Origin of the sequence: Actinoplanes subtropicus (assembly GCF_000721705.1) — a bacterium.
GTDB lineage: Bacteria > Actinomycetota > Actinomycetes > Mycobacteriales > Micromonosporaceae > Actinoplanes > Actinoplanes subtropicus.
In genome coordinates this window covers 397,088-453,060 of record NZ_JOJL01000001.1, presented here as the reverse complement: position 1 = coordinate 453,060, position 55,973 = coordinate 397,088, and the positions used below count along the sequence as shown (strand labels likewise).

The window sequence follows — 55,973 nt, the reverse complement described above, 5'->3', positions numbered from 1 at the left end:
CGGTCGATCAAGAAGGGTCACCGGAAACTCCAGGGCACTTTCACGGCAGCGCCGGCCGCGGTCGGAACGCCTCCAGTGTCGGCGGCGGCCACCACGATCGCGTTGCCGGCGATGGACGCCTCGCCTCGCAAGGTGCGCTGGAAGCGGGTCGCCCTGGTGGCGGGAGCACTGTTCGTGCTGGCCATGGGCACGCTGACGGTCGCCGAGTTGATCTCGGGCCGCTCGATCGCCGACGCGACCCGAGGCGGCAACGGGGACCGGTCGACGGTTTCCTCCCTCTTCGGCGACAAAAGCGGAAAATCCGAAAAATCCAGAGTGAGTACGCCGAGCCAGTCGCCAAGCACCCAGCCCACCACGACGGAGTCACCGACCGACCGGCCCACCGACGAGCCGACCGGCGGCACCTCGCCCGCGCCGACCGGCAACAGCGACACCGTCGCGCCGACCACGGGCAGCACGGGCAACCCCGGCAGCACCGGCAACGGGAGTGGCACGGGCAGCGGAAGCGGCACCGGCAACAACGACACCGGGACCGGGACCGGGACCGGCGGCACCGGCGGCGGCGTGAGCGGCACCACCGGGGTCACCGGCAGCGCCCAGCCCTGACCGCAACACGGCGTTAGCGGGGCCACGCAGGCGCCCGCCGGGGTCACCGGCAGCGCCCGATCCTAGGCGGAATACTCGGACCATGGACGCCAAGGACATCCTGACCGACGCCTTCGGGCGACTTCCCGGCAACGTGCACAGCGCCGTGCACGGCTTCACCCCCGAACAGCTGCGCTGGGCCCCCGCCCCGGGCGCGAACTCGATCGGCTGGCTGATCTGGCACCTCACCCGGGTGCAGGACGACCACGTAGCGGAGGTCATGGGCGAGGACCAGATCTACCTCACCGGCGACTGGCCGGCCCGGTTCGGCCTCAAGGACGACGCGGAGACCGGCTACGGCCACTCGGCGGCCCAGGTCGCCACGGTCGCGCCGGAGAGCCCACAGTCCCTGGAGGACTACTTCCGGGCCGTCCACGACCGCACGATGACCTACCTGGCCGGCCTCACCGACGAGGATCTCGACCGGGTCGTCGACGCCGCGTGGGACCCGCCGGTGACCCTGGGCGTCCGCCTGGTCAGCGTCGCCGACGACGACGCCCAGCACGTGGGCCAGGCCGCCTACCTGCGCGGTCTGCTTTAAGGATGGTCTTGGGCCGGGCCCGCCCGGCGGCCGGGGTCGGAGCTGCTGGTGCAGCCGGCGGCCCTGGCACATCGGGGACTCTTCCGACTCGTACGGTCGAACTCGCGGAAGAGAAACGCTCAGAGTTCGTTTTCCACCACGACCGCGGCGTCGGGGGCGAGGAACGAGCGGAGCGCTTCGGCTTCGGACAAAAGCGGATCAAGACCGATTTTCCGGTACGGGCGGAGAGCCAGCCGCCGATCGCGAAGCTGCCACGTGCCCTCCCAGAGGCCGTCGACCAGGAACGTGCCGGAGGTCGCGCCGTTGCCCGGTGGCAGCGGAACGGGCCGGCCCGACGGGTTGAAGCGGCCGCGGTCGCGATGGGCGAGCAGCAGGTTGTCGTACTCGGGGAGGAAGCGGGGCGGCGCGGGCACGTCCTCGTCGGGGCGGGGCGCGTCCGGCAGGTCGTAGAGAGTCTGCCCGGTCTCGGACTCGAAGGTGCGCAACGGCAGCCGGCTCACCACCTCGGCCAACCGGGTCAGGCCCGACCACGTCTGCAGGTCGGCGACGGTGGCCGGGCCGAACGCGCCGAGCCCGCGCAGGACCAGCCCGTCGATCGGGGTGGTGCGCAACGGCTCGCCCAGCCAGCTCTCCACCGGCGCCCACGCGGCCGGCCCGCCGCGGCCCCACAGCCCACGCGGCGGCACCTGACACATCGGCACCTCGTGCGCGGCGGCGAAGGTCAGCTCGCTCGGGTCCGCGCCCGGCCAGCGTTCGGCCAGCAGCTTCCCCAGCTCGGCGCGGGTGCGGGGCTTCTCGTCCAGCAGCCGGATGGTCTCGGCGCGGAGTTCGGCCGGGTCGACCGTCAGGCCGCGGTGGTGCGGGGCGAAGGCGGCGGCGTGCCGGCGCTGGAAGTGCCCGTGCCAGTCGAGGCAGTCGCGGGCGCTGACCAGGTGCACGGTCGTCCGCATCAGGTGCACCCGGAGCACCCGGCGTTCCGCGGTCAGCCTGGACAACTCGTCCGGCACGAAGCCGCGCAGCCGGGTCCAGAGCCCGACGTACGGGGCCAGCGGCGCCTGGGACTGCATGCCGCCGAGGTGCTCGATCGCGACGAGTGCCCCGGCGTCCGACCGGTCGAGCAGGTACTGCCGGGCGAGCGTGGCCCGGTTGAGCGCGCGGCGGCTGAGCGTCGTCATGCCCGGCACGCTACGACCCCTTGCGGCCAGGTTTTCGCCCACACCCTGTAACCTCGGGCCGTTCCGATTTCGCGGAGGTCTTGATGAGCAACGTGGTCGTCGTCACCGGTTCGGCCGGCCTGATCGGCTCCGAGTCGGTCCGGCACTTCGCCGGGCTCGGCATGGATGTCGTCGGTGTCGACAACGACATGCGCGGCTACTTCTTCGGCAAGGACGGCTCCACCAAGTGGAACCTCGACCGCCTGCGGAAGGAGGTCGGCGAGCGGTACACGCACCACGACGTCGACATCCGCGACCGCGACGGGGTGCTCAAGCTCTTCGCCGCCCTGGGCAGGAACGTCGGCCTGGTCATCCACTGCGCCGCCCAGCCGTCGCACGACTGGGCCGCCCGCGAGCCGTTCACCGACTTCGACGTGAACGCGGTCGGCACCCTGAACATGCTGGAGGCGGTCCGGCAGCACTGCCCGTCGGCGCCGTTCATCTTCACCTCGACCAACAAGGTGTACGGCGACCTGCCCAACTCGCTGCCGCTGATCGAGCAGGAGACCCGCTGGGAGCTGCCCGAGGACCACAAGTGGTACGGCGGCATCGACGAGACCATGTCGATCGACCAGTGCCTGCACTCGGTCTTCGGCGCCAGCAAGGTCGCCGCCGACGTGATGGTCCAGGAGTACGGCCGCTACTTCGACATGCCCACGGCGGTCTTCCGCGGCGGCACGCTCACCGGCCCGGGGCACTCGGCCGCCGAGTTGCACGGCTTCCTGGCGTACGTGATGCGCTGCGTGATGGAGCAGCGGATTTACCACATCTACGGCTACAAGGGGAAAATGGTCCGCGACGCCATCCACTCGCATGACCTGGTCTCGGCGTTCGAGGCGTTCTACCGCGCGCCACGGGTCGCCGAGGTCTACAACATGGGCGGCGGTCGCTTCTCGAACTGCAGCCACCTCGAGGCCTTCAAGATCGCCTCGGAGATCACCGGCCTCGAGGCACGGACCGACTACGTCGAGGAGAACCGGGTCGGCGACCACCAGTGGTGGATCAGCAGCACCGAACGGTTCGAGGCGCACTACCCCGACTGGAAGCTGACGTACGACGTCCCGGCGATCCTGCGCGAGATGTACGAGGCGAACCAGGACGTCTGGAAGGCGTGACCCGCCCCTGACGATTCCTTTCGGTGGCCCGGCCGGTCTGCACCGGTATGGATGCCATCGAAGAGATGTACGCGAACTGGGCCGCGGGCCGGAACTCGGGCGGCGACCACTGGGGTGACGTGACCGCCGAGCCGCGCGGGCTCGACTACCTGGAGGTCTCGGCCGGCGGGGTGCCGGCCATGTGGCTGCGGCCGCACGACGCCGCGCCAGGGCGGGCGATCGTGGCCGTGCACGGCGGCGGGTTCGTCGGCGGGTCGCTCTACACCCACCGCAAGATGTACGGGCACCTGGCCAAGGCGGTCGGCGTGCCGGTGCTGCTCACCACCTATCGCCTCGCCCCCGCCTTCCGGTACCCGGCGCAGATCGACGACGTGGTGACGGCCTATCGATGGGTCCGTGACCAGGGACTTCGTACGGTCCTGGCCGGGGACTCGGTGGGCGCCGGGCTGGCCGTGCACGCGGCGCTGCGGGTGCCGGGGGCCGAGGCGCTGCTGCTGATCTCGCCGGGGCTCGACCTGGATCCGGCGCTGGCCACGAGCAGCTACGACACGAACGCCGCCACCGACGTGTTCTTCACCCGGCCGATGGTGCGCGGGTTGATCGACGCGTACCTGCCGCCGGAGGTGAGCGGCACCGACCCGGCGGTGAACGTGCTGCACGCCGACCTGCGCGGACTCCCGCCGATCTACACGCAGGTGGGCGGCGCCGAGGCGCTGCTCGGCGAGAGCGAACTGTTGACCAAGCTCGCCGTGGACGCCGGGGTCGAGGCGCGGCTCGACGTCTTTCCCGGGCGGTTGCACACGTTCCAGATGGCGGCCGGATACTCGGCGGAGGCCGACGAGGCGATCGGGAGGTTCGCGGCGTGGACACGGCCCAGGCTGGGGCTCTGACCGAGGCCTTCGAGCGGGAGCGGCGGGGGCTGCTCGCGCACGCGTACCGGATGCTCGGCGAGCGGGACGAGGCCGAGGACGCGGTGCAGGAGACGTATCTGCGCGCGCTGCGCGGCTGGAACGGCTTCCACCACCAATCGTCCGTACGCACCTGGCTGTACCGGATCGCCACGAACGCCTGCCTCACCGCGCTGGACGGCCGGGGACGGCGGGCGCTGCCGGCGGACGCGGAGGGCGCCGACGGCTGGCTCGGGCCGTTCCCCGCGGACCCGGCCGACTCGGTGACCGAGCGGGAGAGTGTGCGGCTGGCGTTCGTGGCCGGGCTGCAGTACCTGCCGGCCCGGCAGCGCGCGGTGCTGCTGCTCCGCGAGGTGCTGGCGTTCTCGGCGGCCGAGACCGGGGAGATCCTGGAGTTGTCGGTACCGGCCGTGAAGAGCGCGTTGCAGCGGGCCCGGCGGCGGATCGACGAGGTGGCGCCGCGACGCGACCAGGTGCTGGAGCCGGACGATCCGCGGGCCCGGGAGCTGCTGGCGAGGTACATGGCGGCGTGGGAGGCGGCCGACCCGGTGGCGTTCCGGGAGCTGCTGCGGGCCGACGCCTCGATCCAGCAGGCCGGCTCGGCCACCTGGGCCGACGGGCGGGACGCGTGCCTGGCCTTCGCGGTGCCGGCGATGGGCGCGGCCGGCGACTGGCAGATGACCCCGATGGTGGTCAACGGCCAGTCGGCGGTCGCGGCCCGGTGGCACGGTCAGGCGTACGGGATGGCGGTGTTGACCCCGACGCCGAGCGGAATCCTGGCGATCACCCTGTTTCCCGACGACTCCTAGAGAGCGGCGAGCCGGGCGCCGCCGTCGGCCTCGAGGACGGTGCCGGTGAGGTTGGGGTTGGTCGCGGCGAGGGCGACCACCTCGGCCACGTCCTCCGCGGTCGCCACCCGGCGGGTCGGCAGCCGCTCGGCCATCCGCTCGAAGTAGGAGCGGCGCTGCTCCTCGGGGATCGCGCTCCACCACGGCGTGTCGACCAGGCCGGGGGACACGCCGTTGACCCGGATCGGGGCGAGCTCGGCGGCGAGCGGCTTGACCATCGCCTCGATCGCGCCGTTGATCGCGGCCAGGCCGGCGGTGCCGGGCATCGCGGCCCGGGCCGAGATGGCGCCGATCAGCGTGATCGAGCCGGTCGGGGCGAGGCGTGGCAGGGCCGCCCGGACGGTGGTCAGGTGTGCCCAGAACTTGCCGTCGAAGGCGCGGCGCAGGGTGGCCACGTCGAGGTCGGCGATCGGGCCGGCACCCTCGGCGCCGCTGAGCGCGACGACCAGCCAGTCGATCGCGCCGACCTTGTCGACCACGGCGGCGATCTGGCCGGGGTCGCCGCCGTCGGCCCAGTGCGCGATCAGCTCGGGCTCGACCGGCCGCTCGGTGCGGCCGACGACGTGCACGGTGGCGCCGCGCCGCCGCAGCAGGCGGGCGGTGGCCAGCCCGATGCCGGAGGTTCCCCCGACGACGAGAGCGGTGCTTTCGGTCATGATGAGCTCCTTAATTTCGAACCGGTCCGTCTCGGTTCGTTTCTAAGCTAGCATGTCCCGCATGACGCGCCCAGGTCGCAAGAGAAGCGAGGAGAGCCGGCAGGCGATCCTGACCGCCGCCGCCGGCCTGGTGGCCGAGGTGGGCTACGCCGGGCTGAGCATCGAGGGCATCGCGGCGCGGTCCGGCACCGGGAAGCAGACGATCTACCGGTGGTGGCCGTCCAAGGCGGACGTGCTGCTGGAGGCGCTGGCCGAGACGGCCGACCTGCACATACCGGTCGCGGACGAGGGCAGCTACGCCGCCGACCTGCGGGCGTTCCTGACGGCCAGCTTCGCGCTCGGACGGAAGCCGCAGGTGATCGAGGTGCTGCGGGCGCTGATGGCCGAGTCGCAGATCAACCCCGACTTCGGCGTACGTTTCCGGGCCGGCTTCCTCGTCCGCCGGCGGGAGGCCCTGGGCGTACTCGTGGAACGCGCCCGGACCCGCGGCGACCTGCCACCGGTCCCCCGGCCCGCGACCATCGCCGACCTGGTCTTCGGTCTGATCTGGTATCGGGTGCTGGCCACCCGCGACCCGATCGACGACGCGCAGATCGACGAACTGGTCACGCTGCTGACGAACGGCGCGACGACATGGTGACTATGTTGACTGCCATGTTGATGCAGTCAACATAGTCAACATTGACCGTCAACATTGACGGCCCGCCGATCAGGCGAAGCGGACCGCGGCGAGCGCGGCGGCGACCAGCAGGCCCAGCCCGTTGGTGGCCCAGTGCAGCGCGGCCGAGGCCAGCAGACTGCCACTGCGCCGGCGCAATTCGCAGAGCAGCACCCCGGCCAGCGCGGTGAAGGCGACCACCCCGGCCACCGCGAGCACCCGCCCGGCCATCCCCGTGCCGAGCACCGCCCCGACCGCCTGATTCGCGTGATTGAGCCGCAGCGAGGGCAGGATGTGCCACAGCCCGAACAGGACCGACGACGTGATGCTCGCCCACGTCGCGCCGCGGTGCCGGTTGACCAGGCCGAGGAGCACGCCGCGGAAGGCCACCTCCTCCAGCAGCACCGTGCCGAGCGGCACGACGATGAAGGCGGTCATCAGGGCGGCACTCAGGTGCAGGTGATAGCGCACATCGTGGAACGCCGGACGGGTCCACGGCAGGGCGACCCCGATCGCGTAGACGACCGCAACCGCGGCGATCGCGCCGATCGCGTACTTGAGACCGGGCAGCAGCGTGCGTTTCGACAGGCCCAGGTCGTGCCAGGTCAGGCCGGCCCGGCGGGCCAGCAGCACCAGCGCCAGGGCGACGACCGGCCCGGCGATCAGGCCGGTGTGGGGCGGGCCGTACTTGTCGGCGACGTTGACGGCGGCCAGCACGATGAGCACGGCGCCGAGGACGAGCAGGAGTCGCCTACGCGACGGGTGGTCAGGCATCGCCGACGAAGGCTACCCGGGCGTGGCCCGGTTCAACCATGCGGGCCACGCCACAATCGCTGTCAGGCCGACGACGGTTCCGCCAACGGCAGCCGCACCTTGAACTTCGTGTCGCCCGGCTGCGACTCGAGCACGATGTCGCCGCCGTGGCCGTTGACCACGATCCGGTACGAGATGTCCAGCCCGAGGCCGGTGCCCTGGCCGACCGGCTTGGTGGTGAAGAACGGCTCGAAGACCCGCTTCTTGATGTCCTCCGGCACGCCCGGCCCGGTGTCGCCGACCGAGACGATCACGTTGTCGTCCTCGCGGTACGTCTTGATCGTCAGCGTGCCGACGCCGTTCATCGCCTGGACCGCGTTGTCGATCAGGTTGGTCCACACCTGGTTCAGCTCGGCCGGGTGGGCGGGGATCTGCGGCAGCGTACGGTCGAAGTCCTTCACGACCTTGATCCCGGTGCCGATCTTGTGGTTGAGCATGACCAGGGTCGACTTCAGGCCGCTGTGCACATCGATCCACTGGTGCGCGGCCCGGTCCATCTGCGAGTACTGCTTCGCGGCGTTGACCAGCGTGGAGACCCGGCCGGTGGCGTCCTCGATGTCGGTCATCAGCTGCTCGGTCTCCAGCGCGTACCCGATCCAGTGAATCGCCTGGTCGAGCAGCTCGGGCGCGCCGACCCGGGTCTCGATCTCATTGAGGCAGTCGCGGTCGAGGCCGCCCTGGGCGAAGACCGCCGCCAGGTCCCAGCCGCCGGTGATGCTGCGCTCCTCCATCCACTCGCCCAGCTCGTCCTCGAGATCGGCGGTCTGCATGGCGGTGAGCGCGGGCGCCTTGGCGGCCCGCTCGATGACGTCCTCCTGCAGTTCGGCGAGGGCCACGAGCCGGTCCGGCGGCACCTTGCCGGCCGCGAGCATGGCCAGCTTGTGCCGCATGCCGGCGACCCGCTGACGCAGCGACTCGGCGGCCCGGGAGGCGGCCGCGGCCGGGTTGTTCAGCTCGTGCATGAGGCCGGCCGAGAGCGCGCCGAGCGCGGTGAGCCGCTGGCGCTCGCTGATCGCCGCGGCGGTGCTGCGCATGCCCAGCGCGAGGCCCTCGAGGAGATGGATCGCCATCGGGAACCACTCGCGCATCATGTGACTGAAGTCGCTCGCCGCCATCACGAAGAAGTCGGCGTCGTCGAGCGCCCGCATGGTCGCCATGTATTTCCGGGGGACGCCGTCGTCGCGCAGGTAGGCCTGGGTCGCGCCCATGTAGACGCCGCGCTGCTCGGTGCGGGTGGTCTGGACGTCGTCCTGCCCGACCTTGCGGGACAGCGCGATGGTGCCGCTGAGCAGCACGAAGAACTGCTCGGCCGGGTCGCCCTCGCGGATCACCACGCCGCCGGCCGGCATGTGCATGGTGCAGCCGTGCTCGGCGATCCAGCTCAGCTGCTCGTCGGTCAGCTTCTCGAACAGGAACAGCGTGCGCAGCTCCTCCGGGGAGAGCACGCCGGGCTCGCAGGGGACGAGCCGTACTTCATCAAGATCGGCCATTACTGCGCCTCCAGGTAACGATGGACCAGCGTGACGGCCATCGCGCCCTCGCCGACCGCCGAGGCCACCCGCTTGACGGAGTTGGCCCGGACGTCGCCGGCGGCGAAGATGCCGGGAACACTGCACTCCAGGTAGAACGGATCGCGGTCCCGATCCCATCCCTTCGGACGGGATCCGTTCGCCAGCAGATCGGGGCCGGTGAAGACGAAGCCCTTGTCGTCGCGGGCGACCGTCCCGCCCAGCCAGTCGGTCCGCGGCTCGGCGCCGATGAAGATGAACAGGGCGCCGCACTCGACCGTGGTCTCCAGCGTGCCCTTGTTCTCGCAGATCGTGATGGCCTGCAGGTGGCCGTCGCCGTGCGCGCCGATCACCTCGCAGTTCGTGCGCACCTCGACGTTCTCGGTGCGGGCGATCTGCTGGATCAGGTAGTACGACATCGACGACTCGAGCGAATCGCCGCGGACCAGCAGGGTGACCTTCTTGGCGTACCGGGCGAAGAACAGCGCCGCTTGGCCGGCCGAGTTGGCCCCGCCGACGATGAAGACGTCGGCGCCCGCACACGCCGGCCCCTCGGTCGAGGCGGAGCCGTAGTAGACGCCCGAGCCGGTGAGCCGGGCGACCCCGTCGGCCGCCAGCGGCCGGTACGCGACCCCCGTGGCCAGCACGATCGAGTGCGCCGAGATCTCGCCGCCGTCGGCGAAGGTCAGCGTGCGGGCCGAGCCGTCCTGCCGCAGGCCGGTGACCTCGCGGGTGTTGAGCACCTCGGCCTCGAACTTGCCGGCCTGCCGGCGGGCCCGGTCGGTCAGCTGCGCGCCGGAGATCCCGTCCGGAAAGCCCAGATAGTTCTCGATCCGGGAGCTCTGCCCCGCCTGGCCGCCCACCGCCGAGCGCTCGACCAGCAGCGTCTTGAGCCCCTCGGAGGCGCCGTAGACGGCCGCGCCGAGCCCGGCCGGGCCGCCGCCCACGATGATCAGGTCGTAGAAGTCGCGCCCGGGCGTGGTGCTGAGCCCGGCCGCCTCGGCCACCTCGCCGGTGCTGGGCTGGGACATCGCCCGCCCGTCCGCGGTGACCACCAGCGGCACCGACTCGGGACCCATCCCGGCCGCCTCCAGCAGTCGGCGGCCCTCCGGCTCGTCGGCGCCGAGCCACCGGTACGGGACCAGGTTGCGGGCCAGGAAGTCGCGGATCTGGTAGGACGGCTCGGACCAGCGGTGCCCGACCACCCGGATGTCCTCGAGCTCGCGGTCGCCGGTGGCCCGCCACGCGTCGAGCAGCGCGTCGAGCACCGGGTAGAGCTTCTCCTCCGGCGGGTCCCACGGCTTGAGCAGGTAGTGGTCGACGTCGACCACGTTGATCGCCTGGATCGCCGCGTCGGTGTCCGCATACGCGGTCAGCAGCGCCCGGCGGGCGTTCGGGAACAGGTCCATCGCCTGCTCCAGGAATTCGATGCCGTTCATCTGCGGCATCCGGTAGTCGGCCAGCATGACGGCGACCCGGCCGCCGCGCAGCTTGAGCTCGCGCAGCGCGTCCAGCGCCTCGGCGGCGGAGGAGGCACGCAGGATGCGGTACTCCTCGCCGTACTTGCGCCGCAGGTCGCGGGCGATCGCGCGGGAGACCGAGGGGTCGTCGTCGACGGTCAGGATGGCGGGATGGCCCATGTGTCAAACCCCATCTGATAGCAGGTCGGAGTATTCCGGGTGACGTTCGAGGTAGCCGGTGACGAAGGGGCAGGTGACGATGACCGGGGTGGCGCGGGCGCGGGCGTCGTCGAGCGCGGCCGCGGCCAGCCGGCTGGCCAGGCCCTGGCCGGAGAAGGACTGCTCGATCTCGGTGTGTTGCAGCTCCACTTTGTCGCCGTGCCGACGGTAATGCAGCACCCCGGCCACCTCGCCGCCGAGCAGGATCTCGTAGCGCTGCCGCTCGAAGGCGTCGACCACGACGGCGGAGTCGGCCGGGTCGCGCACGCCGACCTGGGCGCTGCCCTCGACCCGCAGCTTGCGCCGGGCCCGCTCGTAGAACGAGGAGTTGCCCAGGCGGACCACCTGAGCGGCGGCCGGGACCGGCTCGATCTCGAGCTTCTCGTCGCCGCCGACGTAGCCCTCGATGATCCCGTCCACCTCGACGGCGAGGCGGCCGCTGGTGGGTAGCACGTCCAGCTCGAGCCGCTCGCTCAGCGCCAGCATCAGCGAGCGGTTGAACGACGAGTGCGCGGCCGAGGCGCTGACGATCAGGCCCTCCACGTTCGGCGAGACGATCGGGCCGCCGGCCGAGAAGGAATACGCCGTGGAGCCGGTCGGCGTGGAGACGATCACCGCGTCGGCCGCGTAATTCACGAAGTTCTGCCCCTCGACCGCGATGCCGACCGCGGCGAGGCCGTCGCCGGGCACCCGGACCAGGGCGATGTCGTTGAACGCCGAGACCTCCTTGCCGTCGGGCAGCACGGTGCGCACCGCCGTGCGCGACTCGACGGTGAACCGGTGCTCGTCGATCGCGGAGAGCGCGGCCGGCAGGTCGGGCAGGTCGACCTCGGCGAGGAAGCCGAGCCGGCCGACGTTGACCCCGAGCACCGGCGTCTTGCGGCCCTCGACCAGCCGCATCGTGCGCAGCATGGTGCCGTCGCCGCCCAGGCTGACCAGCATGCTGGCCCGCTCGACCATCTCCTCGGTGCTGACCGCGACGGCCTCGCAGTCGATCCGGTTGATCTCGTCGTGCAGGCCGAGGACGGTGACCTCCCGCCGGTTGGCCCAGGCGACTATGGCGTCGATCGCCGAGCCGCAATCCCGGCGGGGGTGCAGCACCAGCCCGACGACCTTGATCATGCCCATGGCCCGCTACCCATCGCTCATCGCGTCAAAAACCCAGCCTCCCACGTGCGCCGCCACAGGTGAACTCGGGCAGGTTTCCCAAAGGTATCTTGACAGCGTTGTCAGGCATCGACACACTCCGATTCAGAGAGCGCTCTCCTTCCTGCTCATCCCCGTTTTCCGGTACGGAAGGAACTCCCCATGCGCCGAAGAATGCCGGCGATCGCCGTCGCGACGATCACGCTGATTACGCTGACCGCACAACCGAGCCGGGCCGCCACGCCCCATTTCGACGTCTCGCCGGGCATGCTCGCCGCGATGCGCCGCGACCTGAAACTCGACGACGCCCAGATCGCGGCGCGGCTCCGCACCGAGGCGGCGGCGCCGGTCATCGAGAAAAGGTTGCGCGCCCGGCTCGGCTCCGCCTTCGCCGGCGCCTGGATTCCCGCGGGAGCGTCGAAACTCACGGTCGCGGTGACAAATTCCCAGGCCGAGGCGATCGTACGAACGGAAGGGGCCACACCCGCACGGGCACACTCGAGCGCCGCCGACCTCTCCGCCACCCGCACGAAGCTGGACCGTCAGGCGTCCAAGGCGGCGGCCGCCCAGGTCCGGGGCTGGTATGTCGACGTACCCGGCAACCCCGTGGTGGTCCTGGCGAAGCCCGGCGCCGAGGCCGAGGCCCGCCGGTTCGCGCAGGCCGGCGGCGCCGGCCCGGTCACCGTCGAGCCCCTGGCCGAGCAACCGCGCCCGATGTACGACATCCGCGGCGGCGACCAGTACGTGATCAACGGCAACACGCTGTGCTCGGTCGGCTTCGCCGTGGCCGGCGGTTTCGTCAGCGCCGGGCACTGCGGCAGCGCCGGCAGCCCCACGCTCGGTTACAACAACGTCAGCCAGGGCACCTTCGCCGGCTCGTCGTTCCCGGGCAACGACTACTCCTGGATCCAGACCAACGGCAACTGGACCCCGCAGCCCTGGGTGAACAACTACGCGGGCGGGAACGTGCTGGTGGCCGGCTCGGCCGACGCCGCGATCGGCAGCTCGATCTGCCGGTCCGGGCGCACCACCGGCTGGCGCTGCGGCACCCTGCTCGGCCGGGACGAGACCGTGGTGTACGCCCAGGGCGCCGTCTCCGGCCTGTCCCGCAGCGATGCCTGCGCCGAGCCCGGCGACTCCGGCGGCTCCTGGATCTCCGGCAACCAGGCACAGGGCGTGACCTCCGGCGGCACCGGCAACTGCACGTCGGGTGGCACGATGTGGTTCCAGCCGGTGAACGAGATCCTCGGCGCCTACGGCCTGTCGCTGACCACCAGCGGCGGCAGCACCAGCTCGCTGGTCAGCGACTGGAACGGGCTCTGCATCGACGTGCCGAACTCCAACTTCTCGGACGGCGTACCGCTGCAGATGTGGGAGTGCAACAACACCGGCGCGCAGAAGTGGACCTTCGTGAACGGCACCCTGCAGACGTCGAACAACAAGTGCATGGACGTCGCATGGGGCTCGACCGCCAACGGCGCGGTCATCCAGATCGCCAACTGCAGCGGCAACCCGGCCCAGCAGTTCGTCCTCTCGGCGGCCGGCGACCTGGTGAACCCGCAGGCCAACAAGTGCGTCGACATCAAGGACTGGAACGGCAACTGGGGCGCCGCCCTGCAGACCTGGGACTGCGCCGGCACCGCCAACCAGAAGTGGCACCGCGGGTAGCCGGCGCCCGACAAACGGGCAGAAGCACCTTAAAGCAACGTTAAAGACCTGTTGACGACATGCCGTCGGCTTCCAGGATGGCCGGATCCCCAACGAACTCCCGCTCCTGACCGTCGTCGCCGCGGTGGCGGCCGCGGCGGCGGCCTTTCTGGGGGAGATCCGGCCCGGGCGGTAGCGATATCGCCCGGGCCGGAGTAATGATTGCAGTGTGCAATGAATCGGGCCCGGCACCGGGAGGAATCATGAGCGCGACCCGCCCCGACATTCCCAGCATCGACGAGACCTGCACCGCCGCGAACGTGCACGAGCGCGCCGAGAAGATCGCCGTCCCGGTGTACGACTGGATCAGCATGCCGGTCATCGCCATCGTCGACGGCCTCATCCGCGTCGACCCGGACGACGAACCACCGGCCGCCGTCCCGACCCCGGCGCAGAAGCTGGCCGCGTCCCGGCCGTCCGCCTACCGGACCCGCGGCGCCGCCTCCCCGGTGAACGCCGACCCGAAACGCTGAGGTCGTCCGGGCGCTTGACCCGCCGGCCTACGGACGCGGGCCGCGCGCGGCCCGCGACGGCCGCCGTGATGCGACGACTGCCGTAAGGCGGTAACCAGGTATTGCCGCGATTCGATAGAGTGCCGGTCCGCACCGCCGCCAGACCACGGGAACCGCACGATGGAAGAATCCGGGCCGCCGGCCGATCCACCGGCACGGTCGTCATCGCCCACCGACGAGTCGGCAGCGTCCGCCGCCGCGACGCCGCCCGGGGCGACTGCGCCCGCAGCCGCTCCTCCCCCGTCGCCCGCGCCCGCCGACCCAGCCGTGCCCACCCCGTCACCCGCGCCCGCCGACCCAGCCCTGCTCACCCCGTCACCCGCGCCCGCCGACCCAGCCCTGCCCACTCCGTCACCCGCGCCCGCCGACCCCGCCGCGGCCTTGCCGCCCACGGCCGTGCCCGGCGTCGCGCAGCAGCCCGGCAGCGCACAGCAACCCGGCGAGGCGCCGCCCGGAGCTCCGGCGCCGTTCTCCTCGCCGCCGCCCAAGCTTCCCCGCTGGGCGATCGTGACCGCGGTCGTCCTCTCCCTGCTGAGCACGGTCGGGTTCGGCGGCTACGAAGCCGTCGTCGGCCTGCGGCAGGCCAAGAGCCGGTTCGACACCCTCGAGGCCCGCGGCCGGGCCGAGGCGCCCACGCCCTCCGGCACCGCGGATCCGTCAGCGAGCGTCGCGCCCTCGCCGACCGGCCCGCGGGCGGCCACCTACCCGATACGTACCGGCAACGACCTGGCCCGGGTCTGCGACGGCTGGTACTACCCGAAATCGCCCAAGTTCACCGGCAAGGCGCCGCACCAGATCTCGGTCGGCGTCGTCGACTCGATCATGGCGCCGAGCCGGCACATCATGGCCGCGGTGACCGTGCCCGACGTGCGCGAGTCGATCTGGCGGGCCTGGATCCCGGACAACCCGGGCAAGACCCAGCTGGTCGCCTGCCTCGATCTGACCCGCGCCGGCAACAAGGTCAAGAGCTGCAAGTACCAGGCTCCCCAGCCGCAGACCGTCGACTTGAAGCAGGGCTTCTACCGGCTCCGGCTGTACGAGGCGGCCACCGGCCGGAAGCTGCTCGACAAGCCGGTCACCGGCCAGGACCAGAAGTGCCCGAGCGTCGTCTTCGTGGCCCCGGGCGACAGCCTGTACGGCGAGGTCGAGGACAGTCAGCTGTACGAGCTCCTCAAGGGCTTCGTGATGAAAAAGGGCTGACGCCCGGACCGCCTCCTCTTGACCGCACCGCCATCGAAACGCTTCGATGACGGTGCCCTCGCGCGCGGGCCGGAGTCACCGCCGGTCCCCCGCGCTCGGAACCGTACGAGAGGAAGATCCATGGGTTCGAGAGCAAGGAGGGCCGGGCTGGCATTCGCTGCCGCCACCCTGGCCCTCGCCGGCACCGTGTACGGCGTGACAACGGCATCGGCCGGCGTCACCACCCAGCTGACCGCTCCTCAGCTGACCGCTCCGCAACTGGTCGCCGACATGGGCGCCGGCTGGAATCTGGGCAACCAGCTGGAGGCCAACTCCAACGGCATCCCCAGCGAGACCGCCTGGGGCAACCCGGTCATCACCCAGGCCCTCATCGACCGGGTGAAGGCGTCCGGCTTCAAGACGATCCGGATCCCGGTCTCCTACCTGGGGAACATCGGCGCCGGCCCGAACTACACGATCAGTTCCGCCTGGCTGAGCCGGATCGCGGAGGTCGTCAACTACGCGTACAACGACGGCCTCTACGTGCTGATCAACATGCACGGCGACGGCTACAAGTCCATCACCGGCTCCTGGCTGATCTGCGACGCCGCCGACCAGACGACGATCAAGGACAAGTACCAGAAGGTCTGGCAACAGATCGCGACGAAGTTCCAGAGCTACAACGAGCACCTGATCTTCGAGTCGATGAACGAGGAGTTCGACGGCCAGTACGGCAACCCGACCCAGCCGTGCTACTCGAACATCAACGCGTACAACCAGATCTTCGTGGACACCGTCCGGAAGACTGGCGGCACCAACGCCTCGCGGTGGCTGCTCGTGCCGGGCTGGAACACCAACATCGAGTACACCGCGGGCAACTACGGCTTCGTGCTGCCCACCGACCAGTACCGGTCCAGCTCCATCCCCAGCGGCGAGCAGCGCCTCATGATCTCCGTGCACTACTACGACCCGTGGGACTTCACGGGCCAGGAGGACGGCAACATCACGCAGTGGGGAGCGGCCGCGACCAATCCGGCGAAGAAGTCGACCTGGGGACAGGAAGACTATATGGACTCCACGCTGAAGAAGATGTACGACGCTTTCGTCGTACGCGGCTATCCGGTCTTCGTCGGCGAATACGGCTCGATCGACAAGACGTCCTTCGACTCGGCCAACAACACGTACCGGGCGAACTTCGCGCGCGCCCTGGTCGCCACCGCCAAGAAGTACGGCGCGGCGACCGCCTACTGGGACAACGGCGTCAACGGCCAGTACGGCTTCGGCCTGTTCAACCGCGGCTCCGACACGGTGACCCAGCAGAGCATCATCAACGCCATCATCACCGCCGCCGGCAGCAGCCCGCCGACCACCCCGCCCACCACGCCGCCGACCACCGCACCCACCACCGGGCCCACCACGCCGCCGACCACCCTGCCGACGACGAGCCCGGGCGGCACCAGCACCTGCCGGGTCAGCAACGCGGTCAACGCGTGGAACACCGGGCTGACCAACAACATCACGATCACCAACACCGGCACCGCGGCGATCAACGGCTGGGCCCTGACCTTCACCCTGCCCTCGGGACAGACGATCGTCTCCGGCTGGAACGCCACCTACGCCCCGGCCAGCGGCACGGTGACCGCCACCAACGTCAGCTACAACGGCGCCCTGCCCCCGGGCGGCTCGGCCAGCATCGGCTACCAGGCCACCCACACCGGCAACGCCGCCGCACCCACCGGCTTCAAGCTCAACGGCACCACCTGCGGCTGACCCACCACGACGGGCCGGCGCCGCTCACCGGCCCGGCCCGTCATGCGTCTCAACCGCCGAGCCGAGGCGCGGCACGGAGAACGACCGGTTTCATCCAGCGTGGATGAACGGTGCCGACCGTCGCCACCCCGGCGCCGACCAGGAACACCGCCGTCGCGCAGAGCGCCGCGGCCGTGTCGGACGGTGGGCGGGCCGGCCACAGCCATGGGGTCGTCCAGCCGTTGTCAGCGGCGGCGAGCGCCAGGAACACGTACGCGAGGACGCCCGTCCACGACCGGTTCGCGCCCGCCAGGCCGCCGGCGAACAGGGCCACCCCGACCAGGCCCACCGTGTCCCGTAGGAGGCCGCCGGCGCCCGAGGTCAGGTGACCGGCCGTCGCACCGGCGGCGAGAGCGGCGTAGGCCGCGGCGGTCAGCCCCAGCGCGCCGGCCAGGCGCAGCAGCGGCAGCCGCGGGCCGGTCGCGCGCTCGGATTCGTCGAACGGGCTCTGCATGGCGGCGCCCACGACCGCGGCCGCGGCGCCGACCAGCACCAGCGCCAGCGCGGGCGTGACGCCGGCGGTCCAGCGCAGCACCAGGCTCAGCGCGACGCCGCAGCCCGCGAGGGTCAGCACGGCGGCCGGCATCCGGCGGCTGGCCGCGAAAAGCCGGACGAGTCTCACGGCAGGTCTCCCATCGCCAGCCGCCCGGCTCGCAGGCGGGACAGGTTCTCGGTCAGCCACTGCCGGCGCTCGGCGGCGGGCAGGGCGGCGAAGCGGCCGGCCGCCGCGATCACCTGGCGATCCTGCGGCGTCGTGGTGGTGCCGCGGCCGGTGATGTCCTCGCCGGCGGAGAGCAGCATGCCGTCGGCGACGACCGCGCGGACCGGCCCGGCGCTTACCGGGTTGTCGGGGTTGACGCCGAGCAGCGCCAGGACCGTCCAGCGGCGGGTGGCGGAGCGGATCTGTGCCGCCGACATCGGGCCCTGCGTGTTGAGTATCGGCAGGCGCAGGGCGTCGCGGTCGGCGGCGGCGCCCGGCGGCGTGCCCAGGTCGATCGCCACCGGGGCGCCGGGCAAGCCGGCGAACTGAGCCGTCACCGGGACCAGGTCGGTGCTGACCGTCGGCAGCGCCGAGCGGAACGCCGGGTGTACGCACACCGGCAGCGGGCCGCTGCGGTCGCAGACCGGGGTGAACGGTATGGCGGTGCCCGGCGCCGCCAGGGCGGGGATGACGGTGCCGCGGCCCGGCTCGTCCACCGCCGTACGGGCGACCGCGATCATCGTGCCCGCCAGTGCCACCCCGGCGGCGACCAGGATGGCCCCGCGTCGGGCCGGCATCCCGAGTGCCGGCAGGGTCGCCAGCGTGACGCCGGCGACGAAGATCAGCTGCACGATCGCGATGCCGGTGCCCGCGCCGAAGAACGGCACCAGCTCCGGGCCGACGCTGTCGACCACCGGCGAAACCAGCGCGGCGTGGGTGTGCGTCACGTAGTGGGCGGCCAGCGTGAGCTGGAAACCGAAGAGCAGGCCCACGGCGGTGAGCGGCGCGGTGAAGCGGCTGGGCAGCGCCGTGCCGGCCGCGAAGCCCACGGCGGCGCAGGCGACGAGCCCGGCGGCGCCGGTCGCGACCGGCAACCACAGCACCCCGCCCCAGGCGTGCTGCCCGGCGGTGACGGCGAACCCGGCCGCCGCCGCCACGACGTAGAACGCCAGGACCGCCGCGGTTCCGGCCGCCCAGGTCAGCAGGCGGCGTACGGCCGGTGGGCGGGGCGTGCTGGCGACCAGATCGGTCATCCGGCGGCGGCCCTCGCGGGCGGCGGTCCAGGCCGCGACTCCCCCGGCGAACGGGCCCATCACCTGGACGGCGCCGGGCAGGGCCAGGCTCCGGGCGCTCCACAGTGGCACCGGCGCGCGCAGTGCCCGGCCGTACGGCGAGGCCAGCCAGATCAGCGCGACGAGCAGCGGCAGCAGCGCCCAGGCCGGGGTGCGGCGCAGCTCGATGCGCAACAGCCGGGCCGCGGCGCTCATCGGGCCCTCGCCGCACCGAGCACGGCGCTGTACCCACGCTCGAGCGGCGCGTCGCCCGCGGCGCCGGAGCCCTCGCCGTGCCCGATCAGCTCGGCGGGTGTGCCGCGGAACGCGACGCGGCCCTCGTGCATCAGCGCCACCTCGGCGCAGGCGGCGCCCACGTCCTCGACGAGGTGGGTGCTGACCACGACCGTGGCGTGTGCGCCGAACTCGCGCAGCAGCGACCGGAACTCGACCCGCTGCTCGGGGTCCAGGCCGGCCGTCGGCTCGTCGAGCAGCAGCAGGTCGGGGTCGTTGACGATGGCCTGGGCGATGCCGGCCCGGCGCAGCATGCCGCCGGAGAGCGTACGCAGCTTGGCCCGCGCCTGACCGCCCAGCCCGACCCGCTCGACGGCGGTGGCGACGGCCCGCGCCAGGCGGCCCGGCGGCACCTCCTTGAGCAGCGCGAAGTACTCGACGAACTCCACCACCGTGAAGTTCGGGTAGTAGCCCAGCGACTGGGGCAGGTACCCGAGCCGGCGGCGCACGGCCCGGCGCTCGCGGGCCTGCGCGGGATCGTGGCCGAGCAGGCGGACGGTGCCGGTCGTCGGCGGCAGCACGGTGGCGACCACCCGCAGCAGCGAGGTCTTCCCGGCACCGTTGGGCCCGAGCAGCCCGAAGACGCCGGGCCCGAGACTCAGGTCCACGCCCGCGACCGCGGTCTTGCGTCCGAATCGGCGGGTCAAGCCGGACAACTCAACGTTCATGGTGTCCCCTTCGAGAGACGGACGGTGACGGCGCCGAGCGCGGCGACGGCTAGGTAAGGCAGGTACAGCGCGGTGTCGGTGACCGCGGTGACGGCGCCGGCGGCCGAGCCGCGGGCGGCCATCACGCCCAGGACCGCGATGGCCCATCCGGCGAGCCCGGCCGCGACGCCGGCCGGGGCGGAGCGCATGACGGTGGCGGCGGCGAGGGCGAGGGCGCACACCGCGGTCATCGGAACGAGCCAGCCGAACGTGATGGCCGTCGCCGCCCCGCTGATCGCCGAGGCCGCGACGCCGAGGACCGCGTTCACCAGGCAGACGCACAACGCCCGGACCAGCAGGACCATCCGGTCACCGACCGGCATGATCCGGACCAGCTCGTACGCCGGATCGGTGCCCGGCCCGTACGCGTAAGCCACGCCCGCACCCGCCAGCGCCGGAGCCAGCAGCGGCACCAGCACCGTGCCGGTGGACAGCGTCACGGCGACCCCGACGCCCAGGACCGCCACGGTCGCGGCGAGCCACCCGGCCACCAGCGACGGCGTCGTGACCAGCGCCCGGGCCAGCCCACGGGAGCGCAGCAACCGCGCCGCGACCCGCTCCACCGGCCCCGGCCGGCGCGCCCACACCTCGCCCGCGACCCCGACCCACACCCGCCCCAGATCGACGTCCGACGGCGCCTCACCGTCCGGATACCGCACCATCACCACCTCCCTCCATTCCGTACGGGTCGAACCGGCCCGCCACCAACGCCCGGCGCAACATCCCCCGCATCCGCGCGGCCCGGCTCTTCACCGTCCCCTGCGGCACGCCGAGCAGCCGGGCCACCTCGGCGACCGGGCGGTCCTCCACGCACAACAGCCGCCACACCTCGCGCTCCGGGCTGCCCTCCGGCCCGAGCGCCCGGACCGCGGCGTCGAGTTCCGCCCGGTCCGCGGCCGCCTGCGCGACGTCGTCGACCCGGCCACCCTCGTCGAGCACCGACAGCAGCAGCGTCGCCGGCCCGCGCCGGCGCAGCCACAGGGCGACCTGCCGGCGCGCGATCCCCCACAACCAACCGCCGGCGTTGCCCGGGCGGTATCCCGCGGCGCCGCGCCACACGGCGAGGAACGTCTCCTGCAGCACGTCCTCGACCTCGGCCGCGGGCAGCGCCACCCGCAGCCGCGCCGCCAGCCAGGGCGCGTGCCGGTCGAACAGCGCCCGCAGCGCCGTGTCGTCGCCGCCGGCGACCGCCGAGAGCAACTCGTCGTCGTCCATCGCCTACCTATTGCAGCCGCAGGCCGGTCGGTTCGCGAGACCGCAAACCATTTCGGACGGCCTAGGCTCCCGATCCAGACGGCAACCAGATGCTCATCGATCAACACGTCTGACAGACTGGGTCATGCGCGATCGATCCCGCCGGTGGGCGTGGCTCGGTGTCCTCGTCATCGGGCTGATTCTCTACATCGTGGTGTTGCGGACCCTGGTCCACACCCAGAACCCCAACTTCGTGCCGTCGCTCATCCTGCTCGGCGCGACGGTCGTGCCGCTGTCCTTCCTCACCTTCGCCCAGGCCCGGACCGGTCGCTGGCAGGTGCCGGCCTGGGCGCTGGTCACCGCCGCGTTCTTCGGCGGCGTGATCGGCATCGTGGTGGCCGGCACGCTGGAGTACAACACGCTGCGCGGGCTCGGCATGCTGCCGCTGGTGCTGGTCGCGCTGATCGAGGAGTCGGCGAAGCTGATCGTCCCGATCGCCCTGCTGTTCCTGATCCTGGCCCGGCGCGAGCGCCGGCTGCCGTCCGACGGGCTGATCATCGGAGTGGCGTCCGGCATGGGCTTCGCCGCGCTGGAGACCATGGGGTACGCGTTCACCGCGCTGCTCGCCTCGGACGGCAACATCGGCGCCGTCCAGGAGACGCTGTTCGTCCGGGGCCTGACCGCGCCGGCCGGGCACACCGCGTGGACCGGGCTGACCGCCGGCGCGCTCTGGGCGCTGATCGCCGCGCCGAGCGCGAGGCGACTGCTCACCTTCGGGCTCACCTTCCTCGGCGCGGTCGTTCTGCACACACTGTGGGACACGTACAACAATCTCTGGGTTTATGTCGTTCTCGGGGTGATCTCGCTGGGCTGGCTGTTCATCGAGCTCGCCCGCTATCGCACGTTCTCCGAGCACACGCTCAACCTGCGACCCCTTACCGTTTGAGCATGACGGTCAGCCCCACCCAGCCGGAGGTGTCCGCGCGGGACATCGCCCGGATCGTGTCGGACGGGCTCGGCGCCGGTCTCGCCGGCGCCGAGCGGCTGTCCGGCGGCACCTTCGCCGTGGTCTGGCGGGCCGATCTCGAGGACGGCCGCCGGGTGGTGGTCAAGGTGGGACCGCCGCCGTCGGCTCGCCTGCTGCGGTACGAGAAGGGCGTGCTCCCGGCCGAGGCGGAGTACTACCGGCTGATCCGCGCGCACGCGCCCACCGTGCCGGTGCCCGACGTGCTGGCCGTCTCGGCACCGGAGGGGCCTGGGTTCTCCGCGCCGTCCGGAGGACCAGGCGCCGGTAGCGGCACGGCCGAGCCCGCCTGGGTCATCGCGTCGATGCTGCCGGGCACGCCGCTCACCGAGAAAGACTCGCCGCGAGCCCGCGAGCAGTTGGGGGCGGCGCTCCGAGAAGTGCACGCGATCACCGGCCCGCGGTTCGGCTACACCGGCGACCGTCCGGCCGCCGCGGACTGGCCCACCGCCTTCGCCGCGATGATCGACGACATCCGGGCCGACGCCGCCGACTGGAACGTCCCGCTGCCGCCGCTGGACGGCGTGGTGGCCCGCCACCGGAACGTCCTGGCCGCGGTCGACCGGCCGGCGCTGCTGCACTTCGACCTCTGGGACGGCAACGTGCTGGCCGGGCCGGACGGCTCGCTGACCGGGCTGGTCGACGGCGAGCGGTACCTGTACGGCGACCCGCTGCTGGATTTCGTGTCGCCGGCCCTGCTGCGCCGCATCGAAGACCTGCCGGACCACCCGTTCCTGGCCGGTTACCGGCCCGGCCCGTTCGACGAGCCGGCCCGCATCCGGCTGGCCCTGTACCGCATCCACCTGTACGCCATCATGATCGCCGAGGGCCCGAGCCGAGGCATTCCGATCGCCGACGGCCGGCACGACCACCTGACCGGCCTGCTCAACGAGGAGTTGGCCGATCTCTCCTGAGCAGCCACGCGGCCGACGCGGCGGGCCGGCCGGCCGACATCGACGCCGGCCCCGCCCAGCACCGCATTGACCAAACCGCCCACGTCAGCGGCTGACCAGACATCTTCGGGCTCACGATTTGGGTGGGATGTGGCGGTTGGCAGGTGCGCGCCGTTCTGCTCTGGACTGCCCCGGCCGGGCTGGGTGGCCCGGCTGGCTTGCCATGGCCCGACCACCCACCAAGCCCGACCGGCCCCGCCAGGTCCAGAACAGTACGCAGCTCTCCGACGCTCACCTCGAGTGCGAAAGGCTCCTAGCGGCGGATGGCGAGGGCGAGGAAGTGGTCCTCCGGGTCCTCGTAGCGCACCATCTCCCACCCGGCCGCCGCCAGCAGCGGGCCCAGGTTCGCCTCGTTCAGCGGCTCGTCGGGGCGCGGCGTGCGGCCGTGCCGGGCGGCCAGCGCCACCCGGCCGGTGGGGTGGAAAATCATCAGGCGGCCGCCGGGGCGGGTCACCCGGGCCAGTTCCGCCAGGCCGGCCGCCGGGTCGGGCAGATGCTGCACCAGGCCGGCGGCGAAGACCAGGCCGGCCACCCCGTCCGGCAGCGGCAGCCGGCGGGCGTCGGCCAGCACCAGGCCGGCGCGGGCGTGGCGGCCGGCGGCCCGGGCGGCGTCGAGCATCGCCGGGGTCAGGTCCAGGCCGAGCACCCGGCCGGCCGGGCCGACCGCGGCGGCCAGGGCGGGCAGCGCCCGGCCGGTGCCGCAGCCCACGTCGAGGGCCAGGTCGCCCGGGCATGGTTCGGCGGTCGCCACGGCCGTCGCGTACGCCGGCAGGTCGTCACCGAACTTCGCGTCCCAATCCGCGGCCCGGGCGCCGAAGAAGGCCCGGCTCTCGGCCAGATACCAGCGCTCGGGGTCGGCCAGCCGCGGGTGCACATGCCGGATCACCGGCCACGAGGGATCGTGGTGGTCGATCACCACCTGGGCCCGGCGCTCGCCCTCGCCGTTGCCGCGCCGGCCGCGCGGGCCGCCGCGCAAGTAGACGATCACCCGGTCGGCGGCCGGCTCGAGCACGTTGAGCGCCGAGTCGCCGCGGCCGCCGGACGGGCCGCTCAGGCCGAGCACCGCGTCGACCCGCCAGGCCCGGGCCGAGGGCGGGAACGCGGCGGCCAGGCGGGCCGCGAACGCGGCGGCGGCGCCCTGGTCGCCACCGTCGACGATCACGGTGAGCGGGGCCCGGGGAGCCAGCACCTCGGCCAGGAAGGCGGTGACCTCGCGTATCCGTTCCGGCACGCCGTCCAGCATGCCGCCGCCGGTGTGAGCTCCGCAACGGTTACGCGTCTGCGACTCGTCCGGGCTGTAAGGCCTCGCATCTGCGGCCCTAGAGTGATGGCGTGACGACCTACCGCATCGGGGAGGCGGCCGAGCTGCTCGGGGTCAGCGTGGACACGGTCCGCCGCTGGGTCGACTCGGGCCGGCTGGTGGCCGGCCGGGACGACCACGGGCATCGCAGCATCGCGGGCGTCGACCTGGCCGGCTTCGCCCGGTCGCTGGGCGACGAGCCGGATGCCGGGGCGCGCCGCTCGTCGGCTCGCAACCGCCTGCCCGGAATCGTCACCGCGATCACCCGTGACTCGGTGATGGCGCAGGTCGACATCCAGGCCGGCCCGTTCCGGGTGGTCTCGCTGATGAGCCGCGAGGCCGTCGACGAGCTGGGGCTGGAGGTCGGCTCGACGGCGGTCGCCGTGATCAAGTCGACCACGGTGGTCGTGGAGCGAGGAGACGACAAGTGAAGAAAATACTGACGGCACTGGCCCTGGCAGCGCTCCTGGCGGGCTGCGGCAACAACTCCGATGGTTCTCCTCCGTCGACATCGACCTCCAGCGCCGGCGGAGGGGTCACCGGCAACCTCACCGTGCTCGCGGCGGCGTCACTGACCGAGACCTTCAACCAGATCGGCAAGGACTTCGAGGCGGCCAACCCTGGGGTCAAGGTCACTTTCTCGTACGGCGGAAGCTCCGGCCTCGCTCAGCAGATCACCTCGGGCGCGCCCGCCGACGTGTTCGCCTCGGCCAGCCCGGCCACCATGAAGACGGTGACCGACGCCGGCGACGCGTCCGGCACGCCGGCCACCTTCGTCAAGAACCAGCTGGTCATCGCCGTGCCCAAGGGCAACCCGAAGGGCATCACGGGGCTCTCCGACCTGACCAGGGCGGGCATGAAGGTGGCGCTCTGCGCCGAGCAGGTGCCCTGCGGCGCGGCGGCCAAGAAGGCGCTCGGCGCGGCCGGCGTGAAGCTCACCCCGGTGACCCTGGAGCAGGACGTCAAGTCGGCGTTGTCCAAGGTGAAGCTGGGCGAGGTGGACGCGGCGCTGGTCTACCGCACCGACGCCAAGGCGGCCGCGCCGGAGGTGGACAGCATCGAGTTCCCCGAGTCGTCCGGCGCGATCAACGAGTACCCGATCGTGACCCTCAAGAGCGCTCCCAACCCGGTCGCGGCGACCGCGTTCGTCGCGTTCGTGCAGACCGGGCCCGAGATGAAGGTGCTCACCGACGCAGGGTTCCAAAAGCCCTGAGCAGGTTTCGTACGAAGGTTCCGCCGGCCCTCGCGATCCCGGCGATCGCGGGGCTGGCGTTCCTCGTTCTGCCCCTGTTCGGGCTGCTCTGGCGGGCGCCCTGGTCGAGCCTGCCGGCCCGGCTGCGGGAGCCGGGCATCCTCGCCGCCCTGAAACTCTCCCTGCTGACCGCGACCCTGGCCACCGCCGTCTGCCTCGTCGTCGGGGTGCCGCTGGCCTGGGTGCTGGCCCGAGCCGAATTCCCCGGCCGGCGGCTGGTGCGCGCGCTGGTGACCGTGCCGCTGGTGCTGCCGCCGGTGGTCGGCGGGGTGGCGTTGCTGCTGGTCTTCGGCCGGCGTGGGCTGATCGGCGGCTGGCTCGACTCGACCTTCGGGATCAGCCTGCCGTTCACCACCGCGGGCGTGGTGGTGGCCGAGGCGTTCGTGGCGATGCCGTTCCTGGTGATCAGCGTGGAGGGGGCGCTGCGCGGGGCGGACGCGCGCTACGAGGAGGCGGCGGCAACCCTCGGGGCGGGGCGGTGGACGGCGTTCCGGCGGATCACGCTGCCGCTGATCGCACCCGGGGTGGCGGCCGGGGCGGTGCTCTGCTGGGCGCGGGCGCTCGGCGAGTTCGGGGCGACGATCACGTTTGCCGGGAACTTCCCGGGGCGTACGCAAACCATGCCTTTAGCGGTTTATCTGGCCCTCGAACAGGATCTCGACTCGGCCATCGTGCTCAGCCTCCTGTTGCTGGTCGTGTCGGTCGGCATCCTGGCGGCGTTGCGGGACAAATGGGTGGCGGCGTGACCGACTGCACCGAGCGGCACGTGCGTGAGTTGCCCGCCCAGGCCGCAGGCGAGGGCCAGAAGGGCATGCCTGAGGAAGGCACAGCGTGATGCTCGACGCGCGGCTGGTGGTGAAGCGCGCGGGGTTCACTTTGGACATCGAGCTGGCGGTGGCGGCCGGCGAGGTGGTGGCGCTGCTCGGGCCGAACGGCGCCGGGAAGACGACGGCGCTGCGGTGCCTGGCCGGGCTCGACGGGCTCGACGACGGGCACGTCACGCTGGACGGCGCGCGGCTCGACCGGGAGCCGCCCGAGCGACGGCGGATCGGTGTCGTGTTCCAGGACTACCTGCTGTTCCCGCACCTCAGCGCGTTGGACAACGTCGCGTTCGGGCCGCGCTGCCGCCGGGTACCGCGCCGGGAGGCACGGGAGACGGCGCGGGAGTGGCTGCTGCGGGTGGGCCTGGCCGAGCACGTACGCAAGAAGCCTCGCCAACTCTCCGGGGGCCAGGCGCAGCGCGTCGCCCTCGCCCGGGCCCTCGCCGCCGAGCCCAAGCTGCTGCTGCTGGACGAGCCGCTCGCCGCCCTCGACGCGCGCACCCGGCTGGACACCCGGGCCCAGCTGCGGGGCCACCTCGCGTCGTTCCCGGGGGCGACCGTGCTGGTCACGCACGATCCGCTGGACGCGCTGATGCTCGCCGACCGGCTGATCATCGTGGAGGACGGCGCGATCGTGCAGTCCGGCGACGCCGGCACGATCACCGCCCAGCCGCGCACCGACTACGTGGCCCGGCTGGTCGGCCTCAACCTGTACCGCGGGCAGGCCTCGGGCACCTCGGTGCGGCTGCCGGACGGGTTCACGCTGGTCACCGCCGTGCCGCTGGAGGGGGACGCGTTCGTCGCCTTCCCGCCGTCCGCGGTCTCACTTTTCCCCACGAGGCCGGCGGGCAGCCCACGGAACACCTGGCCGGCCACGGTGACCGCGATGGCCCGGCACGGCGACGCGCTGCGGATCGAGCTGTCCGGGCCGATCCCGGTCGCGGCGGACGTCACACCGGCGGCGGCGGTGCAGCTCGAACTCGCTCCCGGGCGTGCGGTCTGGGCCACGGTGAAGGCCACGGAGGCGACCGCGTACCCGGCCTGAGGATAGGTTCATGGTCATGGAGGCACTCGAGCTGACCGACTATCGCGCCGCGGTGGCCCGGATGTACCTGGAGGCGGCCGACCTCGAGGACTTCCGGTCGCGGCGGGACGAGCTGTTCGCCACCCATCCGCAGTCACCGATCCCGGCCGCCTCGCGGGCGTCCTTCACCGGGCTGCGTTACTTCGAGCCGAACCCGTCGGCGATCGTCGAGGCGCCGGTGCGGCCTTCGCCCGGTGAGATCGACATCGACACGGGCGGCCCGGACGGGATCGTGCACTACCGACGGGCCGGGGTGCTGGAGACGGCGTTCGGCGAGCTGTCGCTGTGGTGGATTTCGGCGTACGGCGGCGGATTGTTCCTGCCGGTGCGCGACGGCACCTGCGGGCAGGAGACCTACGGCGGCGGGCGCTACCTGACCGACACCGTGAAGGGCACCCACGGGCGCGGCCTCGAGGTGCTGCCGGGCGATCGGGTGCGGCTCGACTTCAACTACCTTTACAACCCCTCTTGCGCGTACGACGATGCGTGGCTCTGCCCGCTCGCCCCACCGGAGAACCGGGTGGCGGCCCGGATCGAGGCGGGCGAGCTCAGCTACCGCTGACCCGTCGACGCTCCAGTCCCTCGAGCAGCAGGTCGAGGGCGAAGGCGAACTCGCCGTCGTCGTCGCAGCCGCCCAGCGCGCCGTCGTGGGTGACGGCGGTGGCCAGTTCGACGATGTGCGGCATGGTCTGTGCCCAGGCGGCGAGGACCTCCGGCGGCGGGCTGGTGTCCGGGTCGTCGTCGAAGAGGTCCTGGCTGAAGCCGAGGATGCGGCTGCCGAGCAGGTGGATCGCGTGGTGGCCGAGGTCGACGCTGCAGCCGCCGTCGCGCATGATCGCCAGCACCCGTTCGAGGTGGATCAGGACCGACGGGGTGGGTTGGTCGCGGCCCTCGATGACCCGCGCCGCCCAGGGGTGGGTCAACATGGTCATGCGCGCCGCCATGATGAGATTTTTCAGCTTTTCTTGCCAATTTTCGTGATTTTGCGATGGTTGCCCGATTTTCGCGACGACGGCGTCGACCATCTCGGCCAGCAGGGTGTCCTTGTCGCGTACGTGGTAGTAGATCGACATCGCGTCCACGCCCAAGTGCTGGGCCAACCGCCGCATGCTCAGCGCGGCCAGCCCGTCGCGGTCGGCCAGTTCGATGGCCGACGCGATGATCCCCTCCTTGCTCAGGCGGGTGGTGGCGCGGGTCGCGGTGGTGTCGGAAGCACGTCTTGGCACATCTCGCATCCTACTTGCCGCCCTACGGCGTAGGGCTTACTCTACGCTGTAGGTCTACACCGTAGGAGGATTCGATGGCACGCCCCTTCCTTCCCCCGAGATGGTTCGTCCGCGGCGCCTGGAAGACGCACAAACTGGTGCTCCGCGCCACCAACGACCGCGGGCTGCGCCCGCCCGTGCCGGGCCGCTGCGGCATCATGCGGCTCACCACGACCGGCCGGCGCTCGGGCGAGCCGCGGGCCGTGGTGCTCTGCTACATCGAGGACGACGGGCGCCTGGTCACCCTGGCCATGAACGGCTGGGACCCGGCCGACCCGGCCTGGTGGAAAAATTTGCAGGCCCGGCCGGCGGCGACGGTCGACCTGGCCGGCGGCGCGAGCCGTCCGGTGACCGCCGCCCGGGCGACCGGCGCCGAGCGTGAGCGGCTGTGGGCCGCGATGCACGACTATTCCGGATATGGCGACATCGACGCGTTCGCCGGGCGGCGGGGCCGGGAGACGGCCGTGGTGGTGCTCAGTTAGTGACCTGGGCCTCCGGGGTGGCCGGGGTGGCCGGGCGCTCCGGGGTGGCCCGGCGCTCCGGGATGCCCGGGGGCTCCGGGGTGGCCGGGGGCTCCGGGCCAGCCGGGCCAGCCGTGGCCGAGGCTGCCGTAGCTTTGCACGGTCAGCAGCCACATGCCGCGGTGCGGGCCCTGGCCGACCAGCAGGCAGTGGGCGTCGTTCCAGCGGTTGAGCTGGTCGCCGGCGCGGCCGACCCAGTCACAGTCCGTGCGGTTGACGAAGTAGGCGACCGCGGTCAAATGGTCGGTGGGTCGTGGGGCGGGGGCGGCCTGTGCGGGCGCCGCCGCGACGAGGCCGGTCAGCAGGCCTGCGCCGATCATCGCCGAGAGTTTTGCCATGGTATGCATGTCGCGTCCTTTCCTGCGTTCGACTTGAACTCGACCAGGCCAGGCCATCACGCTCGGGAGTCCGCCGTACGATGAACAGTCCTATTACTAGCTTTTTCTCATTTTTTCGCGAAAAAGCGGTCGAAAGGCGGTGATCGGTCCCCGGTTGGGGGTGACGTCGGTGAGTGCCCGTCAGCCGCCCGATCGCTCGGACCAGGACCGGGGACCGGCCAGGTTGGCGCGGCCGCCGGCCAGGACGGCCCGGTAGGCGGCTCGGGCCAGCGGCTCACCCCAGCGGGAACGCGGGCCGCCGTAGGAGGCCGGATCGCCAGTCGGCGGGCAAAGAACACAGACGGCGTCGGTCGCGGTGCCGGTGGCGGGCAGGCCCAGGTCGCGGATCGCCTGCGTCTTCGCCTCGGTGATGGTGGCTACGGCGTTGACCAGGGCGGCGTCGCTGAGTCGCCGCGGCAGCCAGCCGACGATGTTGATGGTGCCGGGGTGGTGCGGGGTTACGGTGGCGGCGGCCGAGTGGGGGCCCGCCGCCGACGCGGCCGAGTGGGGGCCCGCCGCCGACGCGGCCGAGTGGGGGCCCGCCGCCGACACGGCCGAGCTGGGGCCCGGGCTCGCCGCCGACACGGCCGAGCTGGGGCCCGGGCTCGCCGCCGACGCGGCCGAGCTGGGGCCCGCAACCGACTCGGCCGAGTCGGAGCCCGCGACCGACGCGGCCGAGCTGCCGCCCGGACTCGCCGACGCGGCCGGGCCGGAGCTCGCGACCTGCGCGGCCGGGTCGCGGCCCGGGACTCGTGCGGCCGGGTCGTGGGCCTGGATCGGGGCGCTCAGGCCTACCGTCGCCCAGAGGCGGATGCCGTCGTCGAGTTCGGTTACCAGGTCGGCCACGTCCACGCCGGTCAGCAGGCCTATGCCGGGGCCGGCGAGGCCGAGAGCGTTGCCCAGATCGGCCAGGTGCGACTCGGGGTCGTTCCGGGCGTACGACATGGGCACTGTCGCATTGATGACCCAGTGGCATTCGCCCAGGCCGCCGCCGAGAACGGCCGAGGAGATCGCCCTGGCCGGCGTAGGGAGGCGCCAGACCAGGAGCGGGATGTCGTGGCCATCCTCGTGGCGATGGGTCAGCGTGGGGTCGGCCGGCACCGGACGGCCTGCCTAGCCCTGCCGCCAGTCGGGGGCCAGCACCGCCCAGATCTCGGTGTCGTGGCGGGCGCCCTTCCACGGGTAGTTCTCCCGCAGCGTCGCCTCCAGCTTCATGCCGAGCCGGCGGGCCACGTTCGAGCTGGCGGTGTTGTCCGTGCGGCAGTGCCACTCGACGCGGTGCAGGCCCCGCACCCGGAACGCCCAGTCGATCAGCTGCCGGCACGCCGCGGTGACCAGACCGCGGCCGGTTGCCGACGGCTCCAGCCAGCAGCCGATCTCGGCCACGCCCGAGTCGACGTCGAAGGAGACGAACATGCAGCCTCCCACCAGCGTCTCCGCCAGCCAGATGCCGTAGATACGGCCGGTGTCCCTGGCCTGCATTTCGGCGTAGCGCTGGAGGGATTGTCGTGCGCCCTCCAGGGTTTCGCTGCGGGCGGCCCACGGGATCCAGGGGTCTACGGTGGCGCGGGCGCGGTTCATGTGGGTCAGGAACTCTTCGGCCTGCCAGGGCTCCAGGGGGCGGAGGGTGGCGCCGTCGCCTAGGTCGATTCGGAACACGCGGGAAGCCGCCCGCCATGGCCCGGGTCGCCTGCACGGTCACCGCCCGTGCCGCCCGTTGCGGCTCGCTGGTGGGCGAAGCCGCCCGCCATGGCCCGGGTCGCCTGCATGGTCACCGCCCGTGCGGCCGGTTGCAAGCCGCCCGCCATGGCCCGGGTCGCCTGCACGGTCACCGCCCGTGCCGCCCGTTGCGGCTCGCTGGTGGGCGAAGCCGCCCGCCATGGCCCGGGTCGCGTGCGTGGTTGCGGCGCGTGCGGCCCGTCGCGGCAGCTTGGTGGTCGAGTTGCTTGCTGCGCCTGTTATCCGCTGGGTGAATAAAGCTTGAATAGCATCTGGGAATTGGCGACAATACTCCATGATCCGAAATAGGGGATGGGAAGGATTGGCATGATCGAACGGCTGTTCGGGCTTACCGCCGCATTCTCGGGAGTGCGATAATTCTTAGGTGCGACAGCTGGAGTTGTTCCCCAGGGCTCAATTAGCCGGAATGCGTGACCGCACCAAGTCGCGCCGTTATTCGGTGGAGGCCGAGGAGTTCCGTCGAGAGCACGCGCGCCACCGCGACTGGGGTCTCGCGCAACGGCATGGCATGAAGCTGTGGCGCCTCCGCCGCGAGCGCGCCGCCGCCGAAGCCGCCGCCATCGAGGCAGCCGCGGCCGCTGCCGAGGCAGCCGAAACCGCTGCCGTCGACGCGGCCGTCGCCTCTGCCAATACCCCCAGCGCTGTCAAAGCCGCGCGCCCCGCCAAGGTCGCCGCCCCTGCTGAGGCCGCCGCCCCCGCCGAGGCCGCCGCACCCGCCGAGCTCGCCGCACCCGCCGAGGCCGCCGAGGCCGCCGCACCCGCCGAGGTCGCCGCCCCTGCCAAAGTCGACGACGCTGCCAAGGCCATCGCGAGTGCCGCGGGCGCCGAGGCCACGATCGCCATCGAGACCGAGGCCGCGATCGACAGCGCCGCCGCCGCAGCTCATGAGGGCGCCGCCACTCCCGAGGCCGCGATCGACAGCGCCGCCGCCGCACCCAGGGCCGCCATCGCAACCGAGGCCGCCACTACTCCCGAGGCCGCCGCCGCTGCCCAGCCCGTGACTGTGATGAAGCCGATCCGCACCGCCCCAGCCACCGGCCCCGCGACGGAAGCAACGGCCCAGCAAATCCCCGCCGATCGCGCCACCCGCCCGCCGCAGAAGAGGGCAGCGCGCCCACCACGCCGGCGCAATTTCCCGGCCCCCATCCGCAATGGGCGCTGCCATTCTGTGGCCGCCCGGCCTCCGGCGTCGAATGCTTATTCCGGCGGGCGGGGAAAGCGCCCGCCGGAACGCGCGTTTAGTGGGCTTCACCCTCGGGGCCGAAGGCCGTCAGGAACTTGTCGCGGAACTGGTTCATCGGCCAGACCGGGGCGTTCGGGGACGGGGTCAGGCCGTCGGTCCAGCCCCAGCTGGCGATCCGGTCCAGCACCTTCGGGTCCTTGGCGACGATCGAGATGGGGACGTCCTTGCTGGCGTTCTGGCCTACTACTACCGAGGCGGGCTGGTGGTCGCCCAGGAAGATGAGGACCAGGTTGTCGTTGGCGTATTTCTGCACGTACGAGATGAGGGTGTCCACCGAGTAGGCGATGGACGTGGCGTAGGCCTCGCGGACCTTGTGGTTGTCTCGCCAGACGGTGCCGGCGCCCTCGGCCGACTTGATGATCGGGCCGTAGACCGAGCCGTCGCCCAGCTGGTCCCAGGGTAGGGAGACCGGCAGCGGGGCCCATGGGGTGTGGCTTGAGGTCAGTGTCATTTCGGCCAGGAGGGGGCCTCGGTTGGGCTTGCCGTATTCGAAGTTCTGGAACTGGTGGACCGCGTACTGGTCGGGCATGGTCGACCAGCTCAGCATCGGGCCGTGGTAGTCGAGGGAGTGGACGTCGTAGACCTGGTCGTAGCCGTAGAACTGGCCCTCGGGCCAGGCGTAGGTGACGCCGGGCTCGACGCCTACGGTGCGGTAGCCCGCGCGCTTGAAGACCCTCGTCAGGGTGAGGCGGTCGGAGTTGACCAGGCTGCGGTAACGCTGCTGGTTGTCGATCCACAGGCCGGACAGGAACGTGGAGTGGGCCAGCCAGCTGCCGCCGCCCGCCGTCGACGACGTCAGGAAGCCCGTGCGGGCGGCGAAGCCCTTCGAGGCCAGTTTGGCGTCGTCCGCTTTGAGCTGGGCCAGCACCTTGCCGTCGAATTCGGGGTTCTCCACGGCGGAGCGGCCGTAGCTCTCCACGAAGCTGATCACCACGTCCTTGCCGCGGAGGGCCGTGAGCAGCTGGTCGTCGGGCAGGTTCTTGAACGCGTCTACCTGGACCTCGCGTTCGAAGGCCTTCTGATCGGCGATGTCCTGCGGCACCTTGAGCGCGGTGTCGTGGGCCAGGTCGGCGGCGGCCTGCGCGGCGACGGGTACGCCGCCGACGATCTCCACGCCCAGGACGCTGAGGATCACCCAGGCGCTGGCGAACGCGAAGACCGCGTGCCTGGTCGGGCGGGCATGGGCGGCGAGCAGGCGGGAGATCCGGCGTACGGCCAAAGAAGTGAACGTGAGCAGCGACGCGGCCAGCAGGAGCGCCGCGACCGCCACGCCGAACGCGCCCGCCTTGCCGATCGAGTCCTCGAGGAAGTGGTAGCCGTCGCTGAACAGCACCCAGTCGAGAACCGGGTCGAACTCGCGGGCGAGCACGGCGAAGAAGCCGATGTCCACGATCTTCACGATCGTGAGCAGACCGAGGGTGAAGCCGAGGATCGTGGCCAGCACCTGCCGGGCGCGCTCCGGCAGGGCGAGCAGGACCGCGATCGCGACGATGGCCTCGATCGGGATGCGGACCAGGGCATTGATCCAGGGGTTGCCGGGCGGGAGCCTCGTGATCTGGTCGGGCATGACCAGGGACAGAAAGACCAGGAGCGCGGCGAGCGTGGTGACCACAGCGCCGCCGACACGACGCAGGTGGGGCTTGATCTGGGACAACTCGGGTTCCTAACGCTGTGTAGACCTGCCTCCAGGTACACGGCGGCTACCCGGATTCGGTTCAAGCCGAGGCTACGGTCACCACCACCTTGCCCCGCGCCTCCCCCGTCCCGAGGTAGCGGATCGCGTCGGGCGTGTCGGCCAGCGCAAACGTGCGGTCGATGGCCGGCCGCAGCGTACCGTCGGCCAGAAAGCCCGCCAGAGCATCCAGGTCGGCGAGCTTCGGCAGGCTGAGCAGCGGCTTCAGCCGCTGACGGACAAAAGGCGAGATGGCGTACGCCGAGAGTGAGCGCTGGAAGCCGCCGAGAACCCGGCCCTTGCCGCCCTCGCCGCCGACGATCACCAGCGTGCCGGACGGTTTCAGGAGCGGGCGCAGTTCGGCCAGCGGCCGGTTCCCGGCGGTGTCCATGATCAGGTCGTACTGCCCGGTGATCTCGGTGGCGGCGCCCAGCGACCGGACGAAGTCCCGCTTGGCCTCCCGGGCGACCCCGGTCACCTCCGCGCCGTAGCCGCGGGCGAGCTGCACGACCATGTGCCCGATCCCGCCGCCGGCGCCGAAGACGAGCACCCGCTGCCCGCTCTCCACCCGGCCCAGATCCCGCAACCCCTGCAGCGCGGTCATCCCGGAGACCGGGGTCGCGCCGGCCTGCTCGAAACCGATCCCGTCCGGCTTGAGCACCAGCCGATCCGCCCGGCACCGCGCGTACTCGGCGTAGCTGCCGCTCGCGGCCACGCCGAAAACGGCGTCACCCTGACGGATATTTACGACATTTCGCCCGACGCTGCCGACGACGCCGGCGACATCGCTGCCCCGCACCGGCACCCGCGGGCGCCGAAGCCCCAGCGCCAGCCGGCCCGCCGTGGGCAGACCGGTCAGGTAGTGCCAGACGCCGGGATCGACGCCGGCCGCCCGCACCCGGACCAGCACCTCGTCCTCGCCGATCCCGGGCGTCGGGATCTCTCGTTCCTCGAGCACGTCGACCGGCCCGTACCGGTCCTGCACGATCGCCTTCACCGATCTTCTCCCTCGACGCCGATGTGCGGATCGACGTCCAAGGTAGCGGGCCGTGTCAAAAATGTTTTACACGTGCTGCCGATCCGACCGGGGCGCGGCCGACAGCAGCTCGGTGATGCTGGACGGCTCGGCGGGCCGGCCGAAGAGGTAGCCCTGGCCGTGGTCGATGCCGATCCGGCGCAGCGTCTCCCACTGCTCGTCGGTCTCGATGCCCTCGGCCACGGTCTTCATCTTCAGCGCCTGGCCCAGCCCGGCCACCGCGTCCACCAGCGCCACGTCGTCCTCGTCGAGGTGCACCTCGTCGACGAACGTCTTGTCGATCTTGATGACGTCCACCGGGAGCTGCTTGAGATAGCTCAGCGAGGAGTAGCCGGTGCCGAAGTCGTCGATCGCCAGCCGTACGCCGAGGCGGCGCAGCGCGTGCAGCGTCTCCTTGGCCGCCTCGATGTCGGCCATCAGCATCGACTCGGTGATCTCCAGGGTCAGCGAGGGCGCGTCCAGGCCGGCGTCGGCGAGCGCCTCGGACACGTCGTCGACCAGCCCGGCGTACTGGAACTGGCGGGCCGACAGGTTGACGTTGACGTGCAGCCCGGCGGCGGCCGGCGTCTCGGCGCGCCAGCGGGCCAGCTGCGCGCAGGCCTGCCGCAGCACCCAGCGGCCGAGCGGGACGATCAGGCCGTTCGCCTCGGCGTGGGCGATGAAGTGGTACGGGCCGAGCAGCCCGTCGCGGGGGTGCTGCCAGCGGACCAGCGCCTCGACCGCGGTGAGCCGCTGGGTGTGCATGTCGACCACCGGCTGGTAGAGCACGCGGAACTCGTCGTGCTCCAGCGCGTGTTCGAGGTCGGCGCGCTGCTGGGCCTCCTCCAGCACCGACATGGTCATGCTCGGGTCGAAGACGGCGTACGCGTTGCGCCCGCCCCGCTTGGCGGCGTACATCGCCAGGTCGGCGTTGGCGAGCAGTTGGTCGGCGCTGACCAGGCCGGCCGCGCCCGGCTCGCCCCCGGCGGAGGTGGCGATGCCGATGCTCAGCGAGCAGGTGATGTCCCGGCTGGCCAGCCGGATCGGCTCGTGCACGGTGGCGAGCAGCCGCTCGGCCAGACCGGACGCGTCGGCCGGGTCGAGGTCGCGCAGCAGGATCGCGAACTCGTCGCCCCCGAGCCGGGCCAGCACGTCGCCCGGACGTACCTGACCGCGCAGCCGCTCGGCGATCGTGGTGAGCAGCTCGTCGCCGGCGCTGTGCCCGAGGTTGTCGTTGACCAGCTTGAAGTCGTCGAGGTCGAGCAGGAGCACGGTGATCGGGAGCGGCTCGGCCGAGGTCACCGCCTCCTCGAGCCGGTGCCGGAACATCACCCGGTTCGGCATCCCGGTCAGCGAGTCGGTGTACGCCTGACGGATCAGCTGGCGCTCGAGCTCGCGCCGCTCGCCGATGTCGCGCAGGCTCACCACCACGGCCCGCAGGTCCGGGTCGTCGATCCGGTTGGTACCGATGACGTCCACGTAGACGTACTCGCCGGCGGCGGTGCGCAGCCGGGACTCGACCCGCTCGCTGCGCCCGATCGGCAGCGACACCATCCGCTCGACGAAGTCGTGCACCTCGGCCGCCCGCTCGACCGGCAGCACGTCGGACAACAGCCTGCCGGTCAACTCGCGCGGGTCGCAGCCGAGCAGGTCGCGGATCGACGGGCTGACGTACTTGATCTCGCCGTGGCGGCCGAGCGCCAGCACCGAGTCGGCCGACGCCTGAAGCAGCTTCTCCGCCATGCGCCGGCGGCTGCCGAGCCGGCGGCCGAAAATCGGGTTGCGGGCCAGCCGGTTCCGCGGCAGCCTTGCCGCCGCCGTGTGATCGTCCCTCTCGATTCGCCGCACGGGCGCCCTATCGGCCGGCGGCTCCGCGAGCTGAATCTTCCCGGAAGGCGTGACAAATGTCAGTGGCTGAGTGAGTGCTCGCTCAGTTAGGGTGGGTTCTCGTGGAGAACAGGCGTAGACGGGTGCCGGCGCTCGCGCCGGAGGAGCGCCGGGAGGCGCTGATCGCGGCGACCATCCCGCTGCTGCACGAGCACGGGCTCGAGGTCAGCACGCGGCAGATCGCGGCCGCGGCCGGCGTCGCCGAGGGGACCATCTTCGGCGTCTTCGAAAGCAAGAACTCGCTGGTCGTGTGCTCGGTGATCAAGGCGCTCGACCCGCAGGTGACCCTGGACGGGCTGAACGCGATCGACCGTGCGCTGCCGCTGCGCGAGCGGCTGGCGATCGCCGCCGACCTGGTGCACACCCGGTTCGCGGAACATGCCCAGCTGCTTACCGCGGCGCGCAAGCTGATCCTGGCGGGCCACGGCGACCCGGATGCGCAGAGCCGCATGATGATCAACCGCGAGCGGCTCAAGAACGCGCTGACCGGCGTGATCGAGCCGGACGCGGCGCGGTTGCGGCGCTCGCCCGAGGCGGTGGCCCAGATGCTGCTGCTGTTCTGCGGGGCGAACACGTACGGCCCCTTCGGTGATCCGGAGGGCTTCCGCGGGGCCGACCTGGTCTCGCTGCTACTAGACGGTTTTCTCATTCGAGACGAAAAGGACAAGCGGGGGGCTCAGTAGTGCTCATCCAACTGCTCCGCGGCCATCTCCGGCCGTACAAGGGCGCGATCGTCCTGGTCGTGCTCTTCCAGTTCCTTCAGACCCTGGCCACCCTTTACCTGCCCACGCTCAACGCCGACATCATCGACAACGGCGTGATCAAGGGCGACACCAACTACGTCATGCGGGTCGGCGCGGGCATGCTGGGCATCACCGTGTTGCAGATCGCGGCGCAGATCGTGGCCGTGTATTTCGGCGCCCGCACCGCGATGGCGGTCGGCCGCGACGTACGCAATTCGATCTTTTCCCGGGTTCAGGACTTCTCGGCCCGGGAGGTGGGCCAGTTCGGCGCACCGTCGCTGATCACCCGCACCACCAATGACGTGCAGCAGGTGCAGATGCTGGTACTGCTCACCTTCACGCTGATGGTGTCGGCGCCGATCATGTGCGTCGGCGGCGTGGTGCTGGCGCTGCGCCAGGACGTGCCGCTCTCCTCGATGCTGCTGGTGATCGTGCCGATCCTGATCCTCACCGTCGGCGTGATCATCACCTTCATGCGGCCGCTGTTCCGCAAGATGCAGGTGCGCATCGACCGGGTCAACCAGGTGATGCGCGAGCAGATCACCGGCATCCGGGTGATCCGCGCGTTCGTCCGCGACGACCGCGAGAAGGCCCGCTTCACCACCGCGAACGACGATCTCACCGACGTCTCGCTGCGGGCCGGAAAGCTGATGGCGCTGATGTTCCCGACCGTGATGCTGATCGTGAACCTGTCCAGCGTCGCGGTGCTGTGGTTCGGCGGCCACCGGATCGACAGCAACCACATGCAGGTCGGCGCGCTCACCGCGTTCCTCAGCTACCTCATGCAGATCCTCATGTCGATCATGATGGCGACCTTCATGTTCGTGATGATCCCGCGGGCCGAGGTCTGCGCCGAGCGGATCGAGGAGGTGCTCACCACGGAGTCGAGCGTCGAGCCGCCGCTCGCCCCGGTCACCACGCTGAGTCGGCACGGCGTCCTGGAGATGCGCGGGGTGGGCTTCCGCTACCCCGGCGCCGACGCGCCGGTGGTCTGCGACATCGATCTCACCGCCCGGCCGCGCGAGGTCACGGCGATCATCGGCAGTACCGGCAGCGGCAAGACCACGCTGCTCAACCTGGTACCGCGGCTGTTCGACGCGACCGAGGGCCAGGTGCTGGTCGACGGCGTCGACGTGCGGGACCTGGACGAAAAACTTCTTTCCCGTACGGTCGGCCTGGTCCCGCAGAAGCCGTATCTGTTCACCGGCACCGTGGCCAGCAACCTGCGCTACGGCAACCCGGAGGCGACCGACGAGCAGCTGTGGGAGGCCCTGGAGATCGCCCAGGCCCGCGACTTCGTCGAGCGGATGGAGGGCGGGCTGGACGCGAAGATCGCCCAGGGCGGCACGAACGTCTCGGGCGGCCAGCGGCAGCGGCTGGCGATCGCCCGGCTCCTCGTGGCCCGGCCGGAGATCTACCTCTTCGACGACTCGTTCTCGGCGCTCGACTACGCCACCGACGCGGCGCTGCGGGCCGCGCTGACCGCCCACGTGGCGGACGCGACCGTGGTCGTGGTGGCCCAGCGGGTGAGCACCATCCGCGACGCCGACCGGATCGTCGTGCTCGACGAGGGCCGCGTCGTCGGCGTCGGCACACATTCCGAACTCATGGACACCAACACCACGTACCGCGAAATCGTCCTATCCCAGCTCACCGAGCAGGAGGCCGCGGCATGACCGAGCGAAGCGAGTGTCGTGATCGCGTAAAGGTGTCTTGGTCTTTTGGAGGCAGAGTATGACCGCGCCCAATCGCGCCGCCGCCGGGCCCAGGCCGATGGGGCCGCCTGCCGCCCGGATGATGATGGGTGGGGCGCCACCGGAGAAGCTCAACGACTTCAAGGGCTCCACCAAGCGCCTGCTCGGCCTGCTCAAGCCGCAGCGCGCCCTGGTCGCCCTGGTGCTGCTGTTCGGCATCTGCAGCGTCGCGCTCTCCGTGTCCGGCCCGCGCCTGCTCGGCCACGCCACCGACATCATCTTCTCCGGCTTCATCGGCAAGTCGCTGTCGTCGTTGCCGGCCGGCACCACCAAGCAGCAGGTCATCGACCAGCTGCGTGCGCACGGCGAGAACACCCGGGCCGACCTGCTCTCCTCGATCAACTTCGTGCCGGGCGTGGGCATCGACTTCGACAAGCTGCTGCACCTGCTCGGCTGGGTAGCGGTCGTCTACCTGTGTGCCTGGCTGTTCGGCGTCTTCCAGGGCCGGATCACCGCGACCGTGGTGCAGAAGGCGGTCTTCAAGCTGCGGCAGGACGTCGAGGCGAAACTGTCCCGGCTGCCGCTGTCGTACTTCGACCAGCAGCCGCGCGGCGAGGTGCTGAGCCGGGCCACCAACGACACCGACAACATCGCGCAGACGCTGCAGCAGACGTTCGCCCAGCTGATCACGGCGCTGCTGATGATCGTCGGCGTGCTCGGGTTCATGTTCTGGATCTCGTGGCTGCTGGCCCTGATCGCGCTGATCACGGTGCCGGTGTCGATCTTCGTGACCACCTTCATCGGCAAGCGCTCGCAGCCCAACTTCGTCGCCCAGTGGAAGACGACCGGCAAGCTCAACGGGCACATCGAGGAGATGTTCACCGGCCACTCGCTGGTCAAGGTCTTCGGCCGGCAGGACGAGGCCCGGGCCACCTTCGAGGAGCACAACAACAAGCTGTACGCGTCGAGCTTCAAGGCGCAGTTCATCTCCGGCCTGATCCAGCCGTCCATGATGTTCATCAGCAACCTGAACTACGTGCTGGTGGCGGTCGTCGGCGGCCTGCAGGTGGCCTCCGGCAACCTGTCGCTCGGCGAGGTGCAGGCGTTCATCCAGTACTCCCGGCAGTTCAGCCAGCCGCTGACCCAGGTCGCCTCGATGGCCAACCTGATCCAGTCCGGCGTGGCCTCGGCCGAGCGGGTGTTCGCCCTGCTGGACGCGCCCGAGCAGTCGCCCGAGCCGCCGTCGAGGGACATGCACCACGTCGAGGGCCGGGTCGCCTTCGAGGACGTGTCGTTCCGCTACCTGCCGGACAAGCCGCTGATCGACAACCTGTCGCTGGCGGTCGAGCCCGGCCAGACGGTGGCGATCGTCGGGCCGACCGGCGCCGGCAAGACCACGCTGGTCAACCTGATCATGCGGTTCTACGACGTCGACTCCGGCCGGATCACGCTGGACGGGGTGGACATCAACGAGATGCCGCGGGAGGAACTGCGCGAGCAGATCGGCATGGTGCTGCAGGACACCTGGCTGTTCGGCGGGACCATCGCGGAGAACATCGCGTACGGTGCGGACTCCTTCGACATGGCGAAGGTGCAGGCCGCGGCCGAGGCGGCGCATGTCGACCACTTCGTCCGGGCGCTGCCGGACGGCTACGAGACGGTGATCGACGAGGAGGGCTCGAACGTCAGCGCCGGGCAGAAGCAGCTGATCACCATCGCCCGGGCGTTCCTGGCCGAGCCGAGCATCCTGATCCTGGACGAGGCGACCAGCTCGGTCGACACCCGGACCGAGGTGCTGATCCAGCGGGCGATGAACACGCTGCGCGCGGGCCGGACCAGCTTCGTCATCGCGCACCGGCTCTCCACCATCCGGGACGCCGACGTGATCCTGGTGATGGAGCACGGGCAGATCGTCGAGCAGGGCACGCACCACGAGCTGATCGCGGCCGACGGCGCGTACGCCCGGCTCTACTCGGCGCAGTTCGCTCAGGCGGTCGCCGAGGTCGACTGATTCGCTGAGCAAAGTGCGGCGGGGGCGGCCAGTGGCCGCCCCCGCCTTCGTTCCGTCAGATGGTGACTACTTGATCTTGAATCGCTTGATGTCCGAGTAGCCGCCCATGATGCCCGAGGTCGTGTCGCCGGCGACGAACGCCCGGACCGCGACCATGGTGCCCGAAGCGATCTTCACGGCGCCCCGCCACTGGTTGTTGCTGCCGGTCAGGCCGCGGGCGACGTTGGCCCACTTCCCGCCCAGGTAGCGCTGCACGATGACGGTCTGGCCGGCCGCCCGCGGGTTGCCCTGCACGGCGAAGCTCGCCATGCCCTTCGTGGTGGAGGCCACGAAGACCGGAACCTGGGTGACCGTCACGGTGACGACCTTGGACGTGTCGCTGCCCGAGTGGACGCTGAACTTGTAGCCCATGCCGATCCAGCGGGAGAAGGCGTAGCTGCCCTTCGCGTCGCTGGTGGTGGTCTGCAGCTTCGCCATGTCGCCGCCGCCGACCGGGGCGCCCCACAGCTCGACCGCCGTGCTCGCCGCCGCCATGCCGGTGACCGGCACAGCCACCGCACCCTGCACGTTGCTCGGCGCGCTGATGGTCAGCGAGCCCGGAGTGGGCGTGCCACTGCCGGCCGTGATGGTGATGACGCTGTTCTTGACGGTCGCGCCGCCGCCGAAGGCCACGCCGGAGACGAGGATCGTCTTGTCGGGCTGCGAGGTGGTCGGCTTGGTCGTCGTCAGGGCACCGAGGTCGTACGTCGTGCCACTCGCCGTGTTGGCCGGAATGGTGATCGACGTGGTCGTCGGCCCGCTGAAGTCGCTCGGCGAGGCCGCCTTGCTGCCGTTGACCGAGCCACCGGCGAACGTGAAGTTGACCGGAGTGTCGGCCGACGAGCTGCCGGTGACGGTCGCGATCACGTGGACCGAGTCGCCCGGGGCGACCTTGTCCGGGCTGATGGTGATGACCGGCGCCGTGGCGCCGTTGGCGATCGTCAGCGTGGCGTTCGCCGCGGTCGCGCCGGCGCCGGCCAGTTCAGACTTGTTGCTTCCCGGCGTGGCGATGATCGTCGCGCTCTTGGTGGGCCCGAAGACCGTGGTCCCGTTGATCAGCAAGACGCCGTAGCCGGTGTCGCTGCCCGCCGGGATGGTGACGGTCTGGGCCGGCAGGCTGAATTCGGTATTGTTCGCCGCGGTGCCGGGCGAGCTCGTGAGAGCGAAGGCGACGGGCAGATCGGTCGGGTTCGACAGCTTGATCGCAACGAGCGCCGCGGACGCGGCGGCACCGGCCGTCGCGTTGATGTTCGGCACGCTGTAGGTCGGCTTCGCGTCGTCGTCCGTGATCGTGGTCGTGAACGGCTGGTTCGTCGACGTGACGTCACTCATCGTCGAGGTGCCGGGCCGGTTGATCGCGGTGATCCCGATGTCGAAGGTCTCGTCCGCACCGTCGTAGGTCTTGTCGCCGTTGATGTCGACGGTGAAGGTCTTCGTCGTCTCGCCGGAGGCGAAGGTGACGTCGCCGCTGGCGGCCTTGAAGTCCGTGCCGTCAACGGCCGATCCGGTGTCGACCGCTGCCCAGTGCACCGCCTGAACTGCCTGCGAGGCGGGTGTCATGGTCAGCGTGAACGTCTGCGAGTGCCAACCGTTGTTGCCCTCTGTCACCGAAGCCGGCGTGACGGCCACGTCCGGAGCCGACTGGCTGTCGGTGATCGTGACGGTCTGCGTGGCGATGGGCGTGGCGTTGTTCGGGTCGTAGACGTTGACCTTGAACGTTTCCGCGCCCTCGTAGAGGGTGTCGGCCAGTGTCGACACGTTCAGTGTCGCCGTGGCGCCGGCGCCACCGCCGGTGAAGCTGATGGGCTGCGCCTTGACTGCGGTGTAGTCGGATCCGGCCGTCGCCGTGGCATCCGCGGTGCTCCACGTGAGGTTCGTGGCCGGCGCCGTGGCCGGAACCCAGGTCAGCGTCAAGGTGGCGGACTGAGCCTCGGTCGGGGTGATGCCTGCGCCACCACCGGCTGCGAGCGTGACGTCGGAGCTGGAGGTCGCGGCGAAGGCCGGTGATGAGACCATCACCGCCGGCACGAGGCCGATTGCGCCGGCTATGGCGGTCGCCAGGACCGTTCGCGCCGGCTTCCTGCCACGCGGCGTGAACGGAACCGAGCCGCTCGTGGCCGCATGGGCTTCTCGATAGCGCATGTCTGTTCTGTCTCCTTCGGCGGCTGGGCTACCTCCGTCGGGGAGGCCCCTGGCTTTGCGTCGCCGCGTTGCCGCGGGTTTGCCTGTTCGGGTACCGCACCTGAGGGCGGTTCGGGGTGCCGGAAAAGTCCGGCTTTTCAGCGCGGCGGATGCCTGACGGAGGTCAGCCATGAGGCCGCGCCATCCGTAATCTAACCGGCATATTTCTGCGATACCGGCGGAACGCATTTTTCGGCTGAAATCCGGGCAAGATGCCGGCGCAACAGGGACGACGAAAGAGACAACGGCCGAGTTTCGTCCGCTCAGCGACGCACCAGTTTCAGGGCGAGCATCGGGCAACGGTCGACCGCCCGTTTCGCCGCGTCCTCCAGTGGCGGCGGCACCACCGGCTCGGTGGTGCCGTCGCGCGAGACCGGGTAGCCCCACTCGTCCTCGACCAGCATCTCCTCGAGCAGCTCGGTGCACAGGCCGCGCCCGTCGCAGGCGGTCCAGTCGATGTGCAAGCGGGTCACAGCCGCCCTCCCGTGGCCAGGCAGCGCCCGTTCAGGTGAGCCGCGACGTCTGCTTCGAAGGCCCGCATCGCGCTGAGCACCAGCCGGGCCGTGCCGTCCGGGTGCCGGCAGGCGCCGCGCCCGGTGACCAGCGCCGCCAGCCGGGCGGCCTCCCCCGGCAGCCCCGGCCGAGGACGGCCCGCGGCCAGGTCGGCGAGCGTGCCGGCGATCCGGGGCAGGCCGTTCACGCACGGCCCGCACTGCCCGGCCACCTGACCGGCCAGGTACTGGGTGATCTTGGCGGTCTCGACCAGCCCGCAGGCGTGCGCGGGCAGCGCGACCACCACCCCGGCGCCGGGCGCCGCCCCGAACGGGGCCAGCGCCTCCCGGGTCACCGGCAGCGCCGGATCGGCCGGCACCCAGCCGCCGTGGTAGCCGCCGACCAGCACCGCCCGCAGGTTCTCGGTGGCGCCGCCGGCCGCCCCGATCAGGTCGCCGAGCGGCACGCCGTAGCGGGCCTCGACCACGCTCGGCCGGGCCACCGCGCCGCTGACCGTGGCCAGGAACGTGCCGGACGAGAGGAACCAGCCGGCGCCGTACCGGGCGATCAGCGCGAGGTGGGCCAGCGTCTCCACGTTCTGCACCAGGGTGCCGGTCTCGACCAGCCGGACCCGCTTGTCGGCCGGCACCGCGCCGCGCCCGGCGATCGCGGACGCCACCGCCGACTCCTCGCCGGAGACGAAGGCGTCCGGGGCTGCGGTCAGGGTGACCGGCAGCTTGTCGAGGCCGGCGCGCCCGCGGGCGGCCAGCGACTCGCGCAGCCGGGGCAGCAGCGCGGCCGGCGCGTACAGGTGGGCGGCGCGAGCGCCGGTCGCGAGCGCGACCAGGTGCAGGCCGTCGAGCACCAGGTGCGGCTTGCGGGTGAGCAGCAGGCGGTCCTTGCCGCTGACCGGCTCCCCCTCGGCGCCGTTCGCGATCACCACGGCCGGGGTGCCGGCGGCGGCGACCGCGGCGAGCTTGCGCCACATCGGGAAGCCGCCGCCGCCCCGGCCGGTCAGCTCCGCGTCCCGGGCCAGCCCGACGATCTGGCTGCCGTCCAGCGACGGCAGTCGGCCGTACCGGGAAAGGTGGTCGTCGAGACCGCCGTCGCCGGCGGTCAGCAGCGTCTGTGCTGCGAGCACGCTGTTCATCGGGAAGCCTCCTCGAGGAGTCGGGGCGCGACGCGGCGCTCGGCGCGGGCGGGGAAGCGGGCGAAGGCCGGCGAGACGCGCCAGCCGACGGCGGCGACCACGGCGCCCGCGCAGGTCAGCGAGATCGTCCAGAGCCACCAGGTGCCGCGGTCGGTGCCGGTGCCGAGCCCGTGCAGCAGGGCGACCGGCCAGCAGAGATAGGCCAGCCAGTGCACGGCCCGCCAGACCCCGGCGCCCAGCCGGTTCCGCAGCAGGCTGGTCACCACGATCGCGACCAGCAGGTCGAAGCCGACCGTGCCGAGCCCCTCCCAGAGCGGCCGATACTTCCCCACGAACGGCACAACAAGATCAAAAAGACGCAATTGGGCGTACGAGTCGAAGAGCAGGCCGATGACGTGCCCGGCCAGGAAGACCACCGCGAGCAGGGCCGCGTTGCGGTGCAGCAGGGAGACGGCGAACCGCGGGAGGCCGAAGACCGATCGGCCCGAGCGGGAGCCGATGCCGAGCACCACCACGATCGTGAGCAGCACCAGCGCGACGACCCCGGAGCCGCGGGCGAAATACCAGAGCGCGTCGGTCACGACGGCCACCCGCCCAGGCGCAGCACGTCGAGGCTCGGCGTGACCAGCCGGCTGGGCACGGTGCCGAGCAGGTCCGGCGCGGCGTGGCCCCGGACGATGGCGGCGGTGCTCAGGGTGTTGGCCCGCAGGCAGGAGTGTGCGGCCACGGAGACGGTGCGCCACACGGGCGCGGCCGGGCGGCCGGTGCGGGGATCGACGATGTGGTGCAGGAGTTCGCCGGGGCGGCCCCAGGTGCGGCCGGCAGTGCTCGAGGTGGCCAGTGCGGCGCCCGACGGAAGGCGTACGCAAGCTTGGGGGTCACCCGGACGGTCCTGCACCAGGATCTGCCACCCACCCGCCGGCCCCTGGCCGGCGGTCGTGATGTCGCCGCCCAGCGCGACCAGCACGCCGACGCCGAGCCGCTCGGCCACCCGGGCGGCGGCACGGTCGGCGGCCACCGCCTTCGCGGTCGCGCCGAGATCAAGCAGGACGCCGTCGGGGACGGTCAGTTCCAGGTCGTGCAGGTGCACGGCCCGCCAGTCGGGGGTCGCGAAGACCCGCACGGCGGGGGCGACCTGCCGGCCGGTGATCGCGGCGAAGTCCCGGTCGTAGCCGAGGCCGCAGAGGGCGGCGCCGACGGTCGGATCGACGGCGCCGTCGGTCTGCCGGGCCGCGGTCAGGGCTGACCTGATCAAGTGGGCCAGCAGGGGGCTGACGGTCACCGGGCGGCCGCCGGATCGGCAGGCCTCGCGCAGTTCGGAGTCGGCGCGGAAGCGGCTGCAGGCCCGGTCCACGGCGGCCAGCTCGGCCTTGACCAGGTTCGTTGCCTCTTCGACGCGGGCCGGGTCGGTGACGACGATCCGGGCCACGGTGCCCCAGACGGTCCACTGCGCGGTGTCGGCGGTGATCGGGAGGGTCTCCACGAGCGGCATGTCAGCTCCCGCCCGACGTAGCTTGGCTGCTGCTGTTGTCGCTGCTGCTTCCGCTGGACAGCGTCGGGGAGCTGCCGGAGTTCGTGGTACTTGCCTGATTTTTCGTACTTGTCGTACTTGATGATGATGTTGACGTTGATGTACCGCTCGTTGTCGCGTGCGCCGCGACACCGATCACGACCGTGCCGGCCACGCTCGCCGCGACCAACGCGCCGGTGATCAGCGACGTCCGCCGTAGTCCGGTCTCCCGTTTCATGTGCGTCGCACCCCTTTCGTTGACGACACAACGAAGGGTGCACAGCGGGTCTCGCTGGGGCCTGTGCGGATCCTGTTCGTCGACTGTGAAGGTTTTTGCTATATCGCCGGAGCCGACTTTCTTCGTAACGTGATCCTTGCCGACACTCGACAAAGGAGCTTGCGCCCATGTCCGACATTCCGCAGCACACGCTGGACGACATCGATCGGGTCAACGCGAGCGGGCGCACGCCCGTCGTCTTCATCCACGGCCTGTGGCTGCTGCCGAACAGCTGGGACCGCTGGGCCGAGGTGTTCGACGCCGCCGGGTACGCGGCCATCTCCCCCGGCTGGCCGGACGACCCCGCCACCGTCGCCGAGGCCGCGGAACATCCCGAGGTCTTCGCGGGCAAGACGGTCGGCCAGGTCGCCGACCACTACGCCGAGGTGATCGGCAAACTCGACAAGCAGCCGGCGGTCATCGGCCACTCGTTCGGCGGCCTGCTCGCCCAGATCATGGCCGGCCGCGGACTTTCCAACGTGACCGTGTCCATCGACGCGGCGCCCTACCAGGGGGTGCTGCCGCTCCCGATCTCGGCGTTGCGCTCGGCGTCACCGGTGCTGTCCAACCCGGCGAACTACAAGAAGGCGATTCCGCTGACGTACGAGCAGTTCCGGTACGCCTTCGCCAACCAGGTCTCCGAGGAGGAGGCCCACCAGCTGTACGCGGAGTACGCGGTGCCCGCACCGGGCGCCCCCCTGTTCCAGGCGGCGGTGGCCAACTTCAACCCGTGGAGCGAGGTGAAGGTCGACCACGAGAACGCGTACCGAGGCCCCATGCTCATCATCTCCGGCGAGAAGGACCACACGGTGCCGCCGGCCATCTCGGAGTACCAGTACAAGCTGCAGCAGAAGAACACCGGGGTGACGGAGTTCGCGTCGATCCCGGGGCGGGGGCATTCGCTGACGATCGACAGCGGGTGGCTCGAGGTGGCGAATACTGCTCTGGCGTTCGTCCAGCGCTTCGCGGAGCGGTAGGGGTTGGATTTTGGTCGGGGCGGCATGCCGTGGGTGTCGCTCCGGCCGCGTTGCTGGGTTGGGCTGCCGTGGCGCTGGGCTGGGTGGGCACTCGGGGCGCCGCCGGTTGCGACGGGGCTGGCTTGCCATGGCTCCGGGCCTGCCTGGTCGCCCTTTGCGCCGCCCCTCGCGGCTGCGTTGGTGGCCGGGCTGGCATGCCATGGCGCCGCGCCGGCTGGTCACCCAGGGTGCCGCCCGTCGCGGCCGCGATGGTGGCCGGGCTGGCATGCCATGACGCCGCGCCCGCTGGTCACCCAGGGTGCCGCCCGTCGCGCGCCGTGCGTGGTCGCGTCGTCTTCTGGTTCCCTTACCTCGATCGAATAGGCGGGCGAATTCCCATCGAGAAGGTCGAATTAATTCCCGTAGGACATTTTCGGGGCCGGGAAGATTGGCATGATCGAACACCTGTTCGGGCTTACCGTCGCGTTCTCGGTGGTGCGATAATTTTGAGGTGCGACAGCTGGAGCTCTTCCCTAAAGGCCAATTAGCCGAAATGCGCGACCGCACCAAGTCACGCCGCTATTCCCCAGAAGCCGAGCAATTCCGTCGCGAGCACGCCCGCCACCGAGAATGGGGCCTCACCCAACGACACGCCCTAAAGTTGTGGCGCCTTCGCCGCGAGCGCGCAGCCGCCGACATCGCCGCCGCCGCTGAAACAGCCGCTGTCAGCACCGTCGCCAGCGCCACAGCTGCCGCCAACGCCCCCACTGCCGTCGCAGCCAACATCGCCGCCCGCACCACTGCCACCGCGAGCAAGCCCGTTCACGCTGCCGCCAGCGCTCCCGCCAACACCAGAGCCACCACCGCCCGACAGCTGCCACCAGCACCGCCGGTTCCGGCTTGGCCAGCCCTGCTGCCAAGACCGCTGCCGCCGCCAGCGCTCCCGCCAACACCAGAGCCACCACCGCCGCGGCAGCTGCCAGCACCGCCGGTTCCGGCTTGGCCAGCCCTGCCGCCGGCAGCACGCCCGCTCCCATTGCGGCCCGCCCTGCCGCCGACACCGCCGGCGTTGTCACCGCTGCCGCTGCCCCCGCGGCTGCTGCCGCCGGCACCGCCGCCGCAACGACCGCCAGCACCACCGCAACTGCCGCCGGCACCGCCGCCGCAACGACCGCCAGCACCACCGCAACTGCCGCCGGCACCGCCGCCGCAACGACCGCCAGCACCACCACAGCTGCCGCCAGCACCACCGCCGCAACGACCGCCAGCACCGCAGCGGCTGTGCTCGACGACGCCGACTCGAACACCACTCGCGCGGCTCCTCACCGGCACGAGCATGTTTTCTGCGCCGGTTTCGGTTGGCGTCTCCCGCGCCGCCGCGTCACGCGGATTTCGGGCGTCTCCGGGAATTCGCACCATTCTCGAGCCGTCCCGGAAACCCTACCACGCCCGCATTTCATCCGCCGCCCCCGAATAGGTTCTCGGTCGCGTCCGCCGTGAGGTGGGAAAGTCCTGTCCTGCCGCCGGGGAAATGGTGCTAGAGGAGGCCGTGTCGCATTGCTGTGGTTACCGCGGCGGTGCGGTCGGCTACGTCCAGTTTGTTGAAGACTCGCAGCAAATGGGTCTTCACCGTTGCCTCGGAGATGAAGAGTTGCTTGCCAATCTCGGCGTTGGTCAGGCCGCTCGCCACCAGTCGCAGGACCTCCGATTCGCGGGCCGACAAAGCCGGTGGCGCGGGCTGGCGGACCTGGCGCACCAGGGTCGAGGCGACGCTCGGGGCCAGCACTGTCTCGCCACGGGCCGCGGCTCGGACGGCGTCGGCCAGTTCGGCGGGGGAGGCGTCCTTGAGCAGGTAACCGCAGGCGCCGGCCTCGATGGCGCGGAGGATGTCGCGGTCCGACTCGTAGGTGGTCAGCACCATCACCCGTACGCCGGGGACGGTCTTCAGGATGCGTTCGGTGGCCGATACGCCGTCGCCGTCGGGCATGCGTAGGTCCATCAGGACGATGTCGGGGCGTTCGGCGGCGGCCAGGGTGACGCCGGCGTCGCCTGAGCCGGCCTCGCCGACCACCGACAAGTCCGGCTCGGCGTCGAGCATGCCGCGCAGGCCGTGCCGGACCACGGGGTGGTCGTCGACCAGCAGGATGCGGATCATGCGGGCACCTCCAGCTCGATGGTTGTGCCGGTTTCGGGGTCGCTGTGGACCGTCAGCCGGCCCTGTACCTGGTCTGCCCGGGCGCGCATGCCGTTCAGGCCGAACCCGTCCGCCGTGGCCTGGTCGAAGCCTCTGCCGTCGTCGCGGACCACCAGGCGCACCGAGGACGGGGCGTATGCCAGCAGGACCGCTGCCTCCTGGGCGCCGGCGTGGCGGCGGACGTTCGTCAGCGCCTCCTGGGCGGCCCGCAGCAGGACCACCTCGACCTTCGTCGGCAGGGGCCGTTCCTCCCCGGTCACCCGGACGGTGGCCGGCGTGCCGGTTTCCTCGGCGAAGCGGGCTGCTTGACGGCGTACGGAATCGGGCAGTGAGCCCTCGGACAACGCAGCCGGCGCCAGCGCGGCGACCAGGGCCCGCGACTCGGCCAGGTTTTCCTTCGCCGTGCGGACGGCCAGCGCCAGCCGCTCGTCCTTCAGCGCCGGGTCGGCCGCCTGCAGCAGCGTGATGATGCTGGTGAAGCCCTGCGCGAGGGTGTCGTGGATCTCGCCGGCCAGGCGGGCCCGCTCGGCCGCCACGCCGGTCTCGTGCGACAGGCGCGCCACCTCGGCGCGGCTCGCCTCCAGTTCGGCGATCAAGAGGCCGCGCTCTTTGTTCTGCTGGATCACCCGGCTGACCCAGAAGCCCAGCCAGATGCCGGTGGCCGCCGAGATGAGCGCGATGACCAGGTCGGATCGCACGTACCCGGGCGACAGGATGGCGTCGCGGAGCGGCGCCACCAGGTTGACCGCGATGACCAGCACGATCGCGCTGCGGATCGGCACCAGCATGAACAGCATCGGGATGATCGCGAAGAGCAGCCACGAGGCGAACGGGATGAACGTCACCGCGGCCGCGAAAAGCGCGATCTGCGCCGACGCCAGCACCACGGACGAGACGTCGCGCTCGATCACGCGCCGGCCGATCACCAGGTGCACGACGACCATGAGGGCGATGGCGCCGGCCGCGAGCAGCCGGCGCCACAGCGCGTGGTCGTTGACGACGAGGATCGCGGCGGCGACGGCCACCGCGACCACTCCGTAATACACGTCCCACCACTGTGAGTAACGCTGGTGGGCCTCCGCGGCGGTCGAAGCGGTCGCGGCGGGAGTCACCGATCCCTCTCGGTCCAGCGGAACGTCACCAGGCACAGCACCAATCCGATCACACACCAGGCGCCCAGCACCAAGGCGGTCCGGCCCAGCTCCCACTGCCCGGCCGCCTCGTACTGCTTCAGGCTGTCCGGCAGGAACACGTACCGGAAGCCCTGGCTCATCCACTTGACCGGGAAGAACGACGCGACCGTGATCAGCCAGCCGGGCAGCTGGGTGATCGGGTGGATGAAGACGCCGGAGAGGAAGTTCAGCGCCACCACCGGCACGTTGAGGATCGCGCCGGCCGTGCGGGCGTGCTTGACGATCGAGCTGACCGCGATGCCGCAGGCCGTGCAGGCGAACGTGGACAGCAGGAACAGCCAGGCGAAGGTCAGCCAGTGCGCCGCGTCCGGCGACGGCATGTCGAAGACCAGCAGGCCGACCAGGATCAGCGTCGCCGTCTCGGCCACGCTCAACGCCAAAACCAGGATCAACTTCCCCATGACGTACGCCGTGGGCGTGATCGGCGTGCCGTGCAGGCGCTTCAGCGTGCCGTCCTCCCGGTCGAGCGCCACCCCGGCGCCCATGGTCACGAAGGCGGTGGTGAGGATCCCGTACGCGATCATGCTGGCCGAATAGACCTGGCTCGCGCTGACGCCGGTGTTGTTGTACGAGTCCTTGAAGATCGTGCCGAAGAGCAGGAGCAGCATCGCCGGGAACGCGAACGTGAAGATCATCGCGGTGCGGTCGCGGAGGAACTGGAGCAACTCGATCCAGCCGCGGGCCAGGCTGGTGGTCGCCGTCGACGGGAGCGCGAGCGTGGTCATCGGGTGGCTCCGATCAGGTTGAGGTAGATGTCCTCGAGGGTGGGGCGGGTGATGGTCAAAGTGGACAAATCGATCTCAGCCTTCACCAGCTGCTTGATCAAATCGGTGGGATCGGCCACGTTCTCCACGCGATTTGTCCCGTTTTCCCGCCAGGCCACCTTCGCGCCGGCGCTCGCCCGGCCGCCGAGCGTGGCCGGCGTGCCCTCGGCGACGATCCGGCCGTCGGCCAGCACCGCGAGGCGGTCGGCGAGCGCCTCGGCCTCCTCCAGGTAGTGCGTGGTGAGCAGGATCGTGGTGCCCTCGGCGGCCAGCGCCCGGATCAGGTCCCAGAACTGGCGGCGCGCGGCCGGGTCGAAGCCGGTGGTCGGCTCGTCGAGGAAGAGCAGTTCGGGGCGGCCGACGATGCCGAGCGCCACGTCCACCCGGCGGCGCTGCCCGCCGGAGAGCGCCCGGATCTTGCTGCCCTTCTTCTCGGTGAGCCCGACCAGGTCGATCACCTCGGCGACCGGCCGCGGATCGGCGTAGAGGCCGGCCACGTGCTTGACCATCTCGGTGACGGTCAGGTCGGCGGCGTCGTCCGCGTCCTGCAGCACCACGCCGATGCGAGCACGCCAGGTGCGGCCGGCCGTGCCCGGGTCGTCGCCGAGAACGGTGACCGTCCCGCCGGTGCGCTTACGGTGGCCCTCGAGGATCTCCACGGTCGTGGTCTTGCCGGCGCCGTTCGGGCCGAGCAGCGCGAACACCTCGCCGCGCGTCACCGTGAGATCGATCCCCCGGACGGCTTCCTGCCCCCGGTAGGTCTTGCGAAGTCCCCTGACTTCAATGGCGTCCATGGATCTGATCGTGCTCGCCGGCCGGGGCCGGGCGGGACGACCGGGCGACCGTCAGCGGTTGTCCACCGATCGGTGGACACGCCTCATTCCCGGCGGAACCGCACGCCTCACTCCCAGCGGAACTTCCGGGCCGCCGCGACCACGCAGACCGCCGCCCAGACGGCGAGGCTCGCCCAGGAGCCGAGCGGCACCGGCTGGCCGTGCGAAAGCGTCGCGCGCAGCGCCTCGGCGTGCGCGGCCAGCGGCAGGAACTCCGCGATCTGGGTGGGCGCGGCGAACATGATCCCGCCGGCGGCCAGCATCAACACGTAGATCAGGGTCGCCAAACCGGTCGTCGTCTCCGGTTTGAGCACGCTTGCCAAGAACAAAGCCAGGCCGGTGTACGCCGTTGTCGCGAGCACCGTGATGCCCAGGGCGGGCAGCACCTGACCCGCGTGCGGACGCCAGCCCACCGCCACGCCGACCGCCGCGAGCGCCAGCAACTGCACCACGATCAGCGCCAGGATCGCGGCGGTCTTGGCGAACAGCAGGCCCGGGCGGGACAGCGGCGAGGCCCCCAGTCGCTTGAGGACGCCGTAGTTCCGTTCGTACCCCGTGGTGATCGCCTGCCCGGTGAACGCCGTCGACATCACGGTCAGCGCGAGCACGCCGGGCACCACATACGCCAGGCGGTCGCCGCCCGGGACGTTGGTGACGTGGGTGAGCCCGGCCCCGAGCAGCACCAGCAGCGGCACGCCCATGGCCAGCACGATCGCCTCGCCGCGCCGGGCGGTGAGGATCAGTTCCATCCGGACCTGGCTGCGCAGGATCGCCTTGGTCGAGTTGCGCGCCGGGGCGGGGGCGAAGGTGGTCATCGGTGGGCTCCCGCCTTGACGGTCAATGCCAGATACACGTCCTCGAGGGTGCGCCGGCGGGTGTTCACGGCCGTGACCTGGGCGCCCGCGCGGGCGAAACAGGCCAGCACCTCGGCGATCGCGGCCGCGTCCAGCGCGCCGGCGATCGCATACTCCCCCGGGGTCGCCTCGGTGACCTTGAACGGCACGTCGGGTTTCAGGCCGGCGTCGGCGCGTACCTCCAGAAGGTCTATGCCCGCCGCGGCCGTGAGCGCCGCGGGCGCGCCGGTCGCCGCGACCCGGCCCTCTCGCATGATCACCACGTCGTCGGCGAGGCGCTCGGCCTCGTCGAGCAGGTGGGTGGTGAGCAGGACCGACACGCCGTCGGCGCGCAACTCCTCGATCAGCTGCCAGGTGGTGTGCCGGGCCTCGGTGTCCATGCCGGCCGTCGGCTCGTCGAGGAAGACCAGCTCGGGGCGCCCCACCAGGGCCACCGCCAGGGAGAGCCGCTGCTGCTCGCCGCCGGACAGGCGGCGATAACGCGTCTTCGCCGATTTCTGCAGCCCGAGCCGCTCGATCAGCATCTCCGGATTTATCGGGTTGGCCGAGAAGGACGCGAACAGTTGCAGGAGCTCGCCGGCGGTCGCCCACGGGTACATGCCGCCGGACTGCAGCATGATGCCCAGCCGTGGCATCAGCGCGTCGTGCTCCCCGATCGGGTCGAGGCCGAGCACCCGGCACTCGCCGCCATCGGCCGGCCGGAAGCCCTCGCAGACCTGCAGCAGGCTGGTCTTGCCGGCGCCGTTGTGCCCGAGCAGGGCCAGCACCCGGCCGCGCGGCACGGTCAGCGAGACCCCGTCGACGGCGGTCGTGGCGCCGTAGCGCACGACGACCTCCCGAACCTCGACCGCGTCGTCACTCACTGGAGACCCCTTCCGACCCGGCCACCTTACGTGCCGGTTTCTGGCACCCCGCTGAGGGCGGCCCCGGGATGGCCGACCTCACTCTGCCCGCTCGGTAGGGTGGCCGGCGTGACCGCCTGCGCGGAGCGGCACTTCGGTAAGTTACGCGCCCAGGCCGTCGGCGAGGGCCAGAAGGGCATGCCTGAGGAGGGCACAGCATGACCGTGGTGGAGATCTACACCGATGGGGCGTGCGCGCCCAACCCGGGCCCCGGCGGCTGGGGCGCCGTGCTGCGCTGGGGCGGCAAGGAGAAGGACATGTGCGGCGGCACCGCCGACTCCACCACGAACAACCGGATGGAGCTGCTGGCGCCGATCAGCGCGCTCGAGGCGCTGACCCGGGCGCCGATGACGGTCAAGCTCTACACCGACAGCACCTACGTGCGGAACGGCATCACGAAGTGGCTGCCGAAGTGGAAGGCGAACGGCTGGATGACCGCGGGGCGGCAGCCGGTCAAGAATGTGGACCTGTGGCAGCGGCTGGAGGCCGCGGTGGTGCGGCACGACGTGCAGTGGCACTGGGTCAAGGGCCACGCCGGCCACCCGGAGAACGAGCGGGCCGACCGCCTCGCCGCCCGGGGCCTGCAGGAGGCGTTAGGCCGACAGCTCGCCTAACGCCCGTACGAAAGCGGCCTGGTCTTTGATCTTGGAAAGCATGACCTCCTCGGCCGCCCTGATCTCGGCCTGAACCGCCTGTTGCAGCCGGCGCCCCTCGGGGGTGAGGCCAAGCAGGCGCACGCGACGGTCGGCCGGGTCCGGTTCGCGCTCGATGAGACCGCGTTTCTGCAGGTCGTCGAGGACCGGGATGAGGCGGGTCTTGTCCGCGTTGATCGCGGCGGCCAGCGACGCCTGGGCGCGGGCCGGCCCGTCCCGCAGCGCGGTCAGCACGACGTAGGCCCACATGGTCACGCCGTGCCGCTCCAGGATCGGCTGCTCCATGGCCACCAGCCGGCGCCCCAGCCGCATGACCATCGCGCCGAGATCGGCCCGTTCGTTGTCCGCCACATCCGGCATCCTCCTACCCTTGCGGAATCGTAAGCGCATGTAGATGATAAGCGTATGCATACTGATCTGATCGCCGCCGACGCCGTGGCCGTCCGCGAGACCGTCCGGCTGGTCGCGGGCCTGACCGCTGCCGACCT

General features: G+C 71.3%; 57 protein-coding genes and 1 riboswitch (2 of these 58 running past the window's edge). Of the genes, 24 read left to right on the top strand and 33 right to left on the bottom strand.

Annotation, left to right across the window (positions count from 1 at the left end):
- Both IH26_RS0102110 and IH26_RS0102105 read left to right on the top strand, forming a co-directional pair.
- Positions 1–606 carry the 3' portion of a hypothetical protein gene (locus tag IH26_RS0102110; protein WP_030434367.1) on the top strand. It extends 177 nt beyond the left edge of the window, so 606 of the gene's 783 nt are visible here — the last part of the coding sequence; its start codon lies beyond the left edge, outside the window; it ends in the stop codon at positions 604–606.
- Between the two features lie 82 nt (positions 607–688).
- Entirely contained in the window at positions 689–1,186 is a 498-nt protein-coding gene (locus tag IH26_RS0102105; protein WP_030434366.1) for a mycothiol transferase, read from the top strand.
- 119 nt (positions 1,187–1,305) lie between these two features.
- Here the strand turns inward: IH26_RS0102105 and IH26_RS0102100 are convergent, their stop codons facing one another.
- On the bottom strand, positions 1,306–2,361 hold the full coding sequence (locus tag IH26_RS0102100) for a winged helix DNA-binding domain-containing protein (protein WP_030434365.1): 1,056 nt from the start codon (positions 2,359–2,361) through the stop codon (positions 1,306–1,308).
- Between the two features lie 83 nt (positions 2,362–2,444).
- On the opposite strand from IH26_RS0102100, the gene IH26_RS0102095 reads away from it, so the two are divergent.
- From IH26_RS0102095 to IH26_RS0102085, 3 genes are read left to right on the top strand one after another with little or no spacing between them, the layout of a single operon-like run.
- Entirely contained in the window at positions 2,445–3,515 is a 1,071-nt protein-coding gene (locus tag IH26_RS0102095) for an NAD-dependent epimerase/dehydratase family protein (RefSeq protein ID WP_030434364.1), read from the top strand.
- Between the two features lie 47 nt (positions 3,516–3,562).
- Positions 3,563–4,405: an alpha/beta hydrolase fold domain-containing protein gene (locus tag IH26_RS0102090; protein WP_157436984.1), complete on the top strand. Its 843-nt coding sequence runs from the start codon at positions 3,563–3,565 to the stop codon at positions 4,403–4,405.
- Entirely contained in the window at positions 4,378–5,232 is an 855-nt protein-coding gene (locus IH26_RS0102085) for an RNA polymerase subunit sigma-70 (protein WP_030434362.1), read from the top strand. The genes IH26_RS0102090 and IH26_RS0102085 overlap by 28 nt, the downstream gene beginning before the upstream one ends.
- Here the strand turns inward: IH26_RS0102085 and IH26_RS0102080 are convergent.
- The gene (locus IH26_RS0102080; protein WP_030434361.1) at positions 5,229–5,927 is read right to left on the bottom strand and encodes an SDR family oxidoreductase; all 699 of its coding nucleotides are present in this window, start codon (positions 5,925–5,927) and stop codon (positions 5,229–5,231) included. The genes IH26_RS0102085 and IH26_RS0102080 overlap by 4 nt on opposite strands.
- A 61-nt stretch (positions 5,928–5,988) precedes the next feature.
- Between IH26_RS0102080 and IH26_RS0102075 the strand changes: the two genes are divergently transcribed.
- Positions 5,989–6,567 (top strand): TetR/AcrR family transcriptional regulator, encoded by a 579-nt coding sequence (locus IH26_RS0102075; RefSeq protein WP_157436983.1) that lies wholly within the window; start codon positions 5,989–5,991, stop codon positions 6,565–6,567.
- 69 nt (positions 6,568–6,636) lie between these two features.
- Here the strand turns inward: IH26_RS0102075 and IH26_RS0102070 are convergent, their stop codons facing one another.
- The 4 genes from IH26_RS0102070 to IH26_RS0102055 all read right to left on the bottom strand — a co-directional run bounded on the left by IH26_RS0102070 (position 6,637) and on the right by IH26_RS0102055 (position 11,713).
- On the bottom strand, positions 6,637–7,359 hold the full coding sequence (locus IH26_RS0102070; RefSeq protein WP_030434359.1) for a CPBP family intramembrane glutamic endopeptidase: 723 nt from the start codon (positions 7,357–7,359) through the stop codon (positions 6,637–6,639).
- A 62-nt stretch (positions 7,360–7,421) separates the two neighbouring features.
- A complete protein-coding gene (locus IH26_RS0102065; protein ID WP_051807235.1) occupies positions 7,422–8,888 on the bottom strand; it encodes an ATP-binding protein in 1,467 nt (488 codons plus the stop codon).
- Positions 8,888–10,546, bottom strand: a complete 1,659-nt coding sequence (locus IH26_RS0102060; RefSeq protein ID WP_030434357.1) for a response regulator — start codon at positions 10,544–10,546, stop codon at positions 8,888–8,890. Before IH26_RS0102060 ends, IH26_RS0102065 begins: the two co-directional genes overlap by 1 nt.
- A 3-nt stretch (positions 10,547–10,549) precedes the next feature.
- A complete protein-coding gene (locus tag IH26_RS0102055; protein WP_030434356.1) occupies positions 10,550–11,713 on the bottom strand; it encodes an NAD(+)/NADH kinase in 1,164 nt (387 codons plus the stop codon).
- Between the two features lie 180 nt (positions 11,714–11,893).
- On the opposite strand from IH26_RS0102055, the gene IH26_RS0102050 reads away from it, so the two are divergent.
- The 4 genes from IH26_RS0102050 (at position 11,894) to IH26_RS0102035 (ending at position 16,899) form a co-directional block, all read left to right on the top strand.
- Positions 11,894–13,399, top strand: coding sequence for a ricin-type beta-trefoil lectin domain protein (locus IH26_RS0102050; RefSeq protein ID WP_245664873.1), 1,506 nt, complete (start codon positions 11,894–11,896; stop codon positions 13,397–13,399).
- Between the two features lie 242 nt (positions 13,400–13,641).
- Complete coding sequence (locus IH26_RS0102045; protein ID WP_030434354.1) at positions 13,642–13,911, top strand: hypothetical protein; 270 nt, start codon at positions 13,642–13,644, stop codon at positions 13,909–13,911.
- A 306-nt stretch (positions 13,912–14,217) separates the two neighbouring features.
- Positions 14,218–15,150: a hypothetical protein gene (locus IH26_RS0102040; protein ID WP_157436982.1), complete on the top strand. Its 933-nt coding sequence runs from the start codon at positions 14,218–14,220 to the stop codon at positions 15,148–15,150.
- A gap of 120 nt (positions 15,151–15,270) precedes the next feature.
- Entirely contained in the window at positions 15,271–16,899 is a 1,629-nt protein-coding gene (locus IH26_RS0102035; RefSeq protein WP_030434352.1) for a cellulase family glycosylhydrolase, read from the top strand.
- 49 nt (positions 16,900–16,948) lie between these two features.
- On the opposite strand, the gene IH26_RS0102030 is transcribed toward IH26_RS0102035, so the two are convergent.
- Genes IH26_RS0102030 through IH26_RS0102010 form a run of 5 tightly spaced genes read right to left on the bottom strand, consistent with a single transcriptional unit; the run spans position 16,949 to position 20,906 of the window.
- Complete coding sequence (locus IH26_RS0102030) at positions 16,949–17,560, bottom strand: hypothetical protein (protein ID WP_030434351.1); 612 nt, start codon at positions 17,558–17,560, stop codon at positions 16,949–16,951.
- A complete protein-coding gene (locus tag IH26_RS0102025; RefSeq protein ID WP_030434350.1) occupies positions 17,557–18,906 on the bottom strand; it encodes a hypothetical protein in 1,350 nt (449 codons plus the stop codon). The genes IH26_RS0102030 and IH26_RS0102025 overlap by 4 nt, the downstream gene beginning before the upstream one ends.
- A complete protein-coding gene (locus IH26_RS0102020; RefSeq protein ID WP_030434349.1) occupies positions 18,903–19,652 on the bottom strand; it encodes an ATP-binding cassette domain-containing protein in 750 nt (249 codons plus the stop codon). The genes IH26_RS0102025 and IH26_RS0102020 overlap by 4 nt, the downstream gene beginning before the upstream one ends.
- On the bottom strand, positions 19,649–20,353 hold the full coding sequence (locus tag IH26_RS0102015; RefSeq protein ID WP_030434348.1) for a hypothetical protein: 705 nt from the start codon (positions 20,351–20,353) through the stop codon (positions 19,649–19,651). The genes IH26_RS0102020 and IH26_RS0102015 overlap by 4 nt, the downstream gene beginning before the upstream one ends.
- The gene (locus IH26_RS0102010) at positions 20,331–20,906 is read right to left on the bottom strand and encodes an RNA polymerase sigma factor (RefSeq protein ID WP_030434347.1); all 576 of its coding nucleotides are present in this window, start codon (positions 20,904–20,906) and stop codon (positions 20,331–20,333) included. Before IH26_RS0102010 ends, IH26_RS0102015 begins: the two co-directional genes overlap by 23 nt.
- 124 nt (positions 20,907–21,030) lie before the next feature.
- Here IH26_RS0102010 and IH26_RS0102005 point away from each other — a divergent pair, with 124 nt between their 5' ends.
- Both IH26_RS0102005 and IH26_RS0102000 read left to right on the top strand, forming a co-directional pair.
- Positions 21,031–21,831 (top strand): PrsW family intramembrane metalloprotease, encoded by an 801-nt coding sequence (locus tag IH26_RS0102005; protein ID WP_030434346.1) that lies wholly within the window; start codon positions 21,031–21,033, stop codon positions 21,829–21,831.
- Between the two features lie 2 nt (positions 21,832–21,833).
- On the top strand, positions 21,834–22,823 hold the full coding sequence (locus tag IH26_RS0102000) for a phosphotransferase family protein (RefSeq protein ID WP_030434345.1): 990 nt from the start codon (positions 21,834–21,836) through the stop codon (positions 22,821–22,823).
- Positions 22,824–23,115: 292 nt separating this feature from the next.
- Here the strand turns inward: IH26_RS0102000 and IH26_RS57440 are convergent, their stop codons facing one another.
- Complete coding sequence (locus IH26_RS57440) at positions 23,116–24,093, bottom strand: methyltransferase domain-containing protein (protein ID WP_030434344.1); 978 nt, start codon at positions 24,091–24,093, stop codon at positions 23,116–23,118.
- A 101-nt stretch (positions 24,094–24,194) separates the two neighbouring features.
- On the opposite strand from IH26_RS57440, the gene IH26_RS0101990 reads away from it, so the two are divergent.
- The 5 genes from IH26_RS0101990 to IH26_RS0101965 all read left to right on the top strand — a co-directional run bounded on the left by IH26_RS0101990 (position 24,195) and on the right by IH26_RS0101965 (position 27,881).
- Positions 24,195–24,593 (top strand): TOBE domain-containing protein, encoded by a 399-nt coding sequence (locus IH26_RS0101990; RefSeq protein ID WP_030434343.1) that lies wholly within the window; start codon positions 24,195–24,197, stop codon positions 24,591–24,593.
- The gene (gene modA, locus IH26_RS0101985; protein WP_030434342.1) at positions 24,590–25,375 is read left to right on the top strand and encodes a molybdate ABC transporter substrate-binding protein; all 786 of its coding nucleotides are present in this window, start codon (positions 24,590–24,592) and stop codon (positions 25,373–25,375) included. The genes IH26_RS0101990 and modA overlap by 4 nt, the downstream gene beginning before the upstream one ends.
- The gene (locus IH26_RS0101980; protein WP_030434341.1) at positions 25,372–26,160 is read left to right on the top strand and encodes an ABC transporter permease; all 789 of its coding nucleotides are present in this window, start codon (positions 25,372–25,374) and stop codon (positions 26,158–26,160) included. Before modA ends, IH26_RS0101980 begins: the two co-directional genes overlap by 4 nt.
- Positions 26,161–26,248: 88 nt before the next feature.
- Positions 26,249–27,280 (top strand): ABC transporter ATP-binding protein, encoded by a 1,032-nt coding sequence (locus tag IH26_RS0101970; RefSeq protein WP_030434340.1) that lies wholly within the window; start codon positions 26,249–26,251, stop codon positions 27,278–27,280.
- Between the two features lie 16 nt (positions 27,281–27,296).
- Entirely contained in the window at positions 27,297–27,881 is a 585-nt protein-coding gene (locus IH26_RS0101965; RefSeq protein WP_030434339.1) for a DUF1684 domain-containing protein, read from the top strand.
- On the opposite strand, the gene IH26_RS0101960 is transcribed toward IH26_RS0101965, so the two are convergent.
- A complete protein-coding gene (locus IH26_RS0101960; RefSeq protein ID WP_030434338.1) occupies positions 27,868–28,554 on the bottom strand; it encodes a TetR/AcrR family transcriptional regulator C-terminal domain-containing protein in 687 nt (228 codons plus the stop codon). The genes IH26_RS0101965 and IH26_RS0101960 overlap by 14 nt on opposite strands.
- Positions 28,555–28,619: 65 nt before the next feature.
- On the opposite strand from IH26_RS0101960, the gene IH26_RS0101955 reads away from it, so the two are divergent.
- The gene (locus tag IH26_RS0101955; protein ID WP_030434337.1) at positions 28,620–29,066 is read left to right on the top strand and encodes a nitroreductase/quinone reductase family protein; all 447 of its coding nucleotides are present in this window, start codon (positions 28,620–28,622) and stop codon (positions 29,064–29,066) included.
- Here the strand turns inward: IH26_RS0101955 and IH26_RS62575 are convergent.
- From IH26_RS62575 to IH26_RS0101915, 7 genes are all read right to left on the bottom strand, one after another.
- A complete protein-coding gene (locus IH26_RS62575; protein WP_030434336.1) occupies positions 29,063–29,452 on the bottom strand; it encodes a hypothetical protein in 390 nt (129 codons plus the stop codon). The two genes, IH26_RS0101955 and IH26_RS62575, sit on opposite strands and share 4 nt — an antisense overlap.
- Positions 29,453–29,623: 171 nt before the next feature.
- Positions 29,624–30,583, bottom strand: coding sequence for an adenosylcobinamide amidohydrolase (locus tag IH26_RS56975; protein ID WP_034213221.1), 960 nt, complete (start codon positions 30,581–30,583; stop codon positions 29,624–29,626).
- Positions 30,584–30,595: 12 nt separating this feature from the next.
- Complete coding sequence (locus IH26_RS0101935; RefSeq protein ID WP_030434335.1) at positions 30,596–31,141, bottom strand: GNAT family N-acetyltransferase; 546 nt, start codon at positions 31,139–31,141, stop codon at positions 30,596–30,598.
- A gap of 478 nt (positions 31,142–31,619) precedes the next feature.
- Entirely contained in the window at positions 31,620–32,108 is a 489-nt protein-coding gene (locus IH26_RS61940; protein ID WP_051807233.1) for a hypothetical protein, read from the bottom strand.
- A 352-nt stretch (positions 32,109–32,460) separates the two neighbouring features.
- Positions 32,461–34,119, bottom strand: coding sequence for a sulfatase-like hydrolase/transferase (locus IH26_RS0101925; protein ID WP_051807231.1), 1,659 nt, complete (start codon positions 34,117–34,119; stop codon positions 32,461–32,463).
- 61 nt (positions 34,120–34,180) lie between these two features.
- The gene (locus tag IH26_RS0101920; protein WP_030434332.1) at positions 34,181–35,134 is read right to left on the bottom strand and encodes an NAD(P)-dependent alcohol dehydrogenase; all 954 of its coding nucleotides are present in this window, start codon (positions 35,132–35,134) and stop codon (positions 34,181–34,183) included.
- Between the two features lie 66 nt (positions 35,135–35,200).
- On the bottom strand, positions 35,201–37,000 hold the full coding sequence (locus IH26_RS0101915) for a putative bifunctional diguanylate cyclase/phosphodiesterase (RefSeq protein WP_245664871.1): 1,800 nt from the start codon (positions 36,998–37,000) through the stop codon (positions 35,201–35,203).
- A gap of 101 nt (positions 37,001–37,101) precedes the next feature.
- On the opposite strand from IH26_RS0101915, the gene IH26_RS0101910 reads away from it, so the two are divergent.
- From IH26_RS0101910 to IH26_RS0101900, 3 genes are read left to right on the top strand one after another with little or no spacing between them, the layout of a single operon-like run.
- Positions 37,102–37,722, top strand: a complete 621-nt coding sequence (locus tag IH26_RS0101910) for a TetR/AcrR family transcriptional regulator (protein WP_030434330.1) — start codon at positions 37,102–37,104, stop codon at positions 37,720–37,722.
- A complete protein-coding gene (locus tag IH26_RS0101905) occupies positions 37,722–39,458 on the top strand; it encodes an ABC transporter ATP-binding protein (RefSeq protein ID WP_030434329.1) in 1,737 nt (578 codons plus the stop codon). Before IH26_RS0101910 ends, IH26_RS0101905 begins: the two co-directional genes overlap by 1 nt.
- 58 nt (positions 39,459–39,516) lie before the next feature.
- Positions 39,517–41,487, top strand: a complete 1,971-nt coding sequence (locus IH26_RS0101900) for an ABC transporter ATP-binding protein (RefSeq protein WP_030434328.1) — start codon at positions 39,517–39,519, stop codon at positions 41,485–41,487.
- A gap of 66 nt (positions 41,488–41,553) precedes the next feature.
- Here the strand turns inward: IH26_RS0101900 and IH26_RS0101895 are convergent, their stop codons facing one another.
- From IH26_RS0101895 to IH26_RS0101875, 5 genes are all read right to left on the bottom strand, one after another.
- Complete coding sequence (locus tag IH26_RS0101895; protein WP_211268544.1) at positions 41,554–43,554, bottom strand: Calx-beta domain-containing protein; 2,001 nt, start codon at positions 43,552–43,554, stop codon at positions 41,554–41,556.
- 129 nt (positions 43,555–43,683) lie between these two features.
- Positions 43,684–43,762: riboswitch (cyclic di-GMP riboswitch) on the bottom strand.
- 208 nt (positions 43,763–43,970) lie between these two features.
- Positions 43,971–44,180, bottom strand: a complete 210-nt coding sequence (locus IH26_RS0101890) for a ferredoxin (RefSeq protein WP_030434326.1) — start codon at positions 44,178–44,180, stop codon at positions 43,971–43,973.
- Positions 44,177–45,349, bottom strand: a complete 1,173-nt coding sequence (locus IH26_RS0101885) for an NADH-ubiquinone oxidoreductase-F iron-sulfur binding region domain-containing protein (RefSeq protein ID WP_034213216.1) — start codon at positions 45,347–45,349, stop codon at positions 44,177–44,179. Before IH26_RS0101885 ends, IH26_RS0101890 begins: the two co-directional genes overlap by 4 nt.
- On the bottom strand, positions 45,346–45,930 hold the full coding sequence (locus tag IH26_RS0101880; RefSeq protein WP_245664870.1) for a ferric reductase-like transmembrane domain-containing protein: 585 nt from the start codon (positions 45,928–45,930) through the stop codon (positions 45,346–45,348). Before IH26_RS0101880 ends, IH26_RS0101885 begins: the two co-directional genes overlap by 4 nt.
- Positions 45,927–46,841 (bottom strand): FAD:protein FMN transferase, encoded by a 915-nt coding sequence (locus IH26_RS0101875; RefSeq protein ID WP_034213214.1) that lies wholly within the window; start codon positions 46,839–46,841, stop codon positions 45,927–45,929. The genes IH26_RS0101880 and IH26_RS0101875 overlap by 4 nt, the downstream gene beginning before the upstream one ends.
- A gap of 423 nt (positions 46,842–47,264) precedes the next feature.
- Between IH26_RS0101875 and IH26_RS0101870 the strand changes: the two genes are divergently transcribed.
- Entirely contained in the window at positions 47,265–48,113 is an 849-nt protein-coding gene (locus tag IH26_RS0101870; RefSeq protein ID WP_030434322.1) for an alpha/beta hydrolase, read from the top strand.
- Between the two features lie 704 nt (positions 48,114–48,817).
- Here IH26_RS0101870 and IH26_RS57430 read toward each other — a convergent pair.
- The 7 genes from IH26_RS57430 to IH26_RS0101835 all read right to left on the bottom strand — a co-directional run bounded on the left by IH26_RS57430 (position 48,818) and on the right by IH26_RS0101835 (position 54,793).
- The gene (locus IH26_RS57430) at positions 48,818–49,402 is read right to left on the bottom strand and encodes a hypothetical protein (protein ID WP_157436981.1); all 585 of its coding nucleotides are present in this window, start codon (positions 49,400–49,402) and stop codon (positions 48,818–48,820) included.
- 227 nt (positions 49,403–49,629) lie between these two features.
- Positions 49,630–50,247, bottom strand: a complete 618-nt coding sequence (locus IH26_RS0101860; protein ID WP_030434321.1) for a response regulator — start codon at positions 50,245–50,247, stop codon at positions 49,630–49,632.
- Positions 50,244–51,398: a sensor histidine kinase gene (locus IH26_RS0101855; protein ID WP_030434320.1), complete on the bottom strand. Its 1,155-nt coding sequence runs from the start codon at positions 51,396–51,398 to the stop codon at positions 50,244–50,246. Before IH26_RS0101855 ends, IH26_RS0101860 begins: the two co-directional genes overlap by 4 nt.
- Positions 51,395–52,204, bottom strand: coding sequence for an ABC transporter permease (locus tag IH26_RS0101850; protein ID WP_030434319.1), 810 nt, complete (start codon positions 52,202–52,204; stop codon positions 51,395–51,397). The genes IH26_RS0101855 and IH26_RS0101850 overlap by 4 nt, the downstream gene beginning before the upstream one ends.
- Positions 52,201–53,037 carry an ABC transporter ATP-binding protein gene (locus tag IH26_RS0101845; RefSeq protein WP_030434318.1) on the bottom strand — a complete coding sequence of 279 codons (837 nt, stop codon included), beginning with the start codon at positions 53,035–53,037 and terminating at the stop codon, positions 52,201–52,203. Before IH26_RS0101845 ends, IH26_RS0101850 begins: the two co-directional genes overlap by 4 nt.
- Positions 53,038–53,144: 107 nt before the next feature.
- Positions 53,145–53,891, bottom strand: a complete 747-nt coding sequence (locus tag IH26_RS0101840) for an ABC transporter permease (protein ID WP_030434317.1) — start codon at positions 53,889–53,891, stop codon at positions 53,145–53,147.
- Positions 53,888–54,793 (bottom strand): ABC transporter ATP-binding protein, encoded by a 906-nt coding sequence (locus IH26_RS0101835; RefSeq protein ID WP_030434316.1) that lies wholly within the window; start codon positions 54,791–54,793, stop codon positions 53,888–53,890. Before IH26_RS0101835 ends, IH26_RS0101840 begins: the two co-directional genes overlap by 4 nt.
- 197 nt (positions 54,794–54,990) lie before the next feature.
- On the opposite strand from IH26_RS0101835, the gene rnhA reads away from it, so the two are divergent.
- Entirely contained in the window at positions 54,991–55,446 is a 456-nt protein-coding gene (gene rnhA, locus IH26_RS0101830) for a ribonuclease HI (protein WP_030434315.1), read from the top strand.
- On the opposite strand, the gene IH26_RS0101825 is transcribed toward rnhA, so the two are convergent.
- On the bottom strand, positions 55,426–55,845 hold the full coding sequence (locus IH26_RS0101825) for a MarR family winged helix-turn-helix transcriptional regulator (protein ID WP_030434314.1): 420 nt from the start codon (positions 55,843–55,845) through the stop codon (positions 55,426–55,428). The two genes, rnhA and IH26_RS0101825, sit on opposite strands and share 21 nt — an antisense overlap.
- A 45-nt stretch (positions 55,846–55,890) precedes the next feature.
- On the opposite strand from IH26_RS0101825, the gene IH26_RS0101820 reads away from it, so the two are divergent.
- On the top strand, positions 55,891–55,973 hold the 5' end (the start) of the coding sequence (locus IH26_RS0101820; RefSeq protein WP_030434313.1) for a TIGR03086 family metal-binding protein. Its footprint extends 493 nt past the window's final position; the window shows 83 of its 576 coding nt (coding positions 1–83); its start codon is at positions 55,891–55,893; the stop codon falls past the right edge of the window.

Coding starts and splice junctions, on each gene's coding strand:
- IH26_RS0102105 (WP_030434366.1), top strand. CDS start 689: ATGGACGCCAAGGACATCCTGACCGACGCCTTCGGGCGACTTCCCGGC.
- IH26_RS0102100 (WP_030434365.1), bottom strand. CDS start 2,361: ATGACGACGCTCAGCCGCCGCGCGCTCAACCGGGCCACGCTCGCCCGG.
- IH26_RS0102095 (WP_030434364.1), top strand. CDS start 2,445: ATGAGCAACGTGGTCGTCGTCACCGGTTCGGCCGGCCTGATCGGCTCC.
- IH26_RS0102090 (WP_157436984.1), top strand. CDS start 3,563: ATGGATGCCATCGAAGAGATGTACGCGAACTGGGCCGCGGGCCGGAAC.
- IH26_RS0102080 (WP_030434361.1), bottom strand. CDS start 5,927: ATGACCGAAAGCACCGCTCTCGTCGTCGGGGGAACCTCCGGCATCGGG.
- IH26_RS0102075 (WP_157436983.1), top strand. CDS start 5,989: ATGACGCGCCCAGGTCGCAAGAGAAGCGAGGAGAGCCGGCAGGCGATC.
- IH26_RS0102070 (WP_030434359.1), bottom strand. CDS start 7,359: ATGCCTGACCACCCGTCGCGTAGGCGACTCCTGCTCGTCCTCGGCGCC.
- IH26_RS0102065 (WP_051807235.1), bottom strand. CDS start 8,888: ATGGCCGATCTTGATGAAGTACGGCTCGTCCCCTGCGAGCCCGGCGTG.
- IH26_RS0102060 (WP_030434357.1), bottom strand. CDS start 10,546: ATGGGCCATCCCGCCATCCTGACCGTCGACGACGACCCCTCGGTCTCC.
- IH26_RS0102055 (WP_030434356.1), bottom strand. CDS start 11,713: ATGGGCATGATCAAGGTCGTCGGGCTGGTGCTGCACCCCCGCCGGGAT.
- IH26_RS0102050 (WP_245664873.1), top strand. CDS start 11,894: ATGCGCCGAAGAATGCCGGCGATCGCCGTCGCGACGATCACGCTGATT.
- IH26_RS0102045 (WP_030434354.1), top strand. CDS start 13,642: ATGAGCGCGACCCGCCCCGACATTCCCAGCATCGACGAGACCTGCACC.
- IH26_RS0102035 (WP_030434352.1), top strand. CDS start 15,271: ATGGGTTCGAGAGCAAGGAGGGCCGGGCTGGCATTCGCTGCCGCCACC.
- IH26_RS0102025 (WP_030434350.1), bottom strand. CDS start 18,906: ATGAGCGCCGCGGCCCGGCTGTTGCGCATCGAGCTGCGCCGCACCCCG.
- IH26_RS0102020 (WP_030434349.1), bottom strand. CDS start 19,652: ATGAACGTTGAGTTGTCCGGCTTGACCCGCCGATTCGGACGCAAGACC.
- IH26_RS0102015 (WP_030434348.1), bottom strand. CDS start 20,353: ATGGTGCGGTATCCGGACGGTGAGGCGCCGTCGGACGTCGATCTGGGG.
- IH26_RS0102010 (WP_030434347.1), bottom strand. CDS start 20,906: ATGGACGACGACGAGTTGCTCTCGGCGGTCGCCGGCGGCGACGACACG.
- IH26_RS0102005 (WP_030434346.1), top strand. CDS start 21,031: ATGCGCGATCGATCCCGCCGGTGGGCGTGGCTCGGTGTCCTCGTCATC.
- IH26_RS0102000 (WP_030434345.1), top strand. CDS start 21,834: ATGACGGTCAGCCCCACCCAGCCGGAGGTGTCCGCGCGGGACATCGCC.
- IH26_RS0101970 (WP_030434340.1), top strand. CDS start 26,249: ATGCTCGACGCGCGGCTGGTGGTGAAGCGCGCGGGGTTCACTTTGGAC.
- IH26_RS0101965 (WP_030434339.1), top strand. CDS start 27,297: ATGGAGGCACTCGAGCTGACCGACTATCGCGCCGCGGTGGCCCGGATG.
- IH26_RS0101960 (WP_030434338.1), bottom strand. CDS start 28,554: ATGCGAGATGTGCCAAGACGTGCTTCCGACACCACCGCGACCCGCGCC.
- IH26_RS0101955 (WP_030434337.1), top strand. CDS start 28,620: ATGGCACGCCCCTTCCTTCCCCCGAGATGGTTCGTCCGCGGCGCCTGG.
- IH26_RS62575 (WP_030434336.1), bottom strand. CDS start 29,452: ATGCATACCATGGCAAAACTCTCGGCGATGATCGGCGCAGGCCTGCTG.
- IH26_RS61940 (WP_051807233.1), bottom strand. CDS start 32,108: ATGAGCTGCGGCGGCGGCGCTGTCGATCGCGGCCTCGGTCTCGATGGC.
- IH26_RS0101900 (WP_030434328.1), top strand. CDS start 39,517: ATGACCGCGCCCAATCGCGCCGCCGCCGGGCCCAGGCCGATGGGGCCG.
- IH26_RS0101885 (WP_034213216.1), bottom strand. CDS start 45,349: ATGAACAGCGTGCTCGCAGCACAGACGCTGCTGACCGCCGGCGACGGC.
- IH26_RS0101875 (WP_034213214.1), bottom strand. CDS start 46,841: ATGCCGCTCGTGGAGACCCTCCCGATCACCGCCGACACCGCGCAGTGG.
- IH26_RS0101870 (WP_030434322.1), top strand. CDS start 47,265: ATGTCCGACATTCCGCAGCACACGCTGGACGACATCGATCGGGTCAAC.
- IH26_RS0101860 (WP_030434321.1), bottom strand. CDS start 50,247: ATGATCCGCATCCTGCTGGTCGACGACCACCCCGTGGTCCGGCACGGC.
- IH26_RS0101850 (WP_030434319.1), bottom strand. CDS start 52,204: ATGACCACGCTCGCGCTCCCGTCGACGGCGACCACCAGCCTGGCCCGC.
- IH26_RS0101845 (WP_030434318.1), bottom strand. CDS start 53,037: ATGGACGCCATTGAAGTCAGGGGACTTCGCAAGACCTACCGGGGGCAG.
- IH26_RS0101840 (WP_030434317.1), bottom strand. CDS start 53,891: ATGACCACCTTCGCCCCCGCCCCGGCGCGCAACTCGACCAAGGCGATC.
- rnhA (WP_030434315.1), top strand. CDS start 54,991: ATGACCGTGGTGGAGATCTACACCGATGGGGCGTGCGCGCCCAACCCG.
- IH26_RS0101825 (WP_030434314.1), bottom strand. CDS start 55,845: ATGCCGGATGTGGCGGACAACGAACGGGCCGATCTCGGCGCGATGGTC.